The 57,671-nt window shown below is 41.5% G+C and carries 55 protein-coding genes and 1 pseudogene (2 of these 56 running past the window's edge); 21 read left to right on the forward strand and 35 right to left on the reverse strand.

Going from position 1 to position 57,671, the window contains the following annotated elements:
- The 13 genes from IGI73_RS15300 to IGI73_RS15360 form a co-directional block, all read right to left on the reverse strand.
- Positions 1-185 carry the beginning of a hypothetical protein gene (locus IGI73_RS15300; protein WP_142967668.1) on the reverse strand. 208 nt of this gene lie to the left of the window's left edge, so only the first 185 of its 393 coding nucleotides appear in the window; it begins with the start codon at positions 183-185; its stop codon lies off the left edge, out of view.
- A gap of 13 nt (positions 186-198) precedes the next feature.
- Positions 199-492, reverse strand: coding sequence for a hypothetical protein (locus tag IGI73_RS15305; RefSeq protein ID WP_086338792.1), 294 nt, complete (start codon positions 490-492; stop codon positions 199-201).
- 175 nt (positions 493-667) lie between these two features.
- Positions 668-874 carry a hypothetical protein gene (locus IGI73_RS15310; RefSeq protein WP_005230526.1) on the reverse strand — a complete coding sequence of 69 codons (207 nt, stop codon included), beginning with the start codon at positions 872-874 and terminating at the stop codon, positions 668-670.
- A gap of 113 nt (positions 875-987) precedes the next feature.
- Positions 988-1,479 (reverse strand): helix-turn-helix domain-containing protein, encoded by a 492-nt coding sequence (locus tag IGI73_RS15315; RefSeq protein WP_016608533.1) that lies wholly within the window; start codon positions 1,477-1,479, stop codon positions 988-990.
- Positions 1,480-1,758: 279 nt separating this feature from the next.
- Entirely contained in the window at positions 1,759-2,919 is a 1,161-nt protein-coding gene (locus tag IGI73_RS15320) for a hypothetical protein (RefSeq protein ID WP_208769814.1), read from the reverse strand.
- Positions 2,916-3,593: an ATP-binding cassette domain-containing protein gene (locus tag IGI73_RS15325; protein ID WP_208769813.1), complete on the reverse strand. Its 678-nt coding sequence runs from the start codon at positions 3,591-3,593 to the stop codon at positions 2,916-2,918. Before IGI73_RS15325 ends, IGI73_RS15320 begins: the two co-directional genes overlap by 4 nt.
- A gap of 61 nt (positions 3,594-3,654) precedes the next feature.
- Positions 3,655-3,933: a hypothetical protein gene (locus IGI73_RS15330; RefSeq protein ID WP_208769812.1), complete on the reverse strand. Its 279-nt coding sequence runs from the start codon at positions 3,931-3,933 to the stop codon at positions 3,655-3,657.
- A 798-nt stretch (positions 3,934-4,731) separates the two neighbouring features.
- Positions 4,732-5,343, reverse strand: coding sequence for a protein adenylyltransferase Fic (fic, locus tag IGI73_RS15335; protein WP_208769811.1), 612 nt, complete (start codon positions 5,341-5,343; stop codon positions 4,732-4,734).
- A gap of 308 nt (positions 5,344-5,651) precedes the next feature.
- The gene (locus IGI73_RS15340; RefSeq protein ID WP_208769810.1) at positions 5,652-6,512 is read right to left on the reverse strand and encodes an AraC family transcriptional regulator; all 861 of its coding nucleotides are present in this window, start codon (positions 6,510-6,512) and stop codon (positions 5,652-5,654) included.
- Positions 6,513-7,107: 595 nt separating this feature from the next.
- Entirely contained in the window at positions 7,108-7,734 is a 627-nt protein-coding gene (locus tag IGI73_RS15345) for a helix-turn-helix domain-containing protein (RefSeq protein WP_208769809.1), read from the reverse strand.
- An 82-nt stretch (positions 7,735-7,816) separates the two neighbouring features.
- On the reverse strand, positions 7,817-8,335 hold the full coding sequence (locus IGI73_RS15350; RefSeq protein ID WP_208769808.1) for a hypothetical protein: 519 nt from the start codon (positions 8,333-8,335) through the stop codon (positions 7,817-7,819).
- A 769-nt stretch (positions 8,336-9,104) separates the two neighbouring features.
- Positions 9,105-9,248 (reverse strand): putative holin-like toxin, encoded by a 144-nt coding sequence (locus IGI73_RS15355; RefSeq protein ID WP_015510573.1) that lies wholly within the window; start codon positions 9,246-9,248, stop codon positions 9,105-9,107.
- Positions 9,249-9,515: 267 nt separating this feature from the next.
- Entirely contained in the window at positions 9,516-10,412 is an 897-nt protein-coding gene (locus IGI73_RS15360; protein ID WP_208769807.1) for a LysR family transcriptional regulator, read from the reverse strand.
- A 110-nt stretch (positions 10,413-10,522) separates the two neighbouring features.
- Between IGI73_RS15360 and IGI73_RS15365 the strand changes: the two genes are divergently transcribed.
- Both IGI73_RS15365 and IGI73_RS15370 read left to right on the forward strand, forming a co-directional pair.
- A complete protein-coding gene (locus IGI73_RS15365; RefSeq protein ID WP_208769806.1) occupies positions 10,523-12,190 on the forward strand; it encodes a malolactic enzyme in 1,668 nt (555 codons plus the stop codon).
- A 13-nt stretch (positions 12,191-12,203) separates the two neighbouring features.
- On the forward strand, positions 12,204-13,484 hold the full coding sequence (locus tag IGI73_RS15370) for a 2-hydroxycarboxylate transporter family protein (protein ID WP_005230514.1): 1,281 nt from the start codon (positions 12,204-12,206) through the stop codon (positions 13,482-13,484).
- Positions 13,485-13,664: 180 nt separating this feature from the next.
- Here IGI73_RS15370 and IGI73_RS15375 read toward each other — a convergent pair whose 3' ends face one another.
- Both IGI73_RS15375 and IGI73_RS15380 read right to left on the reverse strand, forming a co-directional pair.
- Entirely contained in the window at positions 13,665-15,047 is a 1,383-nt protein-coding gene (locus IGI73_RS15375) for a lytic polysaccharide monooxygenase (protein ID WP_185953250.1), read from the reverse strand.
- A 276-nt stretch (positions 15,048-15,323) separates the two neighbouring features.
- Complete coding sequence (locus IGI73_RS15380) at positions 15,324-16,847, reverse strand: flavocytochrome c (protein ID WP_208769804.1); 1,524 nt, start codon at positions 16,845-16,847, stop codon at positions 15,324-15,326.
- Positions 16,848-17,325: 478 nt separating this feature from the next.
- On the opposite strand from IGI73_RS15380, the gene IGI73_RS15385 reads away from it, so the two are divergent.
- Positions 17,326-17,745 carry a phosphate-starvation-inducible PsiE family protein gene (locus IGI73_RS15385; protein ID WP_074934197.1) on the forward strand — a complete coding sequence of 140 codons (420 nt, stop codon included), beginning with the start codon at positions 17,326-17,328 and terminating at the stop codon, positions 17,743-17,745.
- A gap of 15 nt (positions 17,746-17,760) precedes the next feature.
- On the opposite strand, the gene IGI73_RS15390 is transcribed toward IGI73_RS15385, so the two are convergent.
- On the reverse strand, positions 17,761-19,566 hold the full coding sequence (locus tag IGI73_RS15390; protein WP_208769802.1) for a sensor histidine kinase: 1,806 nt from the start codon (positions 19,564-19,566) through the stop codon (positions 17,761-17,763).
- 53 nt (positions 19,567-19,619) lie between these two features.
- On the opposite strand from IGI73_RS15390, the gene IGI73_RS15395 reads away from it, so the two are divergent.
- Positions 19,620-20,336 (forward strand): response regulator transcription factor, encoded by a 717-nt coding sequence (locus IGI73_RS15395; protein ID WP_005230498.1) that lies wholly within the window; start codon positions 19,620-19,622, stop codon positions 20,334-20,336.
- Here the strand turns inward: IGI73_RS15395 and citG are convergent.
- The 3 genes from citG to IGI73_RS15410 all read right to left on the reverse strand — a co-directional run bounded on the left by citG (position 20,313) and on the right by IGI73_RS15410 (position 23,327).
- Positions 20,313-21,176, reverse strand: coding sequence for a triphosphoribosyl-dephospho-CoA synthase CitG (citG, locus tag IGI73_RS15400; RefSeq protein WP_223597789.1), 864 nt, complete (start codon positions 21,174-21,176; stop codon positions 20,313-20,315). The two genes, IGI73_RS15395 and citG, sit on opposite strands and share 24 nt — an antisense overlap.
- Complete coding sequence (locus IGI73_RS15405; protein WP_005230494.1) at positions 21,169-21,864, reverse strand: GntR family transcriptional regulator; 696 nt, start codon at positions 21,862-21,864, stop codon at positions 21,169-21,171. The genes citG and IGI73_RS15405 overlap by 8 nt, the downstream gene beginning before the upstream one ends.
- A 116-nt stretch (positions 21,865-21,980) precedes the next feature.
- Positions 21,981-23,327, reverse strand: coding sequence for a CitMHS family transporter (locus tag IGI73_RS15410; RefSeq protein ID WP_010748906.1), 1,347 nt, complete (start codon positions 23,325-23,327; stop codon positions 21,981-21,983).
- A gap of 431 nt (positions 23,328-23,758) precedes the next feature.
- Between IGI73_RS15410 and IGI73_RS15415 the strand changes: the two genes are divergently transcribed.
- The 11 genes from IGI73_RS15415 to IGI73_RS15465 all read left to right on the forward strand — a co-directional run bounded on the left by IGI73_RS15415 (position 23,759) and on the right by IGI73_RS15465 (position 32,294).
- Positions 23,759-24,106, forward strand: a complete 348-nt coding sequence (locus IGI73_RS15415; protein ID WP_244323102.1) for a hypothetical protein — start codon at positions 23,759-23,761, stop codon at positions 24,104-24,106.
- A 9-nt stretch (positions 24,107-24,115) separates the two neighbouring features.
- Positions 24,116-24,529, forward strand: a complete 414-nt coding sequence (locus tag IGI73_RS15420; RefSeq protein WP_005230471.1) for an acetyl-CoA carboxylase biotin carboxyl carrier protein subunit — start codon at positions 24,116-24,118, stop codon at positions 24,527-24,529.
- Positions 24,530-24,552: 23 nt separating this feature from the next.
- Positions 24,553-25,668: a sodium ion-translocating decarboxylase subunit beta gene (locus IGI73_RS15425; protein WP_005230469.1), complete on the forward strand. Its 1,116-nt coding sequence runs from the start codon at positions 24,553-24,555 to the stop codon at positions 25,666-25,668.
- Positions 25,669-25,692: 24 nt separating this feature from the next.
- Positions 25,693-25,818, forward strand: coding sequence for an OadG-related small transporter subunit (locus IGI73_RS15430; RefSeq protein ID WP_008381833.1), 126 nt, complete (start codon positions 25,693-25,695; stop codon positions 25,816-25,818).
- A gap of 12 nt (positions 25,819-25,830) precedes the next feature.
- Entirely contained in the window at positions 25,831-26,826 is a 996-nt protein-coding gene (gene citC, locus IGI73_RS15435) for a [citrate (pro-3S)-lyase] ligase (protein WP_074934203.1), read from the forward strand.
- Between the two features lie 12 nt (positions 26,827-26,838).
- The gene (gene citD / locus IGI73_RS15440) at positions 26,839-27,147 is read left to right on the forward strand and encodes a citrate lyase acyl carrier protein (protein WP_005230465.1); all 309 of its coding nucleotides are present in this window, start codon (positions 26,839-26,841) and stop codon (positions 27,145-27,147) included.
- Positions 27,135-28,022, forward strand: coding sequence for a citrate (pro-3S)-lyase subunit beta (gene citE / locus IGI73_RS15445; protein WP_208769800.1), 888 nt, complete (start codon positions 27,135-27,137; stop codon positions 28,020-28,022). The genes citD and citE overlap by 13 nt, the downstream gene beginning before the upstream one ends.
- Positions 28,023-28,024: 2 nt before the next feature.
- Positions 28,025-29,557: a citrate lyase subunit alpha gene (citF, locus tag IGI73_RS15450; RefSeq protein WP_208769799.1), complete on the forward strand. Its 1,533-nt coding sequence runs from the start codon at positions 28,025-28,027 to the stop codon at positions 29,555-29,557.
- Positions 29,550-30,092 (forward strand): citrate lyase holo-[acyl-carrier protein] synthase, encoded by a 543-nt coding sequence (gene citX / locus IGI73_RS15455; protein WP_438759282.1) that lies wholly within the window; start codon positions 29,550-29,552, stop codon positions 30,090-30,092. The genes citF and citX overlap by 8 nt, the downstream gene beginning before the upstream one ends.
- Entirely contained in the window at positions 30,089-31,480 is a 1,392-nt protein-coding gene (locus IGI73_RS15460; protein WP_208769798.1) for an oxaloacetate decarboxylase subunit alpha, read from the forward strand. Before citX ends, IGI73_RS15460 begins: the two co-directional genes overlap by 4 nt.
- A gap of 274 nt (positions 31,481-31,754) precedes the next feature.
- Entirely contained in the window at positions 31,755-32,294 is a 540-nt protein-coding gene (locus IGI73_RS15465) for a DUF1697 domain-containing protein (protein ID WP_016608563.1), read from the forward strand.
- A 441-nt stretch (positions 32,295-32,735) separates the two neighbouring features.
- Here the strand turns inward: IGI73_RS15465 and IGI73_RS15470 are convergent, their stop codons facing one another.
- From IGI73_RS15470 to IGI73_RS15500, 7 genes are all read right to left on the reverse strand, one after another.
- Positions 32,736-33,605, reverse strand: coding sequence for an ROK family protein (locus tag IGI73_RS15470; protein ID WP_034858727.1), 870 nt, complete (start codon positions 33,603-33,605; stop codon positions 32,736-32,738).
- Positions 33,606-33,656: 51 nt separating this feature from the next.
- Positions 33,657-34,649 (reverse strand): LacI family DNA-binding transcriptional regulator, encoded by a 993-nt coding sequence (locus tag IGI73_RS15475; RefSeq protein ID WP_034858729.1) that lies wholly within the window; start codon positions 34,647-34,649, stop codon positions 33,657-33,659.
- 176 nt (positions 34,650-34,825) lie between these two features.
- Positions 34,826-36,310 carry a glycoside hydrolase family 32 protein gene (locus tag IGI73_RS15480; RefSeq protein ID WP_375847464.1) on the reverse strand — a complete coding sequence of 495 codons (1,485 nt, stop codon included), beginning with the start codon at positions 36,308-36,310 and terminating at the stop codon, positions 34,826-34,828.
- Positions 36,311-37,918, reverse strand: a complete 1,608-nt coding sequence (locus IGI73_RS15485; protein WP_208769795.1) for an ABC transporter substrate-binding protein — start codon at positions 37,916-37,918, stop codon at positions 36,311-36,313.
- Positions 37,919-37,966: 48 nt separating this feature from the next.
- The gene (locus IGI73_RS15490; protein ID WP_005230433.1) at positions 37,967-38,851 is read right to left on the reverse strand and encodes a carbohydrate ABC transporter permease; all 885 of its coding nucleotides are present in this window, start codon (positions 38,849-38,851) and stop codon (positions 37,967-37,969) included.
- Positions 38,852-38,866: 15 nt separating this feature from the next.
- Positions 38,867-39,859, reverse strand: a complete 993-nt coding sequence (locus IGI73_RS15495; RefSeq protein ID WP_208769794.1) for an ABC transporter permease — start codon at positions 39,857-39,859, stop codon at positions 38,867-38,869.
- 859 nt (positions 39,860-40,718) lie between these two features.
- Positions 40,719-41,906 carry an MFS transporter gene (locus tag IGI73_RS15500; protein ID WP_208769793.1) on the reverse strand — a complete coding sequence of 396 codons (1,188 nt, stop codon included), beginning with the start codon at positions 41,904-41,906 and terminating at the stop codon, positions 40,719-40,721.
- 209 nt (positions 41,907-42,115) lie between these two features.
- Here IGI73_RS15500 and IGI73_RS15505 point away from each other — a divergent pair, with 209 nt between their 5' ends.
- Positions 42,116-42,964, forward strand: a complete 849-nt coding sequence (locus IGI73_RS15505; RefSeq protein WP_208769792.1) for a helix-turn-helix transcriptional regulator — start codon at positions 42,116-42,118, stop codon at positions 42,962-42,964.
- A 146-nt stretch (positions 42,965-43,110) separates the two neighbouring features.
- Here IGI73_RS15505 and IGI73_RS15510 read toward each other — a convergent pair whose 3' ends face one another.
- From IGI73_RS15510 to IGI73_RS15525, 4 genes are read right to left on the reverse strand one after another with little or no spacing between them, the layout of a single operon-like run.
- Positions 43,111-43,926, reverse strand: a complete 816-nt coding sequence (locus IGI73_RS15510) for a carbohydrate ABC transporter permease (protein ID WP_008381786.1) — start codon at positions 43,924-43,926, stop codon at positions 43,111-43,113.
- Positions 43,923-44,804, reverse strand: coding sequence for a carbohydrate ABC transporter permease (locus tag IGI73_RS15515; protein ID WP_142973494.1), 882 nt, complete (start codon positions 44,802-44,804; stop codon positions 43,923-43,925). The genes IGI73_RS15510 and IGI73_RS15515 overlap by 4 nt, the downstream gene beginning before the upstream one ends.
- A gap of 22 nt (positions 44,805-44,826) precedes the next feature.
- Positions 44,827-46,122 (reverse strand): ABC transporter substrate-binding protein, encoded by a 1,296-nt coding sequence (locus IGI73_RS15520; protein ID WP_142973493.1) that lies wholly within the window; start codon positions 46,120-46,122, stop codon positions 44,827-44,829.
- A gap of 2 nt (positions 46,123-46,124) precedes the next feature.
- Positions 46,125-49,166, reverse strand: a complete 3,042-nt coding sequence (locus IGI73_RS15525) for a glycoside hydrolase family 2 TIM barrel-domain containing protein (protein ID WP_142973492.1) — start codon at positions 49,164-49,166, stop codon at positions 46,125-46,127.
- Between the two features lie 253 nt (positions 49,167-49,419).
- Here IGI73_RS15525 and IGI73_RS15530 point away from each other — a divergent pair, with 253 nt between their 5' ends.
- Both IGI73_RS15530 and IGI73_RS15535 read left to right on the forward strand, forming a co-directional pair.
- Complete coding sequence (locus tag IGI73_RS15530; protein ID WP_015510596.1) at positions 49,420-49,638, forward strand: helix-turn-helix domain-containing protein; 219 nt, start codon at positions 49,420-49,422, stop codon at positions 49,636-49,638.
- Between the two features lie 77 nt (positions 49,639-49,715).
- Complete coding sequence (locus tag IGI73_RS15535; protein ID WP_142973491.1) at positions 49,716-49,940, forward strand: helix-turn-helix domain-containing protein; 225 nt, start codon at positions 49,716-49,718, stop codon at positions 49,938-49,940.
- Between the two features lie 190 nt (positions 49,941-50,130).
- Here the strand turns inward: IGI73_RS15535 and IGI73_RS15540 are convergent.
- From IGI73_RS15540 to rplM, 3 genes and pseudogenes are all read right to left on the reverse strand, one after another.
- A pseudogene (locus IGI73_RS15540) lies at positions 50,131-50,306 on the reverse strand (transposase); the annotation flags it as partial.
- 178 nt (positions 50,307-50,484) lie between these two features.
- Positions 50,485-50,877, reverse strand: coding sequence for a 30S ribosomal protein S9 (rpsI, locus tag IGI73_RS15545; RefSeq protein WP_003128901.1), 393 nt, complete (start codon positions 50,875-50,877; stop codon positions 50,485-50,487).
- Positions 50,878-50,892: 15 nt separating this feature from the next.
- A complete protein-coding gene (rplM, locus tag IGI73_RS15550) occupies positions 50,893-51,339 on the reverse strand; it encodes a 50S ribosomal protein L13 (protein WP_301280258.1) in 447 nt (148 codons plus the stop codon).
- A 406-nt stretch (positions 51,340-51,745) separates the two neighbouring features.
- Between rplM and IGI73_RS15555 the strand changes: the two genes are divergently transcribed.
- Together IGI73_RS15555 and argH are read left to right on the forward strand one after the other, a co-directional pair.
- Positions 51,746-52,960, forward strand: a complete 1,215-nt coding sequence (locus IGI73_RS15555) for an argininosuccinate synthase (RefSeq protein ID WP_005233014.1) — start codon at positions 51,746-51,748, stop codon at positions 52,958-52,960.
- 54 nt (positions 52,961-53,014) lie between these two features.
- Complete coding sequence (argH, locus tag IGI73_RS15560; protein WP_142973490.1) at positions 53,015-54,394, forward strand: argininosuccinate lyase; 1,380 nt, start codon at positions 53,015-53,017, stop codon at positions 54,392-54,394.
- A 40-nt stretch (positions 54,395-54,434) separates the two neighbouring features.
- Here argH and IGI73_RS15565 read toward each other — a convergent pair whose 3' ends face one another.
- Positions 54,435-54,923 carry a Dps family protein gene (locus tag IGI73_RS15565; protein WP_005230382.1) on the reverse strand — a complete coding sequence of 163 codons (489 nt, stop codon included), beginning with the start codon at positions 54,921-54,923 and terminating at the stop codon, positions 54,435-54,437.
- 125 nt (positions 54,924-55,048) lie between these two features.
- Here IGI73_RS15565 and IGI73_RS15570 point away from each other — a divergent pair, with 125 nt between their 5' ends.
- The gene (locus IGI73_RS15570; protein WP_142973489.1) at positions 55,049-55,720 is read left to right on the forward strand and encodes a prepilin peptidase; all 672 of its coding nucleotides are present in this window, start codon (positions 55,049-55,051) and stop codon (positions 55,718-55,720) included.
- Between the two features lie 81 nt (positions 55,721-55,801).
- Here the strand turns inward: IGI73_RS15570 and IGI73_RS15575 are convergent, their stop codons facing one another.
- Positions 55,802-57,671 carry the final stretch of a Spy0128 family protein gene (locus IGI73_RS15575; protein WP_142973488.1) on the reverse strand. 4,313 nt of this gene lie beyond the right edge of the window, so only the last 1,870 of its 6,183 coding nucleotides appear in the window; its start codon lies beyond the right edge, outside the window; its stop codon occupies positions 55,802-55,804.

Below are 57,671 nucleotides of genomic sequence, written 5' to 3' on the forward strand. Positions count from 1 at the left end.
ACACGAATAACGTTGTGATGAAGCAAAGACCCCCATAAAATGACCAGTACGATGAAAGTGAGAATGATCATAAGTATCGCCGTTATGCCATAGTACTTCACTTGTCGTATAAGTGAGGACACTATAGCCAAAAGTAAATAAAGACCCACCAATCCTAACCGCCGCTTCTTTTTGATAGTATTCATAGTCACACCCCCTCTAGACAAGATTTAAATAAATAACCAGAAAAATGACGAAACAAGTGACGGTCAGTTCGATTATATTTTCTGTACGTCTCGTACGGTTCTTTAAAAAAATACCCGGAGCAGTCGAAGAAAATTGGGAGCGATATTTTTGGGGGATAAAAAATCCTACTAATATTCCTACTAGGACCAAGTAGAAGGGCCAGTTCGGTGAGATCCCGCGATTAAGAAAAGCCATGGCGAATGCAATCACGTAAATCACTACCTGAATAACCGTAATACTGTAAACCTTTTTTAAATCTTTCGACATCGTTGTGCCCTCCAGTAGAAGAAAAAAATCTTGATTGTAATAGAAGTGCTACGGCGTAACCGAGTTTTATAAAACTAACTGACCAGATTACAACATCCTTTTCAACCGCATAAGCTGTCAATGAAGCGAATCTGCCTCGCATTTGAAAGGATGTTGTTGGCTGATCACCTATCCGCTATCTCTCGGTTAACTCATCCCTGAATTTCAGGAATAGCTCTTTCGCTTGTCCTGTGCTCATGTTTGTCAGATCTTTGATTTTCTTGACCATGCCAATATCATTTTCGTTTTTTGAAAGCATTTGTCGTGCCATTTCTTCTTTGATTTCTGCTTCTTCTTCCTTCGTTAAATTTCTGACTTCTTTCTTTTTACCAAATAGTCCCATCCTGCTCTCTCCTTCTTGTAAAATTTATGCGCTTTTCACACCAGCCAGACTGAGTACTCTTTTTTATCTAAAATGCTGTTTTTCTGTCCATGACTTGATTCCTATAATCTAATCTACCATTTCCGTCGAAATCGAGGAAATGGTTCGTTCTCTTTTTTATTTTTAGGGAAGATATAAAAATAAAACACGGAGCCAATGATAATCGCTGGCGGCACAGAGATACTCAATAGTTTTAAAGCGGTGGTTAACAATACACCAAATTTTTCTTGAATAGAAAGATTCATAATCGTGCTGAAGTCTTGATTGAACGAAGTTATGATCATCGTGGCAAAAAAGATCAAGCAAAAACTAATCACCCCATACTTGATACTTACTTTTAAATCATCATTGTCTTTCTTAGTTTCTTCCAAAAGTAATGTTTCTAATGAGATATCCAATTCTTCGGCTATTTTGATCATATTTTTTTTGCTAGGGTACGTAGCACCTAACTCCCATTTTGAGATCGTCTTGTCACTTACTTCTAATAATTCTGCGAGCATACTTTGCGTTAGCTTGTTTTTTTCTCTATATTCTTTCAGCTTCATTGCTAATATCGTTTCTTTCATTCCAACCACTCCTCATCCATTTCTACCCTTCATTTTGACATAAAACCTATCATTTAACAGGAATTCTTGAAAAAGAGAGTAGAATAGAGGGGATTTTTAGTTATTTTCGATAGAATCATTCATCAAGCAGATCGTTTTCTTAGTTTTTTGTTTTTTGTGATATCAGCCATTTAAGGAATGATTTGTTTTTTTATTTCCAAATTAAAAATAAAAACATGTTATTAATAAAAAAGAGAAAATGAGCGTTTTCTCTTTTACTCTTCCTGTTCTACATAGTATTTAGTATAAATTCTTTTCCTTAATAAGATACTTCGAAAGTAAGAAAAGAGCTATAGACAAAATAACTAAATAAATTGATCCCACAATCCAAGTAGTATCATTCATAAAACTTTTCGATTGTGATATTACTGAAAATGAATCTAAATAGCTTAGTGGAATATATTGAATATACTCTTTTACCAAAGGATGATCTTGAATCAACGAAAATCCGTAGTAAACAAGTACACTACTACCTATTACAATAATGTTCTTTTTTATCAATATTCCCAATGCTATTAGCAACATTGATATAAAAGCAAATACAACTAGACTATAGGTGATGTAAGAAAGCAAAAATAAAGAAACAGGAGTGATGGATATATTATTAGGATCATTTCCAATAACTATTGGCGAAAGTGGTGAGCCAAATCCATTCATCAACCCTTGGATAATAAAGTTCAACAATGATAACCCTATAACTATACTAAACATACCCACCAATGAAACAACAAATTTCGATAAAAGAATATTTGCTTTCATTTTGACCGTTAATGAATAAAGAAACCGACTTTTGTTTTCATAATCTCCGCTAGTTAAATCTCCAAAAAACACTAAAAGTAATAAAATGAAAATAACCGAAGACAAAAAGCTACTAGTTATTTCTCCTAAAGAACTCCAAGCTTTCACTGGAATATCCAGATCAGTATCTACTTCTATCTGATTATCGAAAATATATTGCAATTTCATTATTCTAGGCTTGGACGAAACGTTCATAGGGTCTACGTCGGGATGCTGATAGCCATCATCCATTTCATCTGTAAACTCTAAAATTGTTTTTTCTAAGGACCAATATTGATTCATATTTGATTGCTCTAATGCTGTTCTTTGCTGATGGATAATATTTAATATTTTATCAGTTTTCTCAATATACTCGCTAAGAAACTTTTTGTCTTCTTCGTCAATGCCCGTGACTTCCATCTCAAGTTTTGCATTATCTTGTTCAGAAGAAATCATAGAAATACGATCCTCTAACTCAGGTAGTGTAGTATCAATAAAGCGATTGCTTAATCGATTGGTTGAGTATAACTGTACTCCAATTAGTAATACTGCAAATACGAGCATTGCTTGATTTTTTTTATTATTTATGAGTTTTAAAAATTCCAAGTAAATAATTTTTTTCATATAGCTTCACCAACATTAAAAACATATTGTTCCAGATACTCTATAGAGATCTCTTCTTTACTATACTCGACGATTTTTTGATGAGTAAAAATCAAAATTTTGTCAGAGAGTTCAGTGACATCTATTAATTGGTGAGACGAGAAAAAGATAAGTTTATTTCCTTTTAGTTTATTCAATAACCGAATGGCTAATTTTCGATTTTTTGGATCTAATCCATTAAGAACTTCATCCAGTAACAAAATATCTGTGTCGAGACTTAGTGTCATAATCAATAAAAGCAATTGTCTCATCCCTAAAGAATACTTCTTTACTTTTTTCTTTAAAGCATCTGAAAAAGAAAAATAAGCGACATACTCTTTTACTAATTCTGGATTAAGATTGGGAAGAGCTTCTAAATGCTGTTTTCCTGTCAATTCTTGACTCAAAATTTTTTCATCTAAAAAAAAGGAAACTTTGCCTACTGCATCTGCTGTACTATTGATAGTCTGATCAAACACTCTGATTTCTCCCGTAGTCGCTTTTAAAATACCAGAAAGCAGCGAGAGAAATGTAGTTTTTCCTACCCCATTGGGTCCAATACAACCGATAAGCGAATGCTTTTCAAATGTTAAATTGCAGTTATGAAAAATCGTGGTACTACCAAATTGTTTACTCATGTCTCTAATCTCAATCATTGTTGTATCACTCCTAAAACTGGCTATTAAGAAAGGAAGGGGATGTCTTTTAAACGTTTATTTATCTATAATCGTAGATATAGTTTGTAGTAACAATCGCGTTAAGTCCAGAATAGTATTTAGTTTTTTTCTCATCGACAAGGTGACAATATCTTGTATAGCGAATTGTTCTCCAATAATTGGTTGTAGAAGTAATCCGTCCCAATATATCTAACACTTGTACTCGACTACTTTTTACCGTTACATCATAAGTCGCAGCACTTGCAATGCTAGATTCCGCAGCGAAAAACAATGAGGCAATAGTTATAACTAAAAAACCAACATTAACAACTTTTTTCATCTTATCCTCCTAGTAAAGCCCCTTCCTTTTAATTTAATATATAGCAGAAAAACGAAAAAGTCTATATTTTCTGACAATTTAAATTTAAATAAAATGATTCATTAAAATTAAAATCAATCAAATGATTTTAGATTTTCAACAAATAGGAGCTACAGTTATTGCCTATGTACCGAGTAATTTCATCAGATCGCTGGGGTTTGGAATTAAATCGAGTATTGTGTCGACAAATACGAATCAATCGGTTTCACTTGTCTCCGATCGTATACCGCATAGCATACAAAAGAATCACAGCAAAGACGAGTATCGATTTTAAATAATAAAAAATTAAGCACAATGCAAAGAAGAAGCGAATCTCTCTTAGACTCACTTCTTTTTGCTAGCTATAAAAAATTACTATATCCACAAATGAACGTATCAGGCGAGTTAACTCATAAATATACCCGTTTTCGTGAGCAAGCATTATTAGTAGGATGATAACAAGCACAACATAACTTGAGATAAACAGTACTCGCGCTGCTGCTGAAGTTAATCACATCGGTTGCATTTTCATAAGCTAACTGACTCGTAATTACAAGAATTGAGTTAATATATGTCATTGGGCGATAATACAGATACTTAGATGTAGGGGCTATTTTCCCTGTTAAAATGATTGTCCCAAGCATAGCGCTAGTAGAAATTAAAAACGTTGTTAGCCCTCTTTTTGCCAGTATTGAGATTAAACGCAAGTACCTATTTATTTTTTCTTTTGTCCTTTAAAAAGTGGTTCAGACACGTGCATAGTCATATTTTGTATCTCTCCTACTCTGACAAATCATCTATCGTATATTTGGAGAAACCTTCATAGAAATAGCTGACGTCGATTCCTTTCATATACAACTCGCGATCATTAATTTTGTCAGTCAATGCCTTAGAAATTAGATAGCGTATCTCTAAATCATTTATGGGACTTCGCTCCATTGCCGAAAGGTAATCTTCTTTATTGATCAAGTTCCAATCTACAACCTTTTGCACTTCTTTTTTTAAAATGAGAGCCAGCCAAATTCTAGTAGTCCGACCATTTCCTTCACGAAAAGGGTGAGCGATATTCATCTCAACATATTTTTTTATAATCTCCTCAAAAGAAGTTTGCGGTAGCTGATCAATATGCTTTAACGAACGCTCCAAGTACATAATCGGCGCAAATTGAAAATTCCCTTTTGCGATATTGACCGTTCGAATGTTTCCAGCAAAATCATAAATCTCTGAAAAGAGAAATTCATGAATTTCAGCTAAGCCTTTAAAAGTACCCACTTCGATTTCATTTATTTTCCCCGAATCGTATAATTTTTTCGCTTTTTTCTTGCTTAGTTTTTCTTCAGCCCTGTCTAATGCAGCTTGATTGGTTAAACCCAAATTGTTATCTAAAATCATGCAAAATCCCCTAACTTAATGATATTAGTTTATAAACTACTCTCAAGTCTATTATACTGAGCATTTATTTGTGTATCAAAAACTATTAAGTTTCTTACCCCGTAACTCACACTTAAAAATCTTACTTAAAAAGGAGTCTGAAAGAAAAAAAGAATATTCAAAATTTTTTTCTAACTAGCTACATCACATCTATGTATTGACACTCAAAGAACCAGAATAAGTCATCAGAAAGCAATGAGATACCTCTGAAAGCCGACTTTTTCTGGTTAATGATGATCTTTACTATATCTTTGCGTTGAAAGAATTGTTTACTTCTCTTTCACTGCAACCCAAATCTCACTGTAACAATTTTCTAAACCTTCATCATAGTTTGTAAATGAAATCTCTGGGGCTTGGACCAATTCGTAGTTTGAAGAGGGCAGCCATTCAGAATAGATCTTTCCCCAAGTATCTTGTAAAGTCTGAGGAAATGGTCCCTTGTTTGGGAAAATCGCCCATTTATGTTTCGCAATAGGTAGTTGCTCCAAATCATCAAAAAGATTTTCTTGTGTTGTAGCAAAACCGATGAAATGTGTTAGTTCTCCTGTTTCTTCCATCCTTCCTTCATCGAACGCGTAGGAAGCATTTAACACCTGATTAGGATACATATTCCCTAATTCACGCATTTCTGTTCGTTGCTTTTCCGTCATTGATTGTGCCAGCTCTTGAACCGCCTTGTTTGTTCCTTCAAATTGTATGGGAACACGCTTTGAGACACCCACTAAATTGAATGTGGGTTTTTCTTCAATTTTAAAATCCATTGAAACTCCTCCTTTAACATTAATATAAAAGGACAGTGGAGGAAAAGACTTTTGAAACTGATTTTTGATAATCTCGGAAGGCAAGAAGCCTGACCATTCTCGGAATGCTCTTGAAAATCCCTCTACGGACTGGTAGCCATATTTAAAGGCTACTTCTGTTACGGATTCACCTTTGATTAAATCACTATTAGCCAATGCCAACCGTCGATTTCTGACATATTCTGCTAATGAAATCCCAGCAATAAAAGAAAACGTACGCTTTAAATGATATTCAGATAGCCCAATCGTTTTAGCAGCCTCTGTCAGTGAAATCTCTTTTGTTAATCGCTCTTCGATATAAGTCATCAACCGATTCAACTCTTGAATCATTTCTTCCACCTCGCCTATGTACTGATTCTATATAAGATTCCGTTATTGGACTTGATAAATGCTAGACTAATATTATCGGTTGCACCCATTGTAATGACGAATCGTTTAAACTTCATGCACGTACTCCTATAAAAATAGCGCCCTTTTCCAACTCATTTGTCTTCAACACCTATTAAACACCTCCTTGCTCACAATTGCTAACAGAATACTCGGTAGATTTGAATGAGTCTAGAAAGTTTTTTATCGCTTTTCTTTGACACTTCGTAGATCCTCTTCCTGTAATGATTTGGATAATATAACTACGTACTTGGATAGTGATTCAGATTTTTACGAACAATCATCGATAGAGGTAAAATAGATTCGTATCTCCTGTCCTAGCATAGTTTATTAAATCAGATGTTAAATTTGTAATATTAAGTTGATCAAAATAAAGAGTGCCCAGATAATAACTCTGGACACTCTTCATTTTGTGGGTAAAACAAACTTCGGGTTTACAATACACTCTATTAAATAAGGGGAAGATTTTCCTAGGTTGACATTACCTGGATACTCTCACGTGCACTATATGTTCGTTAAGTAATACTCAACGAGAGAATTAGTTAGTTACAGTTCCTGTTTCTAAATCGATGATATAATTCGTGTTTTTAATTTTGATGGTTTGCTTATCAGATAGAAAATCATTAGGAATTTCTAAATTCACTCTCTTCTTTGGATTAAAAATAGCTTGTAGCTGAATCCTTTTCGAAACTTCAATAATCCCCTTTCCATCCTCTAGATCCGGATAATATTCCCAGACTTCAGGTTGTTCAAATACATTGAGACTCAATTGAACCTCAACATTAGTGTGACCCTTTGATTTAGTAACAGCAACAGAATTTACATCGCCGTTACCAATATCCATTGAGGGAGAAAAATAGTTTAAAACAAATATAGAAATTAATACGGTTAAACAAAGTGTCGCTATTTTCCATCCTTTGTATTTTTTTGACATATTAACCTTTTGTGCGAAATCTTTTACCATTACAGAATCACCTCGTAAAATTTCATCTAAGGAAAATTCAAAAAAAATGCTAAGTTCTACAAGAGTATCTATATTAGGGTATGATAATTCATTTTCCCAGCGAGAAACAGTTTGACGTGTAACATTAAACTGCTTCGCAATGTCTTCTTGTGTTAAATTTAAATCAGTTCTCTTTTGGCGTAACATTTTTCCGATTTCCATAAATAAAGTTTATCCTCCAAGGGTTCATTTGTTTAGCAATTGCCATCTAACAATTGATTTTGTAAAACATAAATTGCTCTAATTATTTTATTGTACCTGTAAACGAGTAAGAATTGTTTATCAAGTTACCATTGTAAAATTGAGCATACCAAGTTGTACTAGATTTAATTCCATTCCAAGTTACTGTTCGGCTTTTCCCTGCTTTAACAGAAAAAGAAATATACGTTGTACTACTATTTTTACACTTTATATCTATAACATTTTTTCCTGTATTACTAATCGATACAGTATAAGAAGTCTTTCCTTTGAATGTATAAGAAGAATACACATATCCCCCTCGATCACTACTTCCACTAAGGGAATATTTACCTTTGGAGGCTATATTCCAATTGCTACTTGGCACATTAGCTCCTCTAGTCAACCCAGGGATAGTTATACCAACATTTTCAATTGGTTGATCGCTTAAATTGGCATCCGTTTCAACATCACTAATAATTTCAATTCCCTCAGAAACCCAAATCTCTGATTCTTCAGCTGAGGCTGCTATCCCCCCAATAAATAAAGATAGAACAGCTGCAATCCCTAAAACAATTTTTCTCACAATAATCATCTCCTATTTTTTCTGATTACTATATCAGTCAAGTAGGATTATACATTGTGTGCGACAAAATAGGCACGCAATTATCATGTTACATCCCTGAAAACATGCTATTCTACCGTATTCACCTTTCTATTTTTTTGCCCCTCATCTTTTCATGGGGGATCCACTCTTCTAAAGATTCAACTTTTACACCAACATCTTCGATCTATCTTTTTTTGCTTTTGTACGATAAGGTTAACTATTTTAGTAATCCCTTGAAAATAAAAGGTCAGTATTCTGGTAATCCTCTTGATTTATAGGCTGATCGATTTCATCGTAAATTTTACCATAACTTAATACCGACAGAATAACTGAACATAAATTTTGTTACGTGTTTCTGAACACAATAATTAAGACGAATGAATAAACCTGTAGTCTACGATGGATCACTTTCTTGATCAACTGGTAACCAACTTCATCAGCACCAGAAAATACTTCAAATGGAGAATTATTGTACCTTTTACCATCTTCGAATCCATAGAAATCTTGATTGGTAAACAAGTGATACGCCAAAGCGACCAATCGTTGCTCCCCACCACTTAGGAGGACAAAAAAATAGACGTGCAATAGCACGTCTGTAGCGTCAATGATTGATATCTCACCGAAATCTTGCTATAATTATTGTGTAAAGAGGAGTTGCGCGAACAACTCCCCTACAGCACCGTTTACGACGGTGGCAAGTTTTATATTATTTTAGTAATCAGTCAACTCGCCAAAGTTTAGTGACTGGTTACTTTTTTTTGTCGTTTTTTGCTGCAGTTAGGATGCCAAAGATAATCGTTGCGATTAAAGAACCGAAACTAATCATTAGCCCTAATGCTTCAGCTACAGACAAAAGGCTTCTCCTTTCTAAAGAGTGAACACTTACTTTCATAAGCACCACCACCTTTCAAAAGATAGCCACCGTCACAAACTTTACTGTCCTACTATTATACCAAAAATCCACGCTAAAAACCGATAGTTATCAAGGTTTTTAGCGCTTTTTCATGCGATAAAAGGGCTAAAATAAAGGAAGCTTTTTCTCGTTTCATCGTTTAAAGGAACCATTCACTCGTTTTATCTACTTTGAAAGATTTTTCTTACCTCAAGAACACATACCGACACTATTTTTCTCTGACCTTACCTCAAGCCCCCCCATTCCTCACCCTTCATCCTCCCAAGACAGCTCATCCAAGATCCTGATCAACTTCTGAACTTCTTGATTCAACATCGCACTCTTTAAATAGGCATATTGAATATAAAAGATTTCCTTATCTTCAGGGACTAGTGGTATTTTCACTAAGCCTTCCATTTCTTGAAACACGGGAAATTCCGTCATCAAGGTAATGCCGATATTGGAACTGACCAACTGACCAATCGTCTGAACGTCTGAAAAATAAAAGGGGACTTCGGGCTTCTTCTTTGATTTCTCACTTAAATTCTGAAAGGCACGCATGTGGGTATAGCCTTTTTCCAATAAGATAAAGGGATATTCGGCAGCTTCTTCAAATGAGATCTCCTTTTTTTCTGCCAATGGATTTTCTTTTGACACAAAAATAAAAAACTCTTGTTGGTGCAATAATTTCACCTGCAGATTCGGGTGGACGAGGGGATTGACACTGCCCAGCAAGCTAAAATCGATTTTTCCTGACAATAGTTTCGAAAGTAATTCATTGGATCCCCCAGATACTAAGTGGAAATTCGAAATAAAGCGGATGATCTCTTTTTCATCTAAGAGTTTTGAAAAAACTTTGGAACGAATGATTGGCGGCAAACCGATGTGGGTCCGGTTGTTTTTAGCATGGTCGATGGCTCGGTCCAAGGTCACAAATTCATCTAAGATATATTGCGCATGAGCCTTCAAAATTTCCCCCTCCGTGGTCAATGAGATGGAGCGATGAGAGGCTTCTCGCACGATCAAATCACAGCCATAATGCTCTTCCAAGCGTTTGATAGCATAGCTGACGGTTGGTTGACTGACAGCAAATTTATGCGCCACTTGCGTAAAAGAAAGCATCTCTGCCAAAGCGTTAAAGTATTCTAAATCTCGTATGTTCATCGTCTGATTTCTCCCTTAGCCGATTCAAGCTCGCATCGGTTTTGTTATAAATAATTTTTATTATACCACCGATAGTTGACTATAATTCCATGCAAGGATTAAAGTAGCTAATGGAAATAAACGAGTACTCAAAATACACCTATTGGAGGAACATAATGAACGCACATGACATTTTAAATAACCCATTTTTAAACAAAGGAACCGCGTTTACGCAAGAAGAACGAAAAGAACTAGGGTTGATCGGTTTATTGCCCCCTCACGTGCAAACGATCGAAGAACAAGCAGAACAAGCCTATTTGCAATATGTCACCAAAGAATCAGACATTGAAAAACGTCACTTTTTAATGGAGATCTTTAATACCAATCGGACATTGTTCTACTATTTGTTCAACCAACATATCGTTGAATTCAATCCGATCGTCTACGATCCAACGATTGCTGATACCATTGAAAATTACAGCCGCCTATTCGTTGATCCTCAATATGCAGCATACTTAGATATCAATCATCCAGAAAACATCGAAGAAACGTTGAAAAACGCCGCTGGCGATCGGGACATTCGTTTGATCGTAGCCACTGACGCTGAAGGAATTCTTGGCATTGGTGACTGGGGTGTCCAAGGTGTCGATATTTCTGTCGGTAAATTGATGATTTATACAGCAGCTGCTGGGATCGACCCTGCTTCTGTTTTACCAATCGTGATCGATGCTGGGACCAACCGTAAGGAATTATTAGAGGATCACTTGTATCTAGGCAATCGTCAAGAACGTGTCTACGGTGATGCCTACTACCAATTCATCGACCAATTTGTTCAAACGGCAGAATCATTATTCCCTAAACTTTACTTGCATTGGGAAGACTTTGGCCGTTCAAATGCTGCAACGATTTTGGACAAATACAAACAATCAATTCCAACTTTTAACGATGACATCCAAGGAACGGGAATCGTTGTACTGGGCGGTATCTTCGGCGCATTAGATATTACAGGTGAAAAGTTAACAGATCAAATCTACTTATGTTATGGTGGTGGTTCCGCTGGTGCTGGAATTGCCAGTCGAGTCCATGCCGAAATGGTCAGCGAAGGGCTTTCAGAAGAAGAAGCCTACAATCATTTCTTTATGGTTGACAAACAAGGGCTTTTGTTCGATGATATGTCCGATTTGACTCCTGCACAAAAACCATTTGCCAAAAAACGGGCTGACTTTGCCAATGCTGGCGATATGACGCAATTGATCAATGTCATTAAAGTCGCAAAACCAACGATTTTGGTCGGTACTTCAACCAATGCGGGTGCCTTTACCAAAGAAGTTGTGGAAGCGATGTGTGAAAACACTGCTCGTCCAGTGATTTTCCCTATCTCGAATCCAACCAAAAAATTAGAAGCAACGGCTGAACAAGTGATCGAATGGTCTGATGGAAAAGCCTTTGTGGCAACCGGTGTCCCTTCAGGAACGATCCAATACAAAGGGGTCGACTACCAAATCGGCCAAGCAAACAACGCCTTGATCTATCCTGGTCTAGGATTAGGTATGTTGGCTTCAGAAGCTTCTCTCTTGACCGACGAAATGATTGGTGCCGCTGCTCACTCATTAAGTGGTTTGGTTGATTTGAGCCAACCCGGTGCACCTGTTCTTCCACCATTTGAATACGTTGCGGACGTTTCTATCAAAGTGGCTGAAGCAGTTGCCAATAAAGCCAAAGAACAAGGGTTAGCCCAAGCGCAAGAAACCGATATGGCAAAAGCTGTCCAAAATCTTAAATGGTATCCAACATACTAGGAAGGTCTGAAAAATGAATAAATTAAAAACGATGACGATTTCGGGAATTAGTCTTCCCTTGTATCTCTTTTTCATGGTTGTCATATTCAGTGCAATTGCCTTAGACAAATTGCCATTAAATATGGTTGGGATCACCATTTTACTGGTTGCCTTAGGACACCTGCTGTATTTCATTGGGGAAAAACTCCCGATCATGAATTCTTATCTTGGCGGCGGATCAGTTTTTACCCTGCTTGGTGCCACTCTTTTAGCCTCCTTCCATCTCGTACCCACGAAAGTCATTGACGCGGTCAGTGACTTCATGGGGGGCGGTTTTGGCTTTCTTGATTTCTATATTGCCGCTTTGATTTGCGGCTCGATTTTAGGGATGAACCGTAATTTGTTGGTGAAAGCTTCTACGAAATTCATTCCCGTTGCTTTGATCACCATGGTAGTAGGCTTTTTCTCCGTCGGCCTTGTCGGTATGCTGCTAGGCAATGGCTTTGCTGATTCGGTGATGTACGTCTCTTTACCAATGATGTCTGGTGGGATGGGTGCGGGAATCACCCCACTTTCACAAATTTATGCTGATGGCTTGGCAAACGGTAATCAAGCCGCCATCTTTTCTCAATTAGCGCCAGCAGTTACTTTCGGGAATATTCTTGCCATTATTGGTGCTTTATTTATCGCAAAGGCCTTTGCTAAAACCAAATACAATGGCCATGGTACACTGATCAATGCCACGAAAGAAGAATTAGAAAAACCAAAAATAACGCTTGATGCCCAACAAATCGGGGTCGGGATGCTGTTTTCCTTCTCACTGTTGGTCGTTGGTGCAATTTTAAGCGACTTTTTCCCTAAAATTCACGAGTATGCCTTTATGATCGTGATTGTCTTTATTCTAAAAGCCTTGAACATTGTCCCTAAGAAACTCGAAGATTCTGTGGTGATGTTCAACAATGTTGTGATGACGAATTTGACCCATGCGGTCTTGGCGGGGATTGGTTTGGCACTGATCGATCTGTCAACATTGGCTTCTGCCTTTACTTGGCAATTTGTCGTGCTTTGCCTAACCAGTGTCGTATCTATGGGGGCTGCCAGCTGGTTCTTCGGGATGGTATTGGGGATGTACCCCGTTGAAACCGCAATTGGCGCCGGTATGATCAACAACTCCATGGGGGGAACAGGCAATATCGCTGTATTGTCTGCCTCTGATAGAATGGAAATGATTGCTTTTGCCCAAATGGCCAACCGTTTATGTGGTGCAATCGTGCTGATTTTAGGTGGGATCTTGATCCGTTTCTTCTATTCTTGATCAAGAACAAAAAACAGGTGCTACTACGCATGATGCATAGCAGCACCTGTTTTTGCATTCCTCAAACGAATTCGTCCAATTGGTTGCACGAATCAAACAAAGGTTCAATCATTTCCTCATAAAAGAGTCAAAAAGAGCAGTGCCACCGCACTGCTCTTGCGTTACTGATTCATTCAAGGGTTACAGCTTCTGAAACAAGGTTGGTGCTTGATCAGGAGACCAAGTGGTGTCCCCGTAATTTGAGTGGGTGTTGATCACGACATAGTTGCTGCCTTTATGGCTCACGATTTCACCGCTTGTATACACTTCTGGTGCAGAGAAAGTACCTAGTTTCCACACACGGTATTCTGACTCCCCGCCTCCAGGTGTTTCCGTTTCTTCTTTGGCATTGGTTTTCACGCTCAGCTGGTTACTGAAAGCGGATTGTTCGCCCGTTTTACTGATTGCTTTGATTTGGTAATTGTAGGTTGTGTCCGCTGCTAGATTCGTGTCTTCATAGGTTGTTCCTGTGGCTGTAGCAATTTTGACGCCATTGCGGTAAACGTCATATCCAGCGATCCCATTTGTATGAGTCGATGCTTGCCACATTAAGGACACGCTGCTGTCTGTCACGCTCATTTGGTGCAGGTTGCCTGGTGTCGAAGGGGTTTCGACTTGATTGTCTGCTGCGGTAGTCACTTTCACTGCAGCACTTTTTTCTGAAACTAACGCCGTAAAGCCGACAGCTTCTACTTGATAGCTATAGGTTGTGTTGGCTTTTAATTGCGTGTCGATAAAAGTTGGCTCAGTAGTCGTTGCCACTATGGCACCATCACGATACACGTTGTATTCCTTCGCATCGGTTTGACCGTTCCATGCTAAAGCCACCGTGCTGCTAGTCACTCGTTCTGAACGGACATTTGCCGGTGCTGCTGGTTTTTCAGGAATGACCGTTGAACCAGAAACGTTAACGTCGATCACGTTATAAAAGGCATTTGGCGTATCGGCAACATCCCATACCGCTAAAATGACATGGTAACCGAGACGATTTTCTGGAATAGTAATGGTATGGCTTGGACTATTGCTGGCAGCCGAACCATCGTGATTCACAGTAGCGATCAATTCCAAGCTATCTCTTGAGAGTGGCGCGTTTTGATCCCAACCTGGTTTCGTGATATAGTAATGCCATTTTGTGGTCTTGTGAGGCGCTGTATAATGCCAACTGACCCGCAATGGTCCTTGATTGATGTCTTGTTTGGTCCAACGATTGGTTCCTTGTTCATCAAGAACAAAGTCCCCGATTTGTCCGAGTCCACCATCTGCCGAAGCGATGCGACCATCTACTGGTCCTGCTTCTGGAAAGCCTTTTTTAGTTTCCAATGATTGTGGGTTTGAAATGACATTGCCATATTTTTCAAACGCAGCGCTCCACCCTAACGTATTGCGATCCAAAGACCCTTGATAGCCCCGACTGACCGGTGATTCCACATAACCATGAGCAAATACTTGTTTCCCCGTGAAGAACAAGGTCCCTCCAAGTAAGATTGCCACCCCGACCGACCATTTTACCAATGCGTTTTTCATACTCTGCCTCCTAAAATTTTTTATCATCGAATAAACCAATCCTATCCGTTTATTCATTGATTCCGATTCATTGAAAAGCAAACCCTACTGACAAAAACATTTTGTTTATATGTGAATTATAAATTATCAAATCATTATAAGATTATAATGACTAGTTTTCCGTCCTTTCAGTGAGAAATACAAAAAACTTGAAACGATTCTCCTCCTAATCACTTAAGAGGATTCGTTCCAAGTTTCTTTCTTTATATACGGTCTTTTTTAGGAAAAAACAGCCGCTTATTTCCCGTTTTCTTTCACATAGTCAGAGGATTGCGCGCCTGCTTGGCGACCAAAGACCATAATGTCGGCTACAGCATTGCCGCCGATTCGATTTTGTCCGTGGATACCGCCGGTCACTTCACCTGCTGCATACAAGCCAGTGATTGGTGTGCCATCTTCTTTCAACACTTGGGTCTTCGTATTGATTTTGACGCCGCCCATTGTGTGGTGGATCCCAGGTGCGATTTGAATCGCATAGAATGGCCCTTCTGTCAAATCATAGTCCATCGCCGTTTCACGACCAAAATCTTTGTCGGCTTTGTCTGCGACTGTTTGGTTCCATGTATCTAAGGTTTTCTTCAAGGTTGCTGGATCGACATCGATTTTTTCAGCTAAGGCTTCGATGGTATCGGCTTCTACCACTACACCTTGTTCTTTGTAGTAATCGACTTGTTTGGCTCTACCTGCTAACGCATTGTCAAAAATCAAGTAGGCATAGCTTTCTGGCAGATCCGTAATAGCAGCTGAAACATTGTCGCGGGTTTCTAATTCATTGTAGAAACGTTCCCCTTGTTGGTTCACCAAGATGGCGCCTTCTCCACGAACGGTTTCACTGATCAACATGCCTGTATCTTGAACCACTGTTGGATGGACTTGGATTTGATCCATATCAACCGTTGCACCGCCTAATTCTTCGATCATCTTGATACCATCGCCTGTACTTCCTTCAGAAGTCGTGCTGACATAGCCTTTCAGATCTGGACGGTATTTTTCGATTAGTTCTTTGTTGGAGCCAAAACCACCCGTAGTAACAACCACCGCATCACCAGCGATTTCTTTTTCTTCGCCATTGATTTTCACGTTGACACCAGTGACTTTGCCGTCTGTTTCATTGATTTTTGTCACATCAGCATTTACAAATAAAGGAATTTCTTGCTCATGAATGTTTCTCAATAGACCATCCACCAAATACGTACCGACTGCTGAACCGTCGTGAGGGCGATGGATCCGTTTCACACTGGCACCGCCGCTATAGCTGATATTGTCTAAAGTGATCCCCATTGAATCCAACCAATCAATTGCTGAAGCAGAGTTGTCTACTAAATAATGCAGCAATTCTTGATCGTTGGTTCCTTTACCACCTTTTAGGGTATCTTCAAAAAATCGTTCATTGGAATCTTCAATGCCTTGGGCTTCTTGGAACTTGGTTTCTGATGCGTTCATTCCGCCAGAAGATTTCAAGGTATTTCCGCCTGCGATCGGCATTTTTTCTAAAATGACTGGATTCATTCCAGCATCTTTAGCCGATAAGGCTGCTGCCATCCCTGCACCGCCAGCACCAACGATGACGATATCATATTGATCTTTTAACTCTGCTGGATCGGTATACTCTTGTTGGGAAGCACCTGAAGTGACTTCACTTTCTGAAGAAGAGCTTGCCGCACTGCTGCTGGCTTTTGTTCCGCCATCGGCACCACATGCACTAAGCAACAATAATGAGGCTGCCCCAATCACCCATTTTGACCATCCACTTTTTTTCATTTGTTTCCCTCCGTTTTTCTTGCTCTTTTCTCCTCACTGATCCCCGTCATATACGATAAGAAAAGCAGCATTTTTCTTGCGAACTCCGCCCAACTTGTTACTTTATTAACAATGATAAACATCTTGCGATCGGACTATTTTTCTATTCGATAGCGATAAAAACATTGTTTAAGCAACATTTCAACAGCGTTCTATTTTATTTAACCATTGTAACAAAAAAAGAAACTAAGTGTCTCGTAATAATTTGTGTATATTTTAACTATTCATTCTCATTGTTTTCTAATTTTTCCGAAAAAAGATAATATATTTTTCTCGCTACTTTCTGCTATTGAAAGCTATCACAAAAGACATGCCCACAGAAGGACCGTTAAGCTTGCGGTCAAAAAGATATGGCCGCGATTGTTCTTTCTCTGTTCTTTTCCCTTTGTCCTACGCCTTCTTTTGTATAATAAAAGAAAAAGCAGAAATGGAGTGGCGAATGGAAAAATTGACCCGAATGTTCGAGCGAGTGATCAGTATTTGCATTGATAGCATGTTGGCGATCTTAGTCGTTGTCGTCTTGATTTTTATGGGAAAAGCGATTTTTATGATCAGCACGACGCTCTTTCCCTTAAGTGAAGCGCCTCACCTGTCCTTTTTGATTGAAGAAATTGCCACGTTATTCATTTTATTAGAAATCATTTTGATGTTGCTGCGGTATATGAAGGATGGACACCATATTCCCGTCCGTTACTTGATTCTGATCAGCATTACTGCGATTTTGCGCGAGTTATTGTTGACGCAAGGTATGGCGAACGATGCCCTATTTTTTGCTTTAGCGATCTTTGTTTTGGTACTCGTCTTGCTAGTCCTGCAAAAAATCAATGCCTTCCAACATACCCAAGAAAAAGACCACTGAAACCATCCCATTGGATCAGTTGGTTTCAGCGGCTTTTTCGGGATCAGTTAGAGGGATACCAATATAAAAGGTGGTTCCTTTAGGCGTACTTGTAACATCAATCAGCCAATCGTTTTTTTCCACGATCGAAGAGACAGTGAAGAGTCCTAGACCAGTACCGCCAGTGGCACTCTTGGTCGTGAAAAAGCGGGTAAAGATTTTTTCTTGGATCGCTTCTGGTATGCCGGGACCGTTGTCGGCGATTTCGATCAAAGCAAACTCCTGTTGCGCGGAGAAAGCTTGCTTACGAAACAGAAAGGTGGCGCTTTCTGTCGAAGTGCGGCTCAATCGAATGCTGCAGTCAGCATTTGCTTGGTATACATTCATCAACAAATTGTAAATAATGACTTGCAGATCGATCTTCTCGTAGACGGCATATCCTACTTCTTGGATATCATACGTAAGGGAAAAGGCTTTTGGCAACAGTGCGCGCATAGTATCGATGGCTTCTGTCAAGGTGGCGGCAATTGACTGCACAGTTTTGTCGGCACTTTCGAGTTTCGAAAAACGCAGCACATTGCTAGATAACTCTTTGCCTTTTTCTGCTGCTTTGCAGACTTCTTGCAAATCCTCCATCAAGACTTCATCGTGTTGGTTTTCCTCGATCAGCAATTGCAGATGACCAATCATGGGCGTCAAAAAGTTGTTTAGGTCATGGACGATCGAGGTCGTTAATAAGCCAATGGTTTCCAGTTTTGATTCTTGCAAAATGTTTTTTTCGATTTCGTGCTTTTCTTTTAACAGCCGTTGTCGTTCTTTCAATGCTTGGTTTTCGACATAGGCTTGATTGCGTTTCATGTAGTTTTTGATCAGAACCGTCAATAAAATCATAATGACAAACAACAAACCTAGTAGGCCAATCAAAATCAAGTTGTCTTGTAAAAAGAGACCGCTTTGCTCCAAAAAATCGGCATTGCTAGCGACGATCAGGCGACTGTCGCCGATGGTGATCCATTGATAAGCAGCCAATTTCAGCACTTTTTGCAGTGTTTCTTCGTTCCACCAATAAGAATAGTAGACGGAGGTGCCTGCTTCATTGTCGATTTGTTCTTGCTCCAAGCGCTCAAGATCGGTGAAATCCAGCTCTGGAAATTCTTTTTTGCGGCTTTCAACGATGGAAAAACCAATTTGTTCGTCCGATGGGTGCATAACGATCCGCATCTCGGCGTTTTTGACCATCGTATAGCCGGAGACATTGCGATCGGTGGTAAATTCATGATGGTACATGCGCTGTAGATTCAAAGGCATCACAAGAATCGCTTCTTTGTCGTCAAGGGTTAAGGACTGATACACATTTAGATAGGCCTGCTTGCCATCAAAATAGACTTGCCCATTTTGTACCTGCCGTCCTGCCAATACTTTGTCTAAGGATGGGTCTTTGAATAACAATTCTTGCACCGGCGGGTCTTCTGGTTTATTGACCGCCGTTGCGGTATTTTGGGCGATGACCTGACCTTGTTGGTCGATCAAAAACAATCCGACCATGGCATTGTTCGCAGAATTGATCACTGGTAACGTTAAGGGGCGCTGCAAATCAGCCAAGACGGCGCCTTCGAGGTGGTCATCGGCATAATTGGTAAGAGCCATGTGGTACGATTCGATACTGCGGCTGATCAGCTTGATCGCCGCTTGATTGACCGTTTCCAACTGCCGCAACCCGACGGTTTCAGCTTGTCTTTGTGCGCTTTTATAACTTGTAAAGGTAAAAATAAGTCCAATCAGTGTAATGAATAAGGTAGCGACCACACTTAAATACAGCCAAAACTTTGATGGCGGTTTCATTGTAAACCCCTTTCATATTTACTATAATACTATTGATACAGGAGGCGGATATTTTGCGAGATGAAAAAATTTTAATCGTTGATGATGACCCTGCCATTCGGCGGCTGATTTGGAAATCTTTACAGTCGACGGGTATTCTGATCTACCAGACCGATTCCGTTGAAAAAACGATTGCGATCAACTCTCGTGTCAGCTTTGATCTTTTTTTACTGGATATCAGTTTAGAGCATGAAAATGACGGCTATCATTTGGCACAACTGATTCGGGAAGAAAACCCCACGGTGCCGATCGTTTTTTTGAGCGGAAAAAGTGACGAAAAAGACATGATCAACGGCTATGAGATTGGCGCCGATCACTACATTACGAAGCCTTTTTCACCGGCACTCTTAAAAGCACAAATCGTTTCGATTCTTGATCGCCGCAACGTGCTGCGAGAAAAAGGGATCGCCAAACCGGAAGGCGATCTGTGCAGCGGCATGTTTCGTTTTGACCAAAAACGCTATCAGTTTTTCAAAAATGATCAGCCCATCAAGTTGTCTTCAAAAGAAATCATGCTGATGCGCTTTTTCATGGAAAATCCAGATCAAGTGTTCTCGAAAGAACAGATTTACAGCAATGTCTGGCAAGATGGCCAATTCGATGCCAATACCGTGATGGTTTTTATCAATCATCTGCGAAACAAAATTGAAGATGAGCCGAAGCACGCCCGCTTTTTAAAAACCGTTTGGGGGATCGGCTATACCTTTTTACCAGAAGGAGACGCCTTCTAGCTGCAAGAAATACAGCGCCAATGCTAAAAGATCCGCCGAGCCGCCGGGACTCAAATGGCGTGCGATCAATACTTGATCATAGATCGTTAATTCACGAAGCAAGTCTGTATCTGACAGATTGGCTTGGTGAATTTTTTGCATCTCCTGCTGCACCGTCTTCATCGCCTCGTAACCTCCTCGATGGACGAGGTTGCTGTCTTCGGTTTCACTCATTAGATAGACTAACCCGCGCAACAAGGAAACGGAGGTTTTTTGCGGTTGCTGCCGCAAGTACTCCAGCAGTTTTTTGACCGTTGGATACCCAGCTGCAGCTTCTCCACGAATCCCCATCGTGCCGTAGGCCAAATAATTTTTTTCCCCGTAAGACAATTGGTCTTTGTGGGTGATTTGCTGCAGGTCTTGCTTGACCAAATGCTGGCAGATGTCGGCGGCAAGCTGCAGGATCTGATTGGTATCTTCAGCCGTCAGCTCCGCCTTGCCATTTTGTTGATAATAGACTCCTGTCGCCCCCAACAAAACTGCAAAGGAAAAATTTGCCCCTTTGTGGGTATTGATGCCTTTGGTTGCCCGAAGCATCGCTGTTTCTGCTTCTTGACCGATCCCTCGTAACTGGTCAAATAGCTGGATCAGCGAGCCTGTATGGGCAAAGCCCGCTTGGCTATAGCGCTGAAAAAAAGGCGCCAAACAAGTGATACTGTTGATAAAGGTAAACACATTCATGTCCTGATGCGCACCAGAGGAGCAAGGATCTACTAAACCAGGCTTGGGTGCTAACGCTACCTCATAATGCAGCGCATTGACTGCATAGCTGCTGGCGGTAAAAAGACGGGAATCAGTCAATTTTTCTTCGCTCCATTTCAGCAAGAATAAATTGCAGGGAGTGATCCAAATGTTCATGGGTCAACAACGTGATCTGTTCCGTGTCATTGGTTCTCATGCCGCGATAAATCAGCCAATGTTCCGCCAATGCCGCATCCCTTCTTCTAGAAGAGCGAATCGCAATGTCACGAAAATACACGAGGTACGCTTGCAGATCCAGCACGATACTTTTTAACCGCAGCATTTGACTTTTTTCGTAAATAAACGCATTGAAGTCCGAAAAGTTTTTCAAGACCCCATCCACATCATCCTCACGATTCAGCTGTTCGCCATGTTCTAACAAGCAGCGCATCTCCTGGAAATCTTCCTCAGTCATCAAGTCCATCGCTTTGATGGTCGCTAACGTATCCAATGATTTGCGGATATCGTAAATCTCATAAGCATCTTTGATACTGATCCCTTTTACGACGATGCCGATTTTTGGCACATGCTCCACCAGTTTTTCAGCCACGAGCTGAGTCATGGCGTAACGAATCGGGGTTCGGCTGATATTTAGCGTATCGGAAAATTCTTTCTCATTGATGCGAGAGCCTGCGGGAATATCTCCTAAAATGATGGTTTTTTTGAATGCTTCATAGATCAAATCTTTTAATGGTTTATTTTTGGTCAGATCCAGATTTTTATTTACTGCATCAATAATTGGATTCATGATTTACTCCTATCATACTAAAAACAAATGAGATTTTTGGGAAAAAATAAGTTTATCGATAAACAAGGAAAACTACCGAGCAAAATGGCAGCCTGCTCGATAGTTTCTGTATGAAATTACTGTGGAATATAAAACGGCATGTGACCTAATAGCACGATCGTAACGACGAAGATCACGAAAATCCCCAGTGCATATTTCGCAGCTTCTTTTTGCCATTGCCCCATATCTAAGCCCGTCAAGCGCAACAGCAAGTAGATGAAGGCAACCAATGGACTTAACAAGTGGAACGCTTGGCCCATTAAGGACGCCAAGGCCATCTGCATATTGGTGAAACCATACGAACGACCTGCTTCTGCTAAGACTGGCAGGACCCCAAAGTAAAATCCGTCATTGGAAATAAAGAAGGTCCCAGGTGCAGAAATCAGGGCAATGACTAATCCCCAGAAACCAGCCAATTGTTTAGGGATGATTTGCGTGAAGCTATTCGCCAAAGCCGTTGCCATCCCTGAGCCTTGGAACAAGCCCATGAAGACGCCTGCTGCAAAAACTAAAATTACGACTTGCACAGCGTCGCCGCCGTTGGCACCGATCCGTGACGACTGGTCTTTCAAGATTGGGTAGTTGACCATCAATGCAATACACGTACCTACAAGGAATAACAAGATTGGCGGTAAAGCGATACTAGAGATAAAGGAGCTTGCTACTAACCAGCCAATCAAGACGATTGTTAAGATACCGTTGAAGACAAAGTTTTTCGGACGGCGGATCGCTAATGTATCAGGATCAGTCACAGTTGTCATTTCTAAAATCTCATCATTCGTCAGCTCGGTAACCCCTAAACGTTTCCGTTCTTGGATCCCCATTCTGCGAGCTACAAAGAAAACCACATAGAGCAGAGACAAGATCATTCCTGGCAGCAGATAAGAAAGAATATCCGCATCGACTTCCAGCACGGCCATTGCCCGAGCAGTTGGTCCGCCCCATGGCAACAAGTTCATGATGGTATTTTGCAAAATGATCAAGACACCAAGGTTCATCATTTTCATATTCAACTTCTTATAGATGGGAATAAACGCAGAACAACAGATCAAGGTCGTGGTCGTTCCATCACCGTTCAAAGAGACTGCAGCGGCAACGACTGCCGTTGCCATCAAGACTTTCATCGGATCGCCTTTAGCAAAATAAATCATTTTTTTCGTGATTGGATCAAACAATCCCGCATCCAACATAATGGAAAAGTACAAAATTGCAAACAGCAACATGATCCCTGTGTTGGCTGTGGTGGAGATTCCTTCAAGGACAAAATCACCGATATTGCCTTTTTCTGAAACACCAGCAACCATCGCAACGAGGGTAAATAGTAATGGGATAATTACTAAGGATGTAAAGGGTGACATTTTTTTCTTCATGATGACGAACATGAAGACAATAATCATAGCATAGGATAAAATCGTTAAGAACATTTTCTTCTTCCTTTCATGCATCGAAATGTGTAAGCGTTATCAAAAAACATTTTAAAAAAATTACAGGCCCGTAATTTGTTAGCGACAAGCGTCACTAGTTTGTGAATCTTTTTCTTTTCTTAAAGGAAATAATGTTATTGAATGCTTTACACGTCTAAGAATAAACAATCAAGAAATAGAAAAAAAGACCCGTTTAAAAAAAGAACAGCAAAAAAACAATTTCTCTTTTCAAATCTTATTTTTCGTTTAAAAAGTTCTTAATAGAATATTAACGCAAGAAAAAGCTTGATAAATCAACGTTTATCTCGGTTTTTCGCTCTTTTTTTAAAAAAGGAACACTGAAAAAACAATTTTTAGCCGAAATAAATCTCGCTGATTGAACGGGAGTTTCTATAATGAAAGGGAACGAATCATTGAGAAAGGAGAAACCCATGAATCTTATTAAAAGATTGTTCAAAAAAACGCATGATGAACCTGATGCGCCTGTCAGCTCCCCTTTGAAGCCCGAGGAAATGATAACGGATCCACCCGCGTCTGATTGGCAAGAAGTGTCGAGCTATCAGCCAGCGCCTGCAGAAGATTATCCATTAGTCAGTCTGATAGCCGCCGCACTAGGGGCTGAATGTTACCCTGAAAGTCAGTTTGTCATTCGAAGAATTGAGAAACGCAATCCTGAATTTAAGCGAGTCGCCCTGATTGCTGCCAGTATTGCCGCAGGAGAGCTGCCTGATTCTCAGTTCACAATCAAAAAAATAGCCAAAAAAAATGAAAGCAAGTGAGGGAAAAACATGTTACGTAAATTTAAAATAGCGATCGATGGGCAAGAATACCTTGTCGAAATGGAAGAAATCGGTGCGCCGCAACCTACCGCTCCTGCCCCAGCAGTGCCAACACCGGCTCCTGCAGCGGTACCTGCTCAACCAGAGGCAGTCAGCACACCAGAACCAGAAGTAGCACCGCAGCCAGCGCCAGCTACGCTTCCTGCTGATGGCGAGCCGATTCATTCTCCGATGCCGGGAACGATTTTACGTCTCTTGGTCAATGTAGGTGATACTGTACAAGAAAATCAGTCGTTGATGATTTTAGAAGCCATGAAGATGGAAAATGAGATCGTGGCACCAAAAGCAGGAACCGTGGTTGCGATTGCAGTCAATGCGGGCGACATGGTCAACCCAGGAGAACTGCTGATTACGATCGGCTAATTTATTGAAAAGGAAGTGACGTAGTGGAAACGTTAATTGAAGGTGTAGTCGGGTTAGGATCGGAGCCGGGACGGATCGTTATGATGTTCATCGGTGGTCTATTGATGTATTTGGGGATCAAGAAAGAATATGAACCGACCTTATTAGTACCCATGGGATTGGGCACGTTGTTAGTGAACTTCCCGAACTCAGGTGTGTTAAGTGCTGGCGGAGAAGCTGGCCCGTTCCAAGTATTGTTTGATATGGGGATCTCAACTGAATTGTTCCCCTTGCTTTTGTTTATCGGGATTGGCGCGATGATCGATTTTGGTCCCTTGCTGCAAAATCCATTTCTTTTGTTGTTTGGCGCTGCTGCGCAATTCGGGATCTTCTTTACGATCATCGTTGCCGTGTTGCTTGGTTTTGATTTAAACGACGCAGCTTCCATCGGGATCATCGGCGCTGCTGACGGTCCGACTTCGATTTTTGTCGCAAATACGCTGAACTCGAAATATATGGGTGCGATCATGGTAGCAGCTTACTCTTACATGGCGCTAGTACCGATCATTCAACCGGTTGCCATCAAAGCAGTGACGACCAAGCATGAACGAAAAATTCGTATGTCGTATCGTGCCGGCGAAGTTTCGCAAACGGCCAAAATTTTGTTCCCGATCGTGATCTCGATCGTAGCAGGGTTAATTGCACCTGTTTCATTGCCACTGGTTGGATTTTTGATGTTTGGAAATCTCTTACGGGAATGTGGTGTCTTGGATCGTTTGTCCATCACTGCTCAAAACGAACTAGTGAATATCATTAGTATCCTCCTAGGTTTATCAATTTCTGTGAAAATGCAATATGAAGAATTCTTACAAGTCGATACATTGATGGTTATTGGTTTAGGGCTGGTTGCCTTCATTATGGACTCGGTCGGCGGCGTGTTGTTTGCGAAAGTGCTGAACTTGTTCCGTAAAGAAAAAATCAATCCAATGATCGGTGCCGCTGGTATCTCTGCGTTTCCAATGTCTAGTCGGGTCATCCAAAAAATGGCGACAGATGAAGATCCGCAAAACTTTATTTTGATGCATGCAGCCGGTGCCAACGTTTCAGGACAGATTGCTTCGGTCATCGCCGGTGGCTTACTGCTGGCACTGATTGCTTAGGTCACTAGAAAGGAGAGGAAAACTATGAGTCAAGATTTACTGACTTCATTTGAATTGTTGTTATTCGGTTGGGGCGGCGTCTTTGTCGTGATCCTGATCATCTACTTCGCATCCTTGCTTTTGTCGAAGCTCTTCCCAGTAAAAAAATAAAGAAGGCATTGTATGTATACCCTAAAAAGAATCTGGCTGCAAAAAGATCCAGAAGTCTTTTTGCAATGGCAAAAATTGATCACCCGTGCTGGCTTAGCCGTCGGTGAAGAGGTAGCCTATACCGTCGGCATTTTTGACCAGCAAACCTTGATTGCTACTGCTTCTTGCTATGCCAATATCATCAAGTATGTGGTGGTCTGTGAAAAAAGACGCTCCGAACAGCTGTTGACGCAATTGATTTCACACCTCAGCGATCATATCAAAGACGAAGGCTTCACCAAGTCCTTCGTCTATACAGCACCGAAAAACCGCCTGTTTTTTGAATCCCTCGGGTTTCGTGAAGTGCTGGCAGCACAAGACATCTTGTTCATGGAACAAGGCGTTCCTTCTTTTGAAAGCTATGCCCAACAGCTGCAACGGCAGCGAATTGGACAAAACAACGGCGCGATCGTCATGAACGCTAATCCTTTTACTAAAGGACATTTGTACTTAGTCGAAACGGCTGCGAGTCAAAAAGAACAGGTTTATGTGTTCGTTTTATCAGAAGACCGCTCACAATTTTCTGCCAGCGAACGGCTGCAGATGGTGACGGATGGTGTGGCTCATCTGCCAAATGTAACGGTGCTGCCGACCAACAACTATCTCGTCTCTTCGGCGGTCTTTCCCAGTTATTTCTTGAAAGAGCAAGCACCTGAGGCGATCGCCAAAAAACAAGCCGCCTTTGATGCAACCCTCTTCAAAGAAAAAATTGCCCCGCTGTTGGCGATCACTACGCGTTTTGTAGGCTCAGAGCCTTACTCGCCCGTGACCCAACTCTACAACGAGGCCATGGCTGCCGTTTTTTCTCCCGAGCTTGAACTGATCGTGATCGACCGTCTGAAGATCAACCAATCAACCGTTTCGGCTACAAACGTTCGGAAAGCGATTGCAGAAAAAGATTTACTTTCTTTGCAGCAATTTTTACCAGAAACAACGTTCTCATTTTTAATGCAGCATAACTATATTTAGAGGTGATAATAAGTGGAAATCAAAAAAAGTGCGGTTGCTGGCTCTGTTGAATCCAGTGATATCTTGATCGCGATCGAGCCTACCACAACCCAAACCATCGAGCTGACCCTCGATAGCAGTGTCGAAAAACAATTCGGCAAACAAATTCGCGCCGTCATCCTTGAGACGCTGAACCATCTAGGCGTGACACAGGCCAAAATCACCGCCACCGATAAAGGCGCCTTGGACTGTACCATCAAAGCCCGAACTCTGACCGCCGTTCATCGGGCCGCCGAACAAGAACAGTATGCTTGGAAGGAGATCGACACATGGAACGTTTAAGAAGAACGATGATGTTTGTACCAGGAGCCAATGCTGCCATGCTACGGGATGCACCATTGTATGGCGCCGATTCCGTTATGTTTGATTTAGAAGATGCGGTCTCCTTGAATGAAAAAGACTCCGCTCGGACACTGGTGCATTTTGCCTTAAAAACCTTTGACTATTCTGCCATCGAAACCGTCGTACGCATCAACGGCCTCGACACGGTGGGTGCCCTTGATATCGAAGCGATGGTCCTAGCGGGGGTCAACGTCATTCGTCTACCGAAAACCGAAACCGCCCAAGATATCATTGACGTTGCCGCTGTGATCACACAAGTAGAAGAAGAAAACGATCTGCCTGTAGGAACCACCAAAATGATGGCTGCCATCGAGTCTGCCGAAGGCGTTTTAAATGCCCGAGACATCGCTACAGCTTCCGATCGTTTGATCGGGATCGCTTTAGGGGCAGAAGATTATGTCACCAATATGAAGACTCGTCGCTACCCAGATGGGCAAGAATTGTTGTTTGCCCGCAGTATGATTTTGCATGCAGCTAGAGCTGCAGGGATCGCCGCTATCGATACCGTCTTTTCTGATATCAATGACACCGATGGTTTTATCGCTGAAACGACTCGCATCAAGCAGCTTGGTTTTGACGGAAAATCAGTGATCAATCCACGGCAGATTCCCCTAGTCAATGGGATCTATGCGCCTTCAAAAGCCGAGATCCAACATGCCAAAGAAGTGATCTGGGCCATTCGCGAAGCCGAAAGCAAAGGCTCTGGTGTGATCTCCTTGAATGGCAAAATGGTCGATAAACCAATCGTTGAGCGAGCGGAACGCGTGATCGCCCTTGCCAAAGCAGCGAAATTGATTACCGAGGAGGAAGTGTAATTATGGTGTTAAACAAAGCAGGAAAAGACATCCCTGAATGCTATGCCAACCAATACGGGGTCTTTGAAAATGAAACGGCCAATATCCATGCCTACAAAGAAGCGAGTCGCAAGATCGAGCCAGTCCTGCCAGGCAAAAGTAAGGTCTTAGGCAGTATCCGTGAAGCCATTGAAAAAACAGGGCTAACGGACGGCATGACGATCTCCTTCCACCATCATTTTCGCGAAGGGGACTTTATCATGAATCTCGTTTTGGACGAGATCGCAAAAATGGGCATCAAGAATCTTGCGATTGCCCCTAGTTCCATCGCGAATGTTCATGAACCATTGATCGGACATATCAAATCTGGGGTCGTGACCAATATCACCTCCAGCGGTCTGCGGGACAAAGTCGGTGCCGCAATCTCCGAAGGCATTATGGATGCCCCAGTCATTATCCGTTCTCATGGCGGTCGGGCTCGTGCGATTGCCGCCGGCGATATCCACATCGATGTCGCTTTCTTAGGAGCGCCTAGCTCAGATGCGTATGGCAATGCCAATGGTACCGTCGGAAAAGCAACCTGCGGCTCATTGGGCTATGCAATGGTCGATGCAAAATACGCCGACCAAGTCGTGATCATCACCGACACCCTTGTGCCGTTTCCAAATACCCCAATCAGCATTCCCCAAACGGATGTCGATTATGTTGTGGAAGTCGACGCCATCGGTGATCCTGCAGGGATCGCAAAAGGCGCGACCCGCTTTACCAAAAATCCAAAAGAATTGCTGATTGCTGAGTATGCAGCCAAGGTCATCACCAGCTCGCCTTACTACCAACAAGGCTTCTCCTTCCAAACTGGAACGGGCGGTGCCGCATTAGCCGTTTCTCGTTTTTTACGCGAGGCGATGATCAAAGATGAGATCAAAGCTAGCTTTGCCCTCGGCGGCATTACCAATGCCATGGTGGAGCTGTTAGAAGAAGGATTAGTAGAAAAACTGATCGATGTCCAAGACTTCGATCACCCTTCTGCACAATCGCTAGGAAAAAACGCCAATCATTACGAGATCGATGCCAATATGTATGCTTCACCGTTAAGCAAAGGGGCGTTTATCAATCAATTGGATACCGCCATTCTTTCCGCACTGGAAGTTGATACGAATTTCAACATCAATGTCATCACCGGTTCTGACGGTGTGATCCGCGGTGCTTCTGGCGGACACTCAGATACCAGTATGGCGTGCAAAATGAGCTTAGTGATCGCTCCTCTCGTGCGGGGACGGATCCCAACGATCGTCGATACCGTCAACACGATCGTCACGCCAGGCGCCAGCATTGATGTCGTCGTCACAGAAATCGGGATCGCCATCAATCCAGCTCGCAAAGACCTGATCAGCCATTTTGAAGCATTGGATATTCCCCAATACACCATTGAAGAATTAAAAGAAAAAGCCTACAGCATTGTCGGTCAACCCGAACCAATCAAGTACGGGGAAAAAACCGTCGCTTTGATCGAATACCGCGATGGCACGATCATTGATGTGGTCAAAAATGTCTGATGTCCTATTTTCAGGAACCCCTGTGACGCTAACCGATATGCTGCAGGCGCGAGAAAATAGAAGCTCCCTTCAACGGGAGCTTCTCGCTGCAGATGAAAAAGCGGCATTACTTGTTGCCACCATGAATATTCCTGGTCCCGTGAAAAATTCTGCCCCATTGACCGCCGTTTTTGAAGAACTCATTACGGAAATCGAAGAGGTCGTCAAGGAACTAATTCCACTGGCAAACCTCTACCGCAGTTTGGAGACCGGACCAGAATATTATCTCGTACTGCCCACAGATCCTTATGAACTAAAACGAATGATGGTTCAGATTGAGACCAATCATCCTTACGGCCGGTTGGTGGATCTTGATGTCTTAACCAAAACCCAAGACCAGCTTTTACCTATCAGCCGCACCGAAATTGGACTGCCTGCAAGAAGCTGCTACGTCTGTGAGCAAGACGCCAAAGTTTGTGGCCGTTCTAGAACTCATAGCGTAGCAGACATGCAGCAGCAGATCCGTAAAATCATTCAGGAAAGAGTGAAAGAATGAAAAAAATCCAATTTACCGAAACCGTCTTGCGGGATGGCCAACAAAGTCTGATCGCTACACGAATGCCTACCAGCGATATGCTGCCGATTCTAAAAACCATGGACCAAGCAGGCTACCATGCCTTGGAAATGTGGGGCGGCGCGACCTTCGATGCCTGTCTGCGTTTTTTAAATGAAGACCCATGGGAAAGATTGCGGGCGATCCGCAAAGAAGTGAAAAATACCAAACTGCAAATGCTCTTACGGGGACAAAATCTCTTAGGCTACAAAAACTATGCCGATGACGTCGTTGCTGACTTTGTGACCAAATCGGTCGAAAACGGCATCGACATTCTTCGTTTGTTTGATGCTTTAAATGATGTCCGCAATTTAGAAACTGCCATCCGTGCCACAAAAGTAGCGGGTGGACACTGTCAAACGGCGATCTCTTATACTACTAGCCAGATCCATACCGTGGATTACTTCGTCGACCTTGCCAATAAAATGGCAGACCTCGGCGCAGATTCCATCTGTATCAAAGATATGGCAGGCGTTTTAACGCCGCAAACCGGCTACGAGCTGGTCAGCCGAATCAAAGATGCCGTCGATCTGCCGCTGGAAGTCCATACCCATGCCACCAGCGGCATCGCTGAAATGACTTACTTGAAAGTTGCGGAAGCTGGCGCAGACCTCATTGATACTGCCATCTCCTCTTTTGCTGGCGGCACCAGTCAGCCAGCGACCGAATCTGTGGCGATCGCCTTAGAAGATTGCGGCTTTGCTACGGGACTTGATTTACAGAAAGTCTCTGAGATTGCAGAACATTTCAATCCCGTTCGTGATCGTTTCCGTGAAGAAGGGCTGCTGAATCCAAAAGTCAAAGACATCGAACCCAAAACCTTGATCTATCAAGTACCTGGCGGCATGTTGTCGAACCTACTCAGCCAATTGACGGAACAAGGATTGCAAGACAAGTATGAAGAAGTCCTAGCAGAGGTACCAAAAGTCAGGGCGGACTTGGGCTATCCTCCGCTAGTGACCCCATTGTCGCAAATGGTCGGCACTCAAGCCTTGATGAATGTGATTTCAGGAGAACGCTACAAACTTGTCCCAAGTGAGATCAAAGATTACGTCAAAGGACTTTATGGACAATCGCCAGCACCTATCAGCGAAGAAATCAAAGAAACAATCATCGGAGATGCCGAAGTGATCACCGTCAGACCAGCTGATCTACTGGCACCGCAACTGCCAGCCTTTCGGGAAGAAATCGCTGAGTATGCCAAAAGCGAAGAAGACGTGCTGATGTACGCCCTCTTCCCTCAGCAAGCCCAAGACTTTTTAGGCCGACGAGAAGATCCCTTTTATGATGTCCCCTTACAGACAGTGTCTGTGAGGATTGCGGTGGATTAACAATGAAACCAGAAATAGAGAAAACAACTTAAAGTGCCCCTCACAAATTCGCTTGCTTTAGCACATTTGTGAGGGGTATTATCATCTATAGGCTGTTTCTTCGTTTTTACTAATCAGCAGTGCAAAAATACGTACGCCACGGCCACTCCACCAATAAGCTTGCATTAATCGCTTCTCGCTCACGTATTTTGGGTAGCTGAGAAGCCAGGATTGTGCTTCTTCTCCATCCATTCTATAATCAGCTAAAAGAAGCGTTTTAAAGGAGGGTCTAGCCATGCAACGATACATCGCTTTATTAAGAGGCATCAATGTCGGTGGAAAGAACAAAATTTCTATGAAAGAATTGAAAGCCGGTTTTGAAGAACTGGGGTTTAGCAATGTGGTCACTTATTTGAATAGCGGCAATGTGATTTTTTCTAGCGAAGGGTATGATCCACAAGCCCTTGCCGAAATGATTAAAGCAATGATCAAACGGTACTTTTCCTTTGATATCGCTATTTATATCATTCGCCAAACAGAGCTGCAGGAACGCTTGACCCATATACCTGAATGGTCAGGAACGGAAGATAAAACCATCTATGATAACCTGATCTTTTTGATGCCTTCGCTGACCTACGAGGAGTTATCTGAAAAACTCGGGGCTCCGAATGCCGCCCTTGAACAGGTTTCTCCTTACAAAGACGTCGTTTTCTGGTCCTACATCCGCAAAGACTATCAAAAAACCAATTGGTGGAAAAAAACAGCCAGCACCAGCGTCGGTAAACAGATTACGATTCGGACTATCAATACCGTAAGGAAAATTGCGGAGCTGTGAGGAATAGCAAGCCTTCTAATAACTATAAAAACCGTCAGGTAGACTCTCCTGACGGGTTTCTTATAACATTCTAATGTCTCATTAGTTCTCGTTACTACTATTCGTGACGCACTTTAACTGACGTTAAGTTTCTACGCAATCATCCCAACTAGAAGCAATAAACTACCGAGAATAATAGATTTTCACATCGTGTCTTTCTATAATGAATATCTGTGATAAAACAAAAACCAAGCACTAAGAAGTAATTTTGAGGCAGCTAGACAACAATATAACTGAAGACGAGAACGAAAGAAAAAATTCTTATTTGCGACATTCGATTACGCAAAAAATATATATGAACATCTATTATTAGCCATCCTTTTTTCTAGCTCACATTTTAGTTAGCCTTTTTATCTATCCTAACTGCTATAAAAACTCTCTCACACGTTCTTTAACATGCTGCTATTGTTCCAACTTCTTTATTGCTAAAGCTAAGCAGCCGATCAAACCTGCATCGTCAGCAAGCATTGGAGTTAGTAAGTATTCTTCAAGAGCAGGGGTATCCACATAGGAACCCATTTTTTCTTTAAACGCTTGGCGAATCAACTCGAGTAGTTGCGGCTGTTTCATTACACCCCCACCTAAAATTATTACTTCCGGTGCATATAGTAAAGTTGTGTTATACACACACTGAGCAAGATAATCTGCCTCAATCGCCCAATAAGGATGATCAAATGAAATGGTCTGGGCTTTTCTTCCAAAGCGTTTTTCAATCGCGGGGCCTGAGGCTAACCCTTCCAAACAATCATGATGAAAAGGACAGATTCCTTCAAATTGATCTTCATTATGACGTTGTAAGAACATATGTCCCATTTCAGGATGACTGAAACCTGTGACTATTTTTCCATCGACTACAGCACCACCACCAACACCAGTACCAACGGTGTAATAAAGAACACTATTTTTACCTTTTCCATACCCTGCCATATATTCTCCATAACAAGCAGCATTTACATCGGTAGTCCAATAGATGGGAACCGACAAGGCGTTTTCCAAAGCTCCTACAAAATGATAATTTTGCCAAGCTAACTTCGGAGTGTTGGTGATATATCCGTAAGTTCTTGATTCGATTTGAATATCAATAGGCCCAAATGCTCCTACACCAATTGATGCGATATTCCCTTTGTACTTATCAAAGAAATCAAACACTTGCTTCATCGTTTCTTCTGGTGTTGTGGTAGGAAAACTTTTCCGTTCTATCACTTGTAATTGTTCATTACCAATCCCACAGACAAACTTTGTTCCACCAGCTTCTATCCCGCCATATAACATTTTATCTACACCTTTCATTCACTCATTTTCAAAAAAAGAAACGTATTTGCACTAAGCAAAATCGTTTCTCACTAAAGGTTTCGTTGTGCCACCTTCGCCAAATTCAATCGGCAATACGGTACGTTTTTCTACTGTCTCTCCATTAATGACAGCAATTAATTTTGCCACTGCCACTTCCGCCATTTGCTTTGTAGGTTGGGCAATCGTTGAGACTAGATAAGGATCTCCTTCTGTCATCTTTTGACCATCAAATCCGATAACTTGGACATCCTCTGGTACGTTTTTCCCTATTTTTTCAAGCATATCAATGACAGCTAATGCCATTGGATCATTGATCGTAAAAATCCCATCGATATCGGGATTCTCTAACAAAAAATTTGTTACACGTTCTGAGAGATGGTCTAAAGGTTCTAACATATCTAACGCTTTATAGGAAATCCCCAGTTGACGGCACTCGATCTCAAAATATTTTCGACGACTCTTCGTTTCATTCGGTGTTTCTTGGTACCCACCGATATATGCTACATTCTGACATCCTCGGCGATAAAGTTCATTTGCAGCCAAACGTCCACCGGTCGCATTGTCAGCGGTCACATAAATCACCTCTTCAGTGAAATAACGGTCAATACTAACAAAAGGCAGATTACTCGAAATGTATTCATCGATATCTGAATAAGTAATTCCAATGATGCCGTCTACTTTATTTTGGCTGACCATCTGGATATATTCTTGTTCTTTTTCACTATTACCACTGGAGTTACACAAATAAAGCTTGTAGTTTTGTCTTTCTAATGCTGTTTCTACATGGTAGGCAAATTCGCCAAAAAATGGATGCCATACCGTGGGTAGAATCAAAGCAACCGTGTTCGTATGCTTCATCTTTAACCCCCGGGCATAAAAATCTGGTTGATAGTTTAACTCTGTCATTGCTGCTTCAACTTTTTCTCTAGTAGAAGCTTTAACAGAACCGTTATTCAATACCCGGGAAACAGTTCCTACTCCGACACCTGCTAATTTTGCGACATCTTTCATTGTTGCTTTCATAGTTGATCCCTCACATTTCTGCACAAGTTTAGTATAATGAATTTTGTCATAAATTACTAATTTTTTCAAAATACTAATAGCAAAGCCATGGGAAATCTAGCTATCTGTTCTTTTCTAAAAATATTATCCTTCAAAACCTATTAAATAATTGATACATCGCCTAAGCAATCAAACATTTATTTCACACTCGCTGTTTCAAAAGCTTGAATACGACTTTCTCCAATCGAATGAAATAAGATATCTCGAGCTTTTTCCAGCTCATAGAAAGTAGCCGTCATAACTTCTAACCCATTAATAAAAACTTCAACTGATGAGGTATCTCTAAAAATCTCAAGAACGAGCTGATTATCAATCAAAGGTACTTCAACTTTTCGGACATTCAGAGGGTCTTCTTCCGCCCCTGTAAGCTCTCTTCCTAGCTTCTGACGATCCAATTCAAAAACCTGTTTAGCAGTGTCATAAGTTAGTTTTAGGCAATCCGTCTTAGACCGCAGTAATTCAATTGTAAAAACTTCTGCTTTCTCCAAATCTGCGACTAGATGTAAATATGAAGAATCAGACAGCGCGTTTCGAAATGCGACTGATGTGTCAGTCACTGCAATATTTTCACTGCCTTGTTGATAAACTAAATGACTATATACAGTTGAGATGGGTTTTTGTACCAATCGATTTTTTTTCACTCTTAACTCTCGGGGCAAACTCATAGAGCCTGCCCAAAGATGGCCTAACTCATGTGTAGGCAATGTACGATCCCACATCTGCATCCAAGCAATCATCACCCGTCCACCATTAGGATCTGTTGTTGTTTGTGGTGCATAAAAATCCATTCCAAAATCCATTTCATGGAAATTATCAACTATCATCTGACCTGTTTCCCAGTTTACCTCACCAATACAAGCCATGGTAGAACTGATATTATGATATTCCAGTCCGTTCTTCTTGATTTGTATCGGAGACATGATTAAGACATCTCGTCCGTCTAAATGGAATAAATCAGGACATTCCCACATTATTCCTTGCTCTGAAGTCCCTTCTAGCAACACAGAGTAAAAGTGCCAATTATACAAATCTGACGATTGAAACATCACTATTCTACCAGTAGACTGTGTAGATTTAGTAGCTACTACCATATAGTAAGCATCGTTGTGAACAATTACTTTAGGATCACGAAATTCTTGTATCAGCCCATTTTCACCTAGCTGTTTTTCTGCTACCACAGGATTACCACTGTATTTGCTAAAATGAATACCATCTTCAGAGACCGCCAAACATTGATGCTGATGGCTAATACCATCAATTTCTTGACAGCCTGTATAAAATAAATATAGTTTTCCGTCTCTTTCAATTGCACTTCCTGAGAAACACCCGCCGCTGTCATAAGGTTGATCTGGGGCTAACGCTACTGGTAGATCTTCCCAATGGACCAAATCACTACTGCGCGCATGTCCCCAATGCATGGGCCCCCATCGACTATCGTAAGGATAGTATTGATAGAAGAGATGGTAATGCCCTTTGTAATATATAAACCCATTGGGGTCATTTATCCACCCGATGGGTGCGGAAAAATGATAGTTTTGTCGATACTGAGGGTTAACTTTTCCTCGCATCATTTCAATAAATCGATTTGCTTTATCCAAAATCGCCGTTTCTTCTACTAACACTTATTGTGCTCCCTTCAAAAAATTATCATAGCCAGTTTGTTTTATTTGAATCCATTCTTCCAAACCTACACGTTCCAATTCAGCAAGGTATTCTTCCCATTCTTCATCGATTTTACCGCCGGTGATCCACTCTGCTCTTTTGCGATAGATGTAATCCCACATATCTGTTTCAATTTTTGCTAATCGATCTGTTTCTTCTTTTTCTAAAAAGACACGTGGGTAGATATTGTCTTCTGTAATATATGGCAAATACGTGTCATGCATCAAATCTAAACGCCACTTCGCATCATCTGGCATAGTAGTGACTGTGCCGTAATAAGAATCAAGAACTGCTAATGGTCCTCCAGCTTCGGTTTTTTGTCTTAGTTCCCCCGGTGCTGTCCCCTCTAAAGGCAAATGTTTTAACATACCATCCTTTAATTCAAAAATATTGGCCTGTGCTTCATCACCGTACGTTCCCCAGTTATTTTGGACAGACTGTAACGGTTCATACATTTTATCTATCCATCTAGCTGTAAGTTCCAAGTTTTTATTCGCACTAGTAATTACGAAACGATCTCTTGAGAAACCCATGCCATTCGTACGAGTAACGTGTTTCGTTCCATCTGGTCCCGCTAAGACTGACAAGACGTCATAACTATCATCTGCACCCGTGATATTTGCTTTATCCCAAGTAAAGTACACGCCATACTTATGTTCTTTTCCTTTGGCAACATACGTATTCCAATCTTGTTCGAAAGCCTCTTTATCAATAAGACCTTTATTATTCATTTCATTGAAATATTTGATGGCTTCTTTATACCCTTCTTTGTTAGCAGTAAATTGTACCTGGCCATCGTTATCAACGACTAAGTGGTCATCATTATCACCTAGACCGAATGCCCCCATTAAAAATTTTAAGTCTTCATTTCCTCCATTGTTAATAAAGCTAAAAGGAATTTCATCTGCTTCACCATTACCATTTGGATCTTGCGTCTTGAAAGCCTCCAACACAGTCATCAACTGATCAGTGGTTTGCGGCATTTCAAGACCCAAATTATCCAACCACTCCTTGTTGATCCAAGCCATCCCATTTACTGTATGAATCGACTCTTTTCCTTCGCCTAATTCTTCAATCCAAGGCATAGAGTAAATGTGACCATCAGGTGCAGTAGACATTTGTCGGTATTCGGGGTTTTCATCAAAAATTTTCTTCAGATTTGGCATATATTCTTCGATCAAATCTTCAATCGGTACAATAACGCCACTTTCCGCCCAGTTTAATAAATCATAGTCACCTGCAGCGGCGTTGAAGATGGCATCTGGTAAATCACCACTAGCGATATCCAAATTTCTTTTTTCGGCAAAATCACTACTGTAGTTTGTCCAATCAATATGGAGATTGGTCTCTTCTTCTAACCGTTGGAAAATCAATTTGTCATTAGGATCATTGGGAGCCAAAGGGGCACTTTGAGACATCATTTTTAAAGATACTTTTTCTTTCAATGGAAAAGAGACATTTTCTAGTTCATAATCAGGGCTTGATGTACTCTTTTCTTTTGAGCCTCCACAAGCCCCCAAAATTAGTACGGAAGTAAAAACGATTGGCAGCATCCATTTTGCTTTCATCTTAAAATCTCCTTTATAATTTTTATTCATACAAATAGTGAACAATACTTACCCTTTAACGGAACCAACTAAAACACCTTTATCAAAATATTTTTGGAAGAAAGGATACATTATGATTAATGGCAGACTAGAAATGACGATCGTTGCGTATTTAATCAACTCAGCAATTTGTTTCATTTCTGCCATGGCTGTATTGGCTCCCACCATGTCTTGTGAGGGCTGGTTTTGGATCAAAATATTTCTTAATACGAGTTGCAACGGCTGTAAGTCGGGATCTTTGATGTAAATCATGGCGTCAAAGTATGAATTCCATTGTCCAACAAAGGCATATAGAAACAACACGAACATAATTGGTTTAGCTAATGGAAGCATGACTTTGAACAGTATTTGCAAGTCATTGGCGCCATCGATAGTAGCAGCTTCAGAAAGTTCTTTTGGCAAAGCACTAAAATAGGTACGCGCTAAGATAATATTCCACACATTTATAGCACCTGGTACGATAATCGCCCATACACTATCTAACATGCCCAAGTTCTTTACCAATAAATAGGTAGGTATCAAGCCGCCACCCACGAACATTGTAATGACAAAAAAAGTCATAATAATCTTTTTCCCAGCCAAGTTAGGTCGAGACAAAGGATACGCAGTGATCATCGTAATAAATACAGTCAATAAGCTGAAGCTAAAAGAGTAAAACAACGAATTTACAAAACCGCGTAAAATGGAATCATCTGCAAATACCCGTTGATATCCTTGTATTGTCCAATCTTTCGGATTGAAGCTTATACCTTTATTGATCAAAGTAGCTGGGTCCATAAAAGAAGCTACCAGTACATAAATCAGCGGAACAATGGTAATGACGACCAAAAAAGTTACAATCACTCGATTCAGCCATAAGATTTGACGGTCGATTTTTGATAAAGCACTATTCATAATTTTCTCCTTTCATTACAAGCCTTGACCATCGTTTAGCCGCTTGGTTATATTGTTGACAATCAGTAATAAAACGACATTAATAATCATATTGAACAGACCAACAGCAGCAGAGTAGGCATAATCACCTGATTGCAAGCCGACTTTGTATACATAAGTGGAAATGATTTCTGAGGCAGGGATGTTCATTGAAGTTTGCATCAAGTAGGCTTTTTCATATCCTACATTCATAATACCGCCGGCGGCCAAGATGAAGCTGATCACCATCACAGGCCTCAATGCCGGCAAATCGATATGCCAAATCTTTTGTAAAATATTTGCCCCATCGATATTTGCTGCTTCATATAAGTCGGTACTGACTCCCGCCAGTGTTGCGGTGTAAAGAATGGATGACCAGCCGATTCCTTGCCAAATTCCCGATAAAATATAAATCGTTCTGAAATAAGCTGGATTAGACATGAACATAATTGGTTGCCCCGTAACCTTTTCTACTAACCCATTAATAGGTCCATTTGCGGATAGGAACAAAAACAGCATCCCCACGATAATAACTACTGAGATAAAATTCGGCGCATATAGAATCAACTGGATTTTCTGTTTTATTTTTTTATTGATAATTTGATTCAAGCTCAGTGCTAAAATAATTGGTGGAAAAAAACCTAACAATAAACCATAAATGCTAATTTTTAATGTGTTGATCAGCAAAAGCGTAAAATTTGGTGAACTGATAAATTCCCTAAAGTGATCTAGTCCTACCCAAGGACTTTCCAAAATTCCTAGCATAGGATTATAGTCTTTAAATGCAATCACAGCACCGTACATTGGCACATACTTAAAGATAAACGTCATGATGATACCTGGTAAGAGCAACAAGTACATCCACTTATCACGCCGCAACTGTTTCTTTAATTTTTCCCACTTCGAGATATTTTTTTTATCTCGTTGTACCGCCCTTATCTCACCACCTGGTCCCAATGTCTTTTCCAATTCAATCTCCTCCCAATACATTTTAGAAACGTTTCCATTTTCGTTTAAAAAAATAAAATTTAACGAAGACGCATTTTGGAAACGTTCCCACTATTTTCGTTTATAGATTACCATAGCCATTTTTTTAAGTCAATATTTTTTTGTAATTATTCTTTCACCCACACTAAGCTTCCTTCAATTCATTTATGGTTTACGAAAATTGTTAAAAAATAAGGATCTCGATTATTTCATTAATCCTATTTTTCTCTACTTTTCTAGCATTCTTCTTTTATGAGTTTACTTATCACAACTCGCATTCCCTAATCTCTTTTCTACCAATCATTCACTATTTAACCGTTCCAATCGGAAGATTATCTGGTTAATTATTTAAAAATAGCTCGGATTCACATTTATTGTTTGCTTTTTAACTAACTAAAAGCGAAAAGATAAGAGTTAGATATGTAAATGTATATAAGTTTAAGAGCTGTTAGATGAGCTTTATAGGGGAATCTTGGAAAACTAAAGATATTCAAAAAAATTGTGAATTTACTCCAAATCAATACAAAGCTTTTTTTTCAAGTAATCAAGTTTTATATAGAGATGCTTGCGCTTTCCTCCTATAGCAGCCCCATACTTAGTCAATCTCAACATTCAGCCACGAAATGCTTTTGCATATGAATGATCTGTGATTAGCTACCGATCAAATCTACAATAATCATTGTATTCTCGATGTAAGAGCGTTTAGATCACCACACAAAAAGCTAGTCAGGGACTGTTCCTAACTAGCTGTATCTGCTTTTTCATCTTCCTATGCCATTATCAAAGTAAACTATTAAAGCTAGTTTCATCTTATAAAATCCTCGTAAAAAAGATGTTCTCTTGACTACTATCTCTCTTACTTTTAACTAACTTTAAGCTTCCCTGCAATCAGCCCCACTAGAAGCAATAAACTGCCGGAAAGAAAAAACACCCACCGTACATCAAAAACATCTGCCACCTGTCCCATCAACAAGGTGAATAAAGCAAAAACACCGGAATTTAAGATGCCTGAGGCAGCGTAGATGGCAACCAATCGATCGGCTGCTACTTTTTGTTGGATTAATGAGGCTTGTGGGATATTTTTGATCTGGGAAAAGAGCCCGATTAAAACGGATAATCCTAGAATCAAAAAGCGATCGCCTGATAGGGCAACGGCAACAGTGATCAGTCCGCCTAAAATAGCGCCCATTACAATCGCTGTTCGTTTGTTTTTATCAAACCGCTCGGAAAATCGCATCACCAACGCACTTCCTAGCAACGCGCCAACAAAGTAAGTGGCGTTGATATAGCCCCACCAAGCATCAGGTGCCTGCATCACTTCTCGGACGAATACTAACACAATCGCGGAAACCCAGGCTGTATTGGCGATACTTTCCAGCATGTCCATGCCAACGATCACCCGAACCAGAGGATCTTTCATAATCCAGCGCCAACCAATAAACAACTGGTGCGCTAACGGCTGCTTTTTGTTTTTTTCTCGAGTCGTTCTAGGCAAAAACGCTAATACTATCGAGGCACTTAGAAACAAAAAGCTGTCTAATAAAACCAACTGATGAACAGAAAATACCAGCAGCAAGGAGGTTCCGATCGCCCAGCTGCCGATGTTGACTGTTTGAAGCATCGAATTGAATATTCCATTGGCTTTGACGAGGCGATGCTTTTCCACATATTTCGGGATCAAGGCACGGCTAATTGGTTCTGAACAGCCGTCCAAAAACGAAATCAATGCGACAAGGCAATATAAAACCAATAGATTCATCGTTTCAGCTTTCAGATAGAGATACGCGGTCATAAAAAAGAGTAAGGCTGTTTTGCACATCTGGCTGACCTTCAGCACTTGTTCTAAGCGAAAATAACTCGTGATGACAGGTGAGAGAAAGCCGGAAATGACACCGCCTCCTGTTACTAGCACTGGGACAAGCGCCGCTGCCAAAGCAGAGTCTGTCCAGCTAAAAATAGAACTGATAATTGCCACAATATAAATGGTATCCCCGACATTCGCCACTGTTTGGCCAATGATCAATTGGGTAAATCCCTGATTCTTCTTCATTTGTTTTCCACCTTTACTTAGAAATAACGATTGCTCGTTTTTCTAGTTATTGATCGCCATTTGCTAAGTAAAGGATTTTATTTTGTCTGATTCATTTGCGGGGCCTCCTCTATCTGGTGTTGCCTAGCTGTCTAATAGTTTTACTATACCAGATTGACGAGCAAAATTATCTTATGTACACTATAATCACATTGATCTAGGAGGCGCCTATGAATAAGTTAGGAACCACGTATCGTAAAATCAGAAAAAGCCGTGGCATCACGCAAGCGCAAGTTTGTAAAGACCTGCTTTCAAGAACCACCTTGTCTAAATTTGAAAATGAAAAATTAACGCCCTCCGTTACCCTTTTTATCGAACTTTTAGCGCGAATCGATTGCGGTTTTGATGAATTTTTTTACATCGCCCAAGGATACCGTTTAAATGAAAAACAACAAATCTTGCATCAATTTTTCTCTTTGTTTTCCAACCAGGATCTAAAAGCATTGCTTGCTTTGAAAGAGCAATGTTTACTTTTCCAAAAAACATCTGTCAGTAAAACCATTGACTTATTGGTGTATGTAATCGACTCTCTCTCAGCGCTCTCAACGAATGCAGAAAAAGAAATTCCTTGCCTGCCCAAAGTTCTTTTGACGGTTCCCTGGGATGCGCTTCAGGCTTATTCCGACTGGACCCTTGATGATATCAAGCTGATCAATTGCCTTTTATACCTCTTTCCAGTTGAAACCGCCCACGCCATTGCCCGCCAATTGATCCAACAGCTAAAAAAATACGAAGCACTAGAAAATACTGTGCCTTTACAGTGTGCGATTCATTTGAATGTCGCCTTACTTTATCTGCAAGAACAGCAACACCCAGAGGCGAAAGAAGCCGCGGATCAAGCCCTGCTATTGGCAAAAAAGAGCAAGCGCTATGATTACTATTCGTTAGCCACTGCTCGAAAAAGTTTTGCGATCGGAGATTCGGATTTATTTGCCCAAGCAAGACAGATGGCATCGTTATTTAAGGATAAATGGACTTGTGAGTTGATTGAGAAGGAAGGACGACAGTTTTTGGGTTGATGGCAGGTTGATTGGAGGATTACGATGCTTATAGCGAATATCGTTAGAAATAATCCGATATAAATCAGAATGACTCAATAACAAAAGACAGATGACTATATCAATTAGTCTTCTGTCTTTTATTCTTCCTATCTCTCTAAACGTCCCTACTTCACCGATCCCAACATCCCAGCCACAAAATACTTTTGCAGCGAGAAGAAGACCACCATTGTTGGCAGAGTTGCGATCACGATTGCTAACATCATTAAGCCATAATCTGGATTATTGGCGGCGCCGATGGCAGAAATCATCAGGGGAAAGGTTTGCTTTTCTGGTGATTGAAGGGTGATCAACGGCCACAGGTAGCTGTTCCAACTGTTGATGAAGGTAATGATGGCAGCTGCCGCATAAGTTGTTTTCATAGTTGGCATGTATATTCGGAAAAACAAGCCTAGCTCCGAAAGGCCATCCATTCGCCCTGCTTCAAGCAGTGACTTGGAAAACATTTTTGTGTTTTGTCTGAAAAAGAAGATCAGAAATGCGGTCGATAATGTTGGCAAAATGACTGAAGCTACTGTATCGAGTCCAATAAAAGGAATCGTCGTTGAAAAGCTGCCGAACATTCGAAACAGCGGAATCATGGTGGCGGCAAAAGGCAACATCATCGACAAGAGCAAAATATTAAAAAGCATATTTTTTAATCGGCTTTGATAGATCTCAAATCCGTAGCCGGCCAACGAAGCGATCGTCACGGATAAAATCGTCTGTAACAACGCAATTCTTGCACTATTAAAGAATACTTGTTTCAAATCATAGGTTGCGACTAGGTTACGCCAGTTTTCTAGCAAATGGGTACTTGGCAATAGTTTGCCTTGCATGATATTTACGGTAGGATTGGTGATACTCACTAACATGAAATAAAAGGGAAAGGCAAACAGAATGGTAAAAACACCCAAAAATACATATGTGCCTACTTTTTTCATTTATCCTCTCCTCCGATCTTAAATTGGATCATGGAAAAGAAGATGACCATGACGACAATGGCATAAGAAACTGCAGAGGCGTAGCCAAAATCTGGTGTATAGCGAAAGGAGAGATTATAAATATATTGGGAAATCGTCGATGTGGCGTTTCCTGGTCCACCTTGGGTCAAGTTCATCGGTTCATCAAATAACTGCAGTGTGCCAATCGTTGAGGTCACGGCTGAAAACAAAATGACTGGCTTTAGCATGGGAACGGTGATTTTAAAAAATTGTTTCGTTGGAGAAGCCCCATCGATCCTAGCAGCTTCATAAATTGCTGGGTCGATATTTTGCAAAGCCGATAAAAAGAAAATCATATTGTAGCCGGTCCAGCGCCAAGTGATGGCTAAAATGATAATAACTTTTGCCCAAAAGGGACTGGAGAAAAAGGCGATTGGCTCAGAGACAATCGACAGTCTCACTAAAAGGGCGTTCACCACGCCATTTGTTGCAAACAGTGATTTAAAGACCATGGAGTATGCGACTAATGAAGTCACTGCTGGCAAAAAAATGATCGTCCGAAACAAGCCTTTCAGCTTTAGGTTTTTCTGATTGAGCTGGACGGAAAAGAACATGGCCAACAAGACCATGACAGGCACTTGAAAGCCCAAAAAGATCAAGGTATTTTTCGTGGCTGTCAAAAAGGTTTGATCCGAAAACAGCCGCCGATAATTTGCGAGTCCGCTAAAGGTCAGCCCGGTGCCGCTTCCTGATTGCAAGGATAATAGAAACGCTTGGATCATTGGATAAAAAGAGAAAAAGAAGATTAAGAGTGTTGGGATAGCAATAAATAGCCACCCCGTGATCACTCCTTTTTTATAAAATAATTTATTTTTCATCGTACATGCCCCTCAGTCCGTGTTAATTCAATTGATTGTCAGCAATCATTTGCGTATTTTTTAAGACTTCATCCAAATCTGCTCCATTGACATAGTCCAAAAAGCCTTGATTCATGATGTCTTCCAACGCATATGTGTTTTTCCCAAAGTTTACCGAAGGAATTTCATTTGCCCAGTTCATGAAATCTTGATAGATAGCCTGATCGTCGAAGAAAGGATCTGGTGCATGATACGCATCTCCTTGTGAAGCGGGAACGTAAGAACCGATTGCTCCAACGGTTTGAATCAGCTCTTCGTAAAAGGCAATATTTTTGCCGAATACGTCAGCAATATAGCTCAGGGCTTCTTCTTTCCCATCGATATCTAACACATAAATTGACGAACCTCCGAGATTGGTCGCATTGACAGAACCTTCGATCGATTCTTGCTTCGGTACGGGAACGACTGCCCAATCGCCACTTTGGCTTTCTTCTGCTTTCACCGATGGCGTGATCCAGTTGCCTTGTAAAACGCCCGCTACTTCGCCGCTGTTAAAACCTGCTAGCATTTGGTCCCAGCCATTGTGCGTTGTCATTACTCCTGAATCAAGCAGCATTTTCAAATCCTCAAGCCCTTGTTTCAAAGAAGGATTGCCGTCAATAAACGGCGTTTCACCATCCTCTGCGGTATACCAATAACCACTGGAATGCATCATCATCCGCAAGTGTCCTAGATCATTCATATCGATGGACAGCAATGGTTTGCCAGTTGCTTCTTTCACACGGATCCCCAATTCATTAAAGGTTTGCCAAGTGATATTGGTGAAATCTGACAGTTCCAAGCCCGCTTCTTCAATGATCGATTTCCGCAAGTAAACGCCTGCTACCCCTGAATCAAACGGCATCCCATACTGCTGGCCATCGATCGAAGACACCTCGATTTTGTAATCCATAAAGTCGTCAACATTTATATACTCAGTCAATGGAACGAAATACTCTGGAAACACTTCTAAAAAATTACGGGCGCGAAAGTCTTCAATCAAGACGATATTGGGCAATCCTTGGGTACTGCCTGAACTAAAGATGGTATTCATTTTTTGTACGCTGTCTTGTTGGGAAATCTCGGTGACATTGATTTTGAAATCAGGGTTTTCTTCTTGATGGTATGATTCCGCCAACTCAAAGGCTGCGATATTGAATTTTGGGTCCCACGCCCAAATGGTGATTTCCTCTGCGCCGTTTTGTTCGCCCCCCTCACGCTCTGACGTATCACTGCCATTCCCACAAGCAGCTAAGCCTCCTAGTCCTATCACTGCCATACATAAAGCTATTTTTTTCATTGTCATGCTCCTTCCACTTCTTTTTGATAGTTCATCTGAAAATCAAAAGCAAATGCCTGATTTTTTAATAAATACTTCGGTAAAATACCGGGACCGCAACTGGCACTTCCTAGTCCTTGCACCCCATAGTCAATGTTGACGGCAACGGCGTCGCTGGTTTCTAATTGATTGGTATGGGTCGCTTGTTCCAAATTGTTCTGGGTGTAGTGATGCACACTAAAATTCAGCGATTTTCCGGAAATAGTCAGTCCCGCTCCAGAAGGCTTAGACAAACGGAAGAATTTGGTCTTCATGCGGTTGCCATTTTCTTGCGGCCGTACATACGGTGTGTGCATCTCTAGAACGGTTCTTTCCCACCAATCGAAAAACCCGCTTTGGCAACTATCAGGATAGGTTTCATGCGGCCCAAGTCCCAGCCACTGAACATTCTGATGTTGTTTATCCATCATCAGCTGCACACCGATTCGCGGCAGGGTTTTCGGCCCGTTGCCAAACGGGGTTCCTTGGACTGCTACACGAATATCGCCTGCCAATGAAAGCAGATACGTAAAGGACAATTCAATTCCCCAGTCGAGAGAAATAGGCATGCTGTTGCGGCGAATCTCGACTTTTATTTCATCAGGGCGCTGTTCATAGGTAAAGGCGAGCACACGCTCCTTTAAGTGGCGAATACGAAACGCTTCCCATTCCTTGGCGATGCTTGCCGAACCAAACTCTTCACTACCTAACAAGTCGTTGTCAGTCGGTGCCCGCCAAAAGTTCATTTCAAGGGGTTCAGTAAGCAAGGCTTGCCCTTCGATGAGCCACTGGCTCAAGGTACCTGTTTTCTTATGAAAAATATAGGTCTGCTCAGCCAAAGTAATCCTCAGTTCATCGGCCGTTTCTGAACAGTGAAAGGCATCCGCTTTAGGTATTTGTACGCTTTTTACTGGTTGATCAATGATGGCTTGTTCCCAAGCAACTGCGTGTTCTAGAGAAAAATCTGGTGCACTTTCTTCAAAGAAAAACAGCGTGACCACTACCTGTGCTCTTCCTGCTAAGCTCAGCGTAGCTTCTTCTGGCAGGGAAATGGTCGTTTCTTCCTGAGGCAGGAGATCGATTCTTGGCAACTCTTGTAAGAAAATCACCTGATCGTCTTCTTTGATTTGCAAGACAGGCTGTAAAGACGCTAAATTTCGAAAGTCGAAACGGTTAGTGATGTGACAGGCCTGTTCTGAAAGCTGGAAGGTGATTTTGACAGGCTGAATCACTTTCTTATACTCGAACAATGCTGGCGATGGCGTACGATCTGGAAATAGCAATCCATCAATCACAAAGTTGCCATCATGGATTTCCTCTGCGAAATCACCACCATACTTGTAGTACGTCTCACCAGAAACGTTGTCAATGCTCTTGATACCATGATCGATCCACTCCCAAATAAAGCCGCCTTGTAACCGGGGATAGCGATAAAACAATTCCAGATATTCGCTCAATCCACCAGGGCCATTGCCCATCGCATGACCATATTCACATAAAATATGCGGTTGTGTTAGTGAACGTTCCCCTTGTTCTGCCATTTCGCCAACAGAAGTATACATAGTCGAAATGACATCAGACGCTTGGCACGCTTGCCATTCTCCCAAGGCTTTCAAGTGCCGTGCTTCTCCTTCATAATGAACCAGACGACTGGGATCTAATTTCTTGATCAGCTGCGCCATCTTCAAATGGTTTTCCCCATAGCCAGACTCATTTCCTAACGACCAGAAAATGATCGAAGGATGGTTTCTATTTTTTTCGACCATTCTTTTTGCTCGGTCTAAATACGCCGGCAACCATTCCTCACTACTACTTAGTTCATTGATCCTTTGGGTGATATCCATCCCATGGGTTTCAATGTCTGCTTCGTCAATGACGTACAGCCCATAACGATCACACAAGTGATAAAACTTTGTGTCTGCTGGGTAATGAGAACACCGAACGGCATTGATATTAAATGCTTTCATCATCTGCACATCTTGTTCCATCGTCTCAACTGTCAGACTTCTGCCAGACTCACAATGCCATTCATGACGGTTGACGCCCTTCAGCACCACCCGCTTTCCATTGATTTGGAAAATACCGTCGGTTATGGAGATCTGTCTAAAGCCGACTTGGAACGGAATGACCTCCAACAGTTCCTCGCCTTGATACTGTCTCACCAAAAGATGGTATAGATATGGTTCTTCTGCGTTCCAAGGAATTATCTCTTCAATGGTTGCGGAGATTGTCCAATCCGCTTTTGCTCCTCGGTGGCATCTCTCAGCTTTCTTTAAAACGGTTACATTTTCTTGATCTAGCAATTCGATTTCTATCGTACGTTCTAACTGCTCTGGTATTGTAGGGTTAAAGAAAAGCGAAACTTCCAAGATGCCATCTTTGTATTGATTGCATAAATCTGCTTGGATCGTTACATTTTGGATCGACTGCGGCTTACGGGAAAACAAGTAGACTTCTCTAAAAATTCCGCCAAGCCACCACATATCTTGATCCTCGACATAGCTCATCGCGCTCCATTGCTTCACCTTTACACTAAGCACATTTTTGCCCTTTTGAAGATAGGGTGTGATATCAAACTCAGAGACCAAGCGACTGCCGGTGCTGTAGCCGACATACTGATCATTGATATGCACTTCAAACACCGATTCCACACCTTCAAAGTGAAGCACATGCTCAAGATCAATGTCCTCCACAATAAATGCTTTTCGATAAAAGGCGGTTGGGTTCTCCATCGCAACAAATGGCGGATCAATTGGAAAAGGATACTGGACATTCGTATAGATTGGTTTTCCATGCCCTTGAAACTGCCAATGAGCAGGTACCTCGATTTTTTGTTCATACACAATTTGATTTTCTGCCTCACCCAAATAAAAATCCCACAGACCATTTAATGACTGATACCCAAAAGATGCCTGTGGATCTCCTTGCATAGCTGCTACGATCGTTTCATAACTAAAAAAACTGGTTCGAGGCGACAAGCGGTTTTCATGTAGTATTGCTGGATTGAATATTTTTTCTTGAAACATAGCTTCCTCCTGATGTGTTTCGTCCTGTCTGTAACAACCAAGTAACTTTTCCTCTATATGGTCCCCTCTTTAAAGATGGCAATTACATAGAGATAAATTTGTTTCTGCTTTTCAAGTACTCCCTCCTTTCATTTCCTATGTAAGTTACTAAATATATTGATGTTTAACAGAAAATCCAAAATAATTATGCGTTAAACGCATAATATGCCGTAGCACAAAATTACTCACCTAAAATAAGGTTGAGGTGATTTTTATGTATCATAGAATTCGTGACTTACGCGAAGATAAAGACTTGAATCAAGAACAACTTGCTAAACTACTGAATATCAGCCAAACAACTTACTCCCGCTATGAGTCAGGAAAATTAGACATTCCTACCCAATCTCTGATCAAACTTGCAGATTTTTATTCTACTAGCGTCGATTACTTGCTTAATTTAACAGACCATCAAAAGCCTTATCCTCGTAACTAACAACATAATATGCGTAAAACGCATAAAAGTCAATATGCGATAAGAGCATAATTTAGAATAGTATCGAGGTGACGTGAATGTTTCAGCGAATCCGCGATCTACGGGAAGACAACGATTTAACCCAACACCAGATTGCTACTCTTTTAAATATTTCACAGTCAACGTATTCTCGGTATGAGAACGGTGAGTTAGAGATTCCTATTCAAACGTTGATAAAGTTAGCAAATTATTATAATACTAGTATTGATTATTTGGTAAATTTGACTGATATCAGAACTTCTTATAAAGCCAGTGAGCACTGATACCGAAATTTCATTGTAATAAAAACTTTTAAATCATTATAAGAGATGAGTAGACACTCATTAAGGCAGTTTTCTCTCTCCGATTTTCCGTTTATATAAATGAAGGGGCTTTTTAATGATAAATAACCGCTCTCAGCCCAAACTTTCTTTAATTACTTAAATGGATCTACGTACTCTTTTGTTTATTTATACTGAAAATACTTTTTTTTAGTGGTATTCTTACTATCATATGAATGTGTCAGACATTGCATGAGCTTCAATGATTTTAACATCTTTCATCTCACACAATTTTCTTAATATCTGACCAATACTTACTCTTAACTTTCCATAAATCACTTTTCGTCGATACTTCGGGGTGAAGACTATGTGATACTTACAATTCCATCTGGTATGTGCTAAACTTTTATCGCTAAAGCTATTTCGTCCACGCGTAGAAACGCGCGGTTTTTTTGTTTCGTACGCTACGCGAACGAAACTGACTAAAGTCAATAACAAAAAAAACACCCTCCAAAAGGAGAGTGTTTTGAAATCTTCGATAAAAAGATTAACGTTTAGAAAACTGTGAAGCTTTACGAGCTTTCTTAAGACCTGGTTTTTTACGTTCAACCATACGTGCGTCACGAGTAAGTAAGCCAGCACGTTTAAGAGCTAAACGGAAATCAGGATCAACTTGTAACAATGCGCGTGCGATACCGTGACGGATTGCACCTGATTGTCCAGCGTATCCACCACCATTTACGTTTACAAAAACATCGTATGAACCTTTAGTTTCTGTAACGCCGAATGGTTGGTTGATTACTTCACGCAAGTCTGCGTGTGGGATGTATTCTTCAACATCTTTTTTGTTAACAGTAATTTTACCAGTACCTGGTACTAAACGTACGCGGGCTACTGCATTTTTACGACGGCCAGTGCCGATATATTGAGCTTGTGCCAATGAAATTCCCTCCTATTAGATTAAGTTTGTGATGTCCAATACTTCTGGTTGTTGTGCAGCATGTGGGTGTTCAGCGCCAGCATAAACATGAAGTTTCATTCCTTGTTTACGGCCTAAAGTGTTTTTAGGAAGCATGCCTTTTACAGAAGTTTCGATCAAACGACGAGAATTTTTAGCACGTAATTCTCCAGCAGAGACTGATTTCAATCCTCCTGGGAAGTTTGAGTGACGGTAATAAATTTTATCGCTTGCTTTGTTACCTGTTAATTTGATTTTTTCTGCATTAATGACGATTACGAAATCGCCTGTATCCACATGAGGTGTGAATGTTGGTTTATTTTTACCACGTAAGACAGATGCTACTACTGCTGAAAGACGACCCATAGGAACATCTGTTGCATCTACTACGTACCATTTACGTTCTACTTCGCCTGGTTTGGCCATATATGTTGTACGCACAATTTTTTCCTCCAATTCAATTTCACGAATGTTTGACATACACTTGAGTTTCCGGGGCTCTTGTGGGGCAAACAATACCATATAACATAATACCTTCTATAAAGCCTAATGTCAACGTAATTCCGCCTCTTTTTGAAAATTTTCTCCATTCATTTTCTGCCATTTTCTCTGAAAAACGAAACTTGTTGTTGCAGACTTCTAAAACTGAATACCAAAATGAATATTATGTATAAACTTTCATTAACAAAGTGAGCATCTACTTCTTTTCCTCAACCACCGAAAATAGTATAAAAACCTGATAATCACCACTTTTGTGCATAAATATTTAATTTTACCCTTGATTTATTATTTTTATTCTGATAAGATAGCTTCAATCACTTGAAAACACGCGGAAAAGGAGTTAATAAGTATGAAAGAAAAAGTAATATTGGCCTATTCTGGAGGATTAGATACCTCCGTTTCAATTAAATGGTTAACGGACCAAGGATATGATGTGGTGGCTTGCTGCCTAGACATCGGTGAAGGTCGCGACACCCAATCCATTAAAGACAAAGCATTGGCAGTTGGCGCGATTGAATCTTATGCCATCGATGCCCGCGAAGAATTCGCCCAAGATTTTGCTTTGATCGCTTTACAAGGCAATACTTTTTATGAAAATTCTTATCCTCTTGTTTCCGCTTTGTCTCGTCCATTGATTGCCAAGAAATTGGTGGAATTGGCATTAGCGACTGGCGCAACGACCGTCGCCCACGGCTGTACTGGTAAAGGCAACGACCAAGTTCGGTTTGAAGTAGCGATCGCTGCTTTAGCGCCTCACTTGAAAGTCATCGCACCGGTTCGGGAATGGAAATGGTCCCGGGAAGAAGAGATTGCCTATGCAGCTGAAAAAGGAGTACCGATTCCCGCTGATTTGGACAATCCGTATTCCATCGACCAAAACTTGTGGGGACGTGCCTGTGAGTGCGGCGTCTTAGAAGATCCTTGGGCAACACCGCCAAAAGGAGCCTACGCCATCACGCAAGAATTAGAAGATACTCCTGACGTACCAACGATCGTTGAGATCACTTTTGATCAAGGGGTACCGACCGCCATTGATGGCGAAACGATGAATCTAGCAGAATTGATCATGAAACTGAACCGGATGGCTGGCGAGCATGGCGTTGGTCGGATCGACCATATCGAAAATCGTCTGGTGGGGATCAAATCACGGGAAGTTTATGAATGTCCAGGAGCGATCGCTTTGATGACGGCTCATAAAGAATTGGAAGATTTGGTCTTTGTACGGGAATTGGCACATTTCAAACCAATCATTGAGCAGCAATTAGCGCAAGTCATCTATGACGGCCTATGGTTCAATCCATTGACGGAAGCCTTGATTACCTTCCTGAAAAGCACGCAAGTCTACGTCAACGGAATCGTGCGTTTGAAATTGTTCAAAGGCAACGTCATTTGTGAAGGACGTAAATCTGAAAACAGCTTGTACGATGAAAACTTAGCAACGTATACTTCTGCAGATACCTTTGATCAGCATGCGGCCATCGGCTTCATCAAATTATGGGGACTGCCAAGCAAAGTGCACGCTGAGATCCAAGCACAACAGCAACTAACAGAAACATTGATTTAAGTATGCACGGCTGAAGCTGCCGCTTCAGCCGTAATCTTTTTTTGAGGTGAGAATATGGCAAAATTATGGGGCGGACGTTTCGATGGAAAAAATGAAGCATGGATCGATGCTTTTGGGGCTTCCATCACGTTTGATCAAAAGTTAGCAAAGCAAGACATTCTTGGCAGTTTGGCACATGTCAAAATGCTGGTCCATACGGGCATCATCAGTCAACCCGATGGCGAAGCGATCATTGACGGCTTGACCACGATTCAGCAGCAATTAGCCGCTGGCGAATTGTCCTTCACGATTGAAAATGAGGACATCCATTTAAACATCGAGACATTCTTGCATGAATTGATTGGACCAGTGGCAGGCAAACTGCATACTGCCCGTAGTCGTAATGACCAAGTGGCGACCGATATGCATTTGTATTTGAAAGAAGTCGTGCAAGACGTGATCACTTTGATCGCTGATTTGCGAGAAGCGCTGGTTTTACAAGCCGAAGCCAACATCTATACCATCATGCCCGGTTATACCCATCTGCAGCATGCTCAGCCGATTTCATTTGCCCATCACCTCTTAGCCTATTACAGCATGCTGACGCGTGACCAAGAGCGTTTCAGTGAGAGTTTGAGCCGCATCGATGTGATGCCTTTAGGCAGTGCCGCTTTGGCAGGGACCACCTTCCCTATCGATCGCGCCTTCACCGCTCAAGAGTTAGGGTTCAGCAATATTTACAGCAACAGCCTAGATGCGGTCAGCGATCGTGATTTTATCTTGGAATTTTTAAGCAACTCCTCTTTATTGATGATGCATCTGTCTCGTTTTTGTGAAGAGCTGATTCTTTGGTGCAGCCACGAGTACCAATTTGTGGAGCTGACCGATACCTTCTCCACCGGCAGTTCCATCATGCCTCAAAAGAAAAACCCTGACATGGCGGAGCTGATCCGTGGAAAAACAGGACGTGTCTATGGGAACCTCTTTGGTCTTTTGACGGTCATGAAGGGCTTGCCGCTGGCGTACAACAAAGATTTCCAAGAAGACAAAGAAGGCATGTTTGACAGTGCCGAGACCATCACGAAAAGCTTGCAGATCATGACAGGCATGATCGCAACGATGAAGGTCAATCAAGCACGGATGCAAGAATCCACTGAAAAGGATTTTTCCAACGCAACAGAATTAGCGGATTACTTAGCCGGCAAAGGTGTGCCTTTCAGACAAGCCCATGAGATCGTCGGCAAGCTCGTCAGTGAGTGCTTGAGCAAAGGCATCTATTTGCAAGATGTTTCCTTGGAAGACTACCAAGCGATCCATCCTGCCATCGACAGCGATATTTTTGAAAAACTTGACTCCTATACCGCCGTCAAAAATCGTCATTCTTATGGCGGCACCGGTTTTGATCAAGTGGCACAGCAAATTGAAGCAGCCAAAGCATTATTGGCGGGCAAGTAAAAAAACCAGCGAAGAAAATTCTTCGCTGGTTTTTTGTGGATTAATGACGTACGCGAGATTTCGCTGGATCGATCAATGGCGCTTCGCCTAAGTGCGCTTGGATCATCCAAATACGTTTTTCGATGGCTGTTTTGAAGCCGATGAAGATATCTTGGGTTGGATCGTCGCCTTCTTCACCAGATACTTCGATCCCTTTTTGGTATAAGTCCGCTAAATAACGGTAGCCTTCCACCAATGTAGCTAAGCGTTCTGGAATCGTGCGGTCCCAGTTGCCGACTTCATCAGGGATTTGAGTGTGTTCTGCCATTTCACGCAAAGTTGAATATGGTGAACCGTCTAATGTAATCAAGCGTTCAGAAACTTCATCCAATTGCTCATTTAGATCATCCATGAATTCGTCCATCATTGGATGCAATGTCAAAAAGCCAGGTCCACGCATGTACCAGTGTGTTTGGTGAACGACCATAGCCATTTGGCTTAAATCCGCAACAAGTTGGTTTAATACTTCTTTTGTTTGTTCAAATTTCATAACGATTCCTCCTCTAAATTATCTATTTTAAGGATAATACGAAACAAATAAAAAGTACAACAAAATCATCTATTTGAGAAAATTTCTCACTCTCTTACGTATTTCTTTATAAGGAGGATCGAAAAATGACGATTTTCGTGTTTTTTTTAGGCGCTTTACTCGGCTTCTTTTGGCTTTTGCTCTTACAAACCCTGTTTTGGAATCTACCAAAAAGTGATTCTCGTTCTCACTACCAGAAAGTGAACAAAGTTTCGGATAACCATTGGTTTCTTCTCCTTCCTACAAGATGGCTTTCATCCCCGCTTTATTGGGTCTTCGCTTGCATATGCTATGGCGGACTTTGCGGGGTTGCCTTTCATGCTTCAGAAAGCTTCCTGGCTTTTGTCTGGCTGACCAGTGCCTTTTTACTCAGCTTGACCGACTTGATAGACTATAGCGTCTACCCGCAACTGCTGTACCCCGCCCACCTGCTTCTCGCGCTGGCACAGCTTAGAAGCGGCGCTTCTTTTCAATGGCTGTCTTTAGGCTTGCTGGTTCCACTGGTCTTTTTTGTCTGGCAGGAAAAAATGGGCGGCGGCGATCTCTTAGTGCTGACAGGTTGGAGCATTTGGCTAGCGCCAACGACCCTTTTGGCTCTCTTACTAGTAGCCAGCAGTCTTGGACTCCTCGCTTTTTTTAGCTATCAAGGCATCTGGAAGAAACGATTGGCGCAGTTGCCCTTCGTCCCCTTCTTGAGTCTGGGTTTGCTGATTGTTCGCTTTCTAGCGTTTCATACTTTTGACGCTTTTTTTCTTTGAAGTGAAGAAAAATAGGGCAGGAAAAAGCGGGACAAGTTGGCCTCATCCCGCTTTCTCTTTCTGCACTGTTGCTTCCCCTGCCTATGATAACGGCGTCCGTTTTTTGCGATCAAGGTAGATGCCTACCGCGATCACTACTAACAACAGTCCCAAGACGACCCAACCAACGGCCGTGGTGTCATTGGTTTTCGGTAAGTTGTCAGTTCCCGGCTTCGTTGTTTTGCCTTCTTTGACACGGTTGTTGAATACCATGTCTGCCGTTTGTTCCGCTTCAGCCACTAATTTTCCTGCTTGCTCTTTGACGGTGACCGTTACTTGATAGGTGGTTTCATCATAGATGATCGTTGCATCGTTGCCAGCTTTTTCACGAATCGTGTAACGATGTTCCCCAGCACCGTCATACGTCAATGCATCAAAAATAATCGTTCCGTTTGCGTCATTGTGTTGGGTTTGCAGAACCTTTCCAGCTTCATCCACTAATTCAAATGCGAATTCGTTGGCTTGCAAGTCTCTACCCGTCAAGACTTTCTTCGCACTTAGTACGACACTGCCTGCTTGTGGTTGGTAGCTGTTTTCGAAGACTTGATCGCCTTCGTATTCCGCCACTGCAGTCAACTGTCCGTCTTCATCCGTCACGGTCACAACTACTGCAAGTTCTTTTGTATCGTAGGTGATGGTACCGTCAGTTCCTGTTTTCTCACGAATGGTGTAGTGATACTCACCTGCTTCTTCGTAAGGGAGCGCGTCAAAGTAGATCTTGCCAGTGGCGTCATTGGTTTTTGTTTGAAGAACAGTTCCGTCTTCATCGACTAGTTCAAAGTCGAATTCATTTGCTTGTAATGTGCGGCCGGTCAAGACTTTCTCGGCACTTAGTACGACACTGCCAGCCTGTGGTTGATAGCTGTTTTCAAAGACTTGGTTGCCTTCGTATTCGACAACTGCCGCGAGCTGTCCGGCTTCATCGGTGACGGTTACAACTACCGCTAGTTCTTTTGCATCGTAAGTGATAGTGTCATCAGTTCCTGTTTTCTCACGAATGGTGTAGTGGTATTCGCCTGCCTTGTCATATGCAAGAGCATCAAAGTAGATCTTGCCAGTGGCATCATTGGCTTTTGTTTGAAGTACAGTCCCGTCTTCATCGACTAGTTCAAAATCGAATTCATTTGCTTGTAAGGTACGGCCGGTTAAGACTTTCTCGGCACTTAGTACGATACTACCAGCCTTTGGTTGATAGCTGTTTTCAAAGACTTGATTGCCTTCGTATTCCGCCACTGCGGTCAACTGTCCGGCTTCATCCGTCACAGTAACGACTACCGCTAGTTCTTTCACATCGTAAGTGATGGTGCCATCGTTTCCTGCTTGCTCACGGATGGTATAGCGGTATTCGCCAGCTTCCTCATAGGCGAGAGCGTCAAAGTAGATTTGTCCGGTTGCATCATTGGCTTTTGTTTGAAGTACAGTTCCGTCTTCATCTACTAGTTCAAATATAAATTCGTCAGCTTGTAACGTGCGGCCTGTCAAGACTTTCTCGGCACTTAGTATGACACTACCTGCTTGTGGCGTATAGTCGTTTTCAAAGACTTGATTGCCTTCGTATTCGGCCACTGCGGTCAACTGTCCGTCTTCATCAGTGACGGTCACAACTACCGCTAGTTCTTTTGCATCGTAAGTGATGGTACCGTCAGTTCCTGCTTTCTCACGAATGGTGTAGTGATACTCACCGGCTTCCTCGTAAGGGAGCGCGTCAAAGTAGATCTTGCCAGTTGCGTCGTTGGCTTTTGTTTGAAGAACAGTTCCTTCTTCATCTACCAGTTCAAAGGCAAATTCGTTGGCTTCCAGCGTGCGGCCGGTCAATACTTTCTCAGCATTCAGCACCACTCCGCCAGCTTTTGGCGTATAGTCATTTTCAAAGACTTGGTTGCCTTCATATTCCGCCACTGCGGTCAATTGT

Origin of the sequence: Enterococcus sp. DIV0755f, assembly GCF_051713725.1 — a bacterium.
Classification (GTDB): domain Bacteria; phylum Bacillota; class Bacilli; order Lactobacillales; family Enterococcaceae; genus Enterococcus_D; species Enterococcus_D casseliflavus.

Bases quoted from the DNA above. Each gene is read 5' to 3' on its own strand.
- IGI73_RS15305 (WP_086338792.1), bottom strand. From the start codon at position 492: ATGTCGAAAGATTTAAAAAAGGTTTACAGTATTACGGTTATTCAGGTA.
- IGI73_RS15310 (WP_005230526.1), bottom strand. From the start codon at position 874: ATGGGACTATTTGGTAAAAAGAAAGAAGTCAGAAATTTAACGAAGGAA.
- IGI73_RS15315 (WP_016608533.1), bottom strand. From the start codon at position 1,479: ATGAAAGAAACGATATTAGCAATGAAGCTGAAAGAATATAGAGAAAAA.
- IGI73_RS15320 (WP_208769814.1), bottom strand. From the start codon at position 2,919: ATGAAAAAAATTATTTACTTGGAATTTTTAAAACTCATAAATAATAAA.
- IGI73_RS15325 (WP_208769813.1), bottom strand. From the start codon at position 3,593: ATGATTGAGATTAGAGACATGAGTAAACAATTTGGTAGTACCACGATT.
- IGI73_RS15330 (WP_208769812.1), bottom strand. From the start codon at position 3,933: ATGAAAAAAGTTGTTAATGTTGGTTTTTTAGTTATAACTATTGCCTCA.
- fic (WP_208769811.1), bottom strand. From the start codon at position 5,343: ATGATTTTAGATAACAATTTGGGTTTAACCAATCAAGCTGCATTAGAC.
- IGI73_RS15340 (WP_208769810.1), bottom strand. From the start codon at position 6,512: ATGATTCAAGAGTTGAATCGGTTGATGACTTATATCGAAGAGCGATTA.
- IGI73_RS15345 (WP_208769809.1), bottom strand. From the start codon at position 7,734: ATGGAAATCGGAAAAATGTTACGCCAAAAGAGAACTGATTTAAATTTA.
- IGI73_RS15355 (WP_015510573.1), bottom strand. From the start codon at position 9,248: ATGAAAGTAAGTGTTCACTCTTTAGAAAGGAGAAGCCTTTTGTCTGTA.
- IGI73_RS15360 (WP_208769807.1), bottom strand. From the start codon at position 10,412: ATGAACATACGAGATTTAGAATACTTTAACGCTTTGGCAGAGATGCTT.
- IGI73_RS15365 (WP_208769806.1), top strand. From the start codon at position 10,523: ATGGAAATAAACGAGTACTCAAAATACACCTATTGGAGGAACATAATG.
- IGI73_RS15370 (WP_005230514.1), top strand. From the start codon at position 12,204: ATGAATAAATTAAAAACGATGACGATTTCGGGAATTAGTCTTCCCTTG.
- IGI73_RS15375 (WP_185953250.1), bottom strand. From the start codon at position 15,047: ATGAAAAACGCATTGGTAAAATGGTCGGTCGGGGTGGCAATCTTACTT.
- IGI73_RS15380 (WP_208769804.1), bottom strand. From the start codon at position 16,847: ATGAAAAAAAGTGGATGGTCAAAATGGGTGATTGGGGCAGCCTCATTA.
- IGI73_RS15385 (WP_074934197.1), top strand. From the start codon at position 17,326: ATGGAAAAATTGACCCGAATGTTCGAGCGAGTGATCAGTATTTGCATT.
- IGI73_RS15390 (WP_208769802.1), bottom strand. From the start codon at position 19,566: ATGAAACCGCCATCAAAGTTTTGGCTGTATTTAAGTGTGGTCGCTACC.
- IGI73_RS15405 (WP_005230494.1), bottom strand. From the start codon at position 21,864: ATGAATCCAATTATTGATGCAGTAAATAAAAATCTGGATCTGACCAAA.
- IGI73_RS15410 (WP_010748906.1), bottom strand. From the start codon at position 23,327: ATGTTCTTAACGATTTTATCCTATGCTATGATTATTGTCTTCATGTTC.
- IGI73_RS15415 (WP_244323102.1), top strand. From the start codon at position 23,759: ATGAATCTTATTAAAAGATTGTTCAAAAAAACGCATGATGAACCTGAT.
- IGI73_RS15420 (WP_005230471.1), top strand. From the start codon at position 24,116: ATGTTACGTAAATTTAAAATAGCGATCGATGGGCAAGAATACCTTGTC.
- IGI73_RS15430 (WP_008381833.1), top strand. From the start codon at position 25,693: ATGAGTCAAGATTTACTGACTTCATTTGAATTGTTGTTATTCGGTTGG.
- citC (WP_074934203.1), top strand. From the start codon at position 25,831: ATGTATACCCTAAAAAGAATCTGGCTGCAAAAAGATCCAGAAGTCTTT.
- citE (WP_208769800.1), top strand. From the start codon at position 27,135: ATGGAACGTTTAAGAAGAACGATGATGTTTGTACCAGGAGCCAATGCT.
- citF (WP_208769799.1), top strand. From the start codon at position 28,025: ATGGTGTTAAACAAAGCAGGAAAAGACATCCCTGAATGCTATGCCAAC.
- citX (WP_438759282.1), top strand. From the start codon at position 29,550: ATGTCTGATGTCCTATTTTCAGGAACCCCTGTGACGCTAACCGATATG.
- IGI73_RS15460 (WP_208769798.1), top strand. From the start codon at position 30,089: ATGAAAAAAATCCAATTTACCGAAACCGTCTTGCGGGATGGCCAACAA.
- IGI73_RS15465 (WP_016608563.1), top strand. From the start codon at position 31,755: ATGCAACGATACATCGCTTTATTAAGAGGCATCAATGTCGGTGGAAAG.
- IGI73_RS15470 (WP_034858727.1), bottom strand. From the start codon at position 33,605: ATGTTATATGGCGGGATAGAAGCTGGTGGAACAAAGTTTGTCTGTGGG.
- IGI73_RS15475 (WP_034858729.1), bottom strand. From the start codon at position 34,649: ATGAAAGCAACAATGAAAGATGTCGCAAAATTAGCAGGTGTCGGAGTA.
- IGI73_RS15485 (WP_208769795.1), bottom strand. From the start codon at position 37,918: ATGAAAGCAAAATGGATGCTGCCAATCGTTTTTACTTCCGTACTAATT.
- IGI73_RS15490 (WP_005230433.1), bottom strand. From the start codon at position 38,851: ATGAATAGTGCTTTATCAAAAATCGACCGTCAAATCTTATGGCTGAAT.
- IGI73_RS15495 (WP_208769794.1), bottom strand. From the start codon at position 39,859: ATGTATTGGGAGGAGATTGAATTGGAAAAGACATTGGGACCAGGTGGT.
- IGI73_RS15500 (WP_208769793.1), bottom strand. From the start codon at position 41,906: ATGAAGAAGAATCAGGGATTTACCCAATTGATCATTGGCCAAACAGTG.
- IGI73_RS15505 (WP_208769792.1), top strand. From the start codon at position 42,116: ATGAATAAGTTAGGAACCACGTATCGTAAAATCAGAAAAAGCCGTGGC.
- IGI73_RS15510 (WP_008381786.1), bottom strand. From the start codon at position 43,926: ATGAAAAAAGTAGGCACATATGTATTTTTGGGTGTTTTTACCATTCTG.
- IGI73_RS15515 (WP_142973494.1), bottom strand. From the start codon at position 44,804: ATGAAAAATAAATTATTTTATAAAAAAGGAGTGATCACGGGGTGGCTA.
- IGI73_RS15520 (WP_142973493.1), bottom strand. From the start codon at position 46,122: ATGAAAAAAATAGCTTTATGTATGGCAGTGATAGGACTAGGAGGCTTA.
- IGI73_RS15525 (WP_142973492.1), bottom strand. From the start codon at position 49,166: ATGTTTCAAGAAAAAATATTCAATCCAGCAATACTACATGAAAACCGC.
- IGI73_RS15530 (WP_015510596.1), top strand. From the start codon at position 49,420: ATGTATCATAGAATTCGTGACTTACGCGAAGATAAAGACTTGAATCAA.
- IGI73_RS15535 (WP_142973491.1), top strand. From the start codon at position 49,716: ATGTTTCAGCGAATCCGCGATCTACGGGAAGACAACGATTTAACCCAA.
- IGI73_RS15555 (WP_005233014.1), top strand. From the start codon at position 51,746: ATGAAAGAAAAAGTAATATTGGCCTATTCTGGAGGATTAGATACCTCC.
- argH (WP_142973490.1), top strand. From the start codon at position 53,015: ATGGCAAAATTATGGGGCGGACGTTTCGATGGAAAAAATGAAGCATGG.
- IGI73_RS15565 (WP_005230382.1), bottom strand. From the start codon at position 54,923: ATGAAATTTGAACAAACAAAAGAAGTATTAAACCAACTTGTTGCGGAT.
- IGI73_RS15570 (WP_142973489.1), top strand. From the start codon at position 55,049: ATGACGATTTTCGTGTTTTTTTTAGGCGCTTTACTCGGCTTCTTTTGG.